Raw genomic sequence first — 57671 nt, 5'->3', positions numbered from 1 at the left:
GCTGCGCCATTCGGCCACGCGCTCGCGGAATCCGGGCGGCAGCTGTTCCAGCAGGGTGTCGAATTCGGGGGGCGGGGGCGCCGAGGCGCGGGGGCCGCCGCAGCCGCCCCCATTGCACTGCTTCTTGCCCGCGCCACCCAGCAAGGTGTCGAACTCCTGGGCCACGAGTTCGCGGTGCGCGTCCAGCTCGTGCAGGAAGGCGCAGCAGTCGGTGTAGCCCAGGGTGTAGGCGATCCAGGCGAGGTCGTCGTCGCGCGTGGGCAGCACGTGGGTCTGCTGGTCGTCCAGGTACTGGATGCGGTGCTCCACCCGGCGCAAGAAGACATAGGCGCGCGCCAGGGCATCGGCGGTTTCCTGCGGCATGAGGCCCGCCTGGGCCAGGCGCGTGAGCGCATCGAGCGTGGGCCGGCGGCGCAGCTCGGGAAACTGGCCGCCGCGCACCACCTGCAGCAGCTGCACCGTGAACTCGATCTCGCGGATGCCGCCGCGCGAGAGCTTAACGTCGTTGGCGCGCTCGGGGTGGCCCGCGCTGCGCTTGGCCGCATGGTCGCGGATCTGGCGGTGCAGGGAACGCAGCGCATCGAACACGCTGTAGTCCAGGTAGCGGCGGAACACAAAGGGCAGCACCACGCCCCGCAGCGCCTGCACTTCGGGGCTGCCAATGCAGTCGTGCGGCGCCACCACCCGGCTCTTGAGCCAGGCAAAACGCTCCCATTCGCGGCCATGCAGCTGCAGGTACTCCTCCAGCGCCGACAACGAGACCGACGGCGGGCCGGAGTTGCCATTGGGGCGCAGCGCCAGGTCCACGCGGAACACAAAGCCGTGCTCGGTGGTATCCCCCACCAGGCTGTAGATGGCCTTGACCGCCCGCGCGAAGTATTCGTGGTTGGAGATGCGCCCCCGGCCGTCGGCCGTGCCCGCGGTCTCGCCATCGTGTTCGTACACGTAGATCAGGTCGATGTCGCTGGAGACATTGAGCTCGCGCGCACCCAGCTTGCCCATGCCGATGATCCACAGCTGCACGGGCTGGCCGTCCGGTCCGCGTGGCGCGCCGTGGCGCTCGTCCAGCTCCTGCCGTGCCTGGTGGCTGGCACGGTCCAGCGCCAGCTCGGCCAGCTCGGTCACGGCGCGGGTGATGTCGGCGAGCGGCGCCTGCGCGTCGCAGTCCAGCTGGACGAGCCGCTCCATGACGAGCTGGCGCAGCACGCGCAGGGCCGTGCCCGTGTCGCAGCCGCGCGAGCGCAGCGCATCGTAGGCCGTCTCCATGGTGGCCAGGACCGGCGCCCCTGCGGGCAGCAGGGACAGATCGTCCGCATAGCGGCGGTGCAGGCGCTGGTAGAAGCGCGAATGCGCGGCCAGCGGGCCCTCGGGACGGGGCTGGTGGCAGCGGGGATCAGCGGGAGACGCGGGCATGGCAGACATGGCAAGGGGCCACATACATAAGGACACTGGTTTGTAGTGAACCCGCGCTAAGGCCGCGGGTCATAATTCCTGCCACATTCAATCCCACCATGATCGCTCCCACCACGCACCCCACCCGCCTGCTGAAATTCGTGGCAGGTCTCGCGCGGTGGTCGCTGGGTTTGCTGCTGGCCTTCTGGCTGCTGCTGGCCATCGCGTGGGGGGCACTTCATGGCTGGATTGTGCCGCGAATCGGCGATTTCCGCCCGCAGCTGGAGGCGCATGCCGCACGGGCCCTGGGGGTTCCGGTGCGGATCGGGGCCATCGCGGCGCACACGGAGGGCCTGATCCCATCGGTCGAACTCTCGGATGTCGCGCTGCTGGACGCCGCGGGCCGTTCCGCGCTGCGCCTGCCGCGCGTGGTCGTGGCACTGTCGCCCCGCTCCTTGCTCAATGGGGGTTTCGAGCAGCTCTACATTGAAGGGCCCGAGCTGGAGGCGCGGCGCACCGCCGACGGGCGCATCCAGGTGGCAGGCCTGGACTTTTCCCAGCAGCAGGGCGAGGACAACGCCGCGGCCGACTGGCTGTTCTCGCAGGGCGAAGTGTTCATCCGCAATGGCACGGTGCGCTGGACCGACGAGCAGCGCGGTGCCCCCGAGCTTGCCCTGGAGAAGGTGGACCTTCTGCTGCGCAATGGCAACTGGCACCACCACCTGCGGCTGGACGCCACCCCGCCGGAGGCCTGGGGCGACCGCTTCACGGTGGTGGGGCTGTTCCGCGCGCCGCTGCTGAGCGCACGCGACGGCAACTGGAAGCACTGGAACGGGCAGGTGTTTGCAGATTTCGCGCGGGTGGACGTCTCGCGGCTGCGCCACCACGCCGACGTGGGCGTGGAGGTAGCCCACGGCCGTGGCGCGCTGCGCGCCTGGGCCGACGTGCAGCGCGGGCAGATCGTGGGCGGCACGGCCGACCTGGCGCTGGCCGACGTCAACGCGAAGCTGGGCCCCGATTTGCAGGCGCTGGTGCTGCCCTCGATCCAGGGGCGTCTCGGCGGCCGCCGGCTGAACGGGGGTTTCGAGTTTTCAACCCAGGGCCTGCTGTTCCAGACCGATGACGGACTGACCTGGCCGGGCGGCAATTTGCGGCTGGTCCACACGGCCGCCGCGGGCAAGGTGCCCGCCCAGGGCGAGTTCCGCGCGGACCGCCTGGACCTGGCCGCGCTCGCGCAGATCGCGAGCCGCCTGCCGCTGGGGGCCACGGCGCACGATGCGGTCCGCACCTACGCGCCGCAAGGCCTGGTGGATGAGATCCAGGCCACCTGGAAAGGCCCCCTGGACAACCTGCAGCAGTACCAGCTGCGCGGGCGCATCCGCGGCCTCGCGCTGGCCGGCGATACCTCCGCCGGGGCCACCGCCCACCTGGGCCTGCGCGGGGCCACGGTGGACGTGGACATGACCCAGGGAGGGGGCAAGGCGGCCCTGACCATCGCCTCGGGCGCCCTGGTGCTGCCCGGCGTGTTCGAGGACCCCGTGCTGCCCCTGGACCGGCTCAGCGCCGACGTGCGCTGGCAGCTCGAGGGCAGCCGCATCGCGGTGCAGGCCAACGACGTGCAGTTCGCCAACGCCGACGCGCAGGGCGAGGCACGGGCGACCTGGCACACGAGCGATGCGGCCAAGGTGCCGCACCAGTCGCGGTTTCCCGGCGTGCTGGATCTCACCGGCACGCTGCACCGCGCCGACGGCACCCGCGTGCACCGCTACCTGCCGCTGTCCATTCCGGCGGATTCGCGCCACTATGTGCGCGACGCGGTCGTCGCGGGCAGCGCCAGCAACGTGCAGTTCCGCGTGAAGGGTGACCTGCACCACCTGCCGTTCAACGACCCCAGGCAGGGCGAATTCCGCATCGCCGCGCGCGTCAAGGACGTGACCTACGCCTACGTGCCCCCCAGCCTGCAGCCGGCGGGCACCCTGCCCTGGCCCGCGCTGACGGAACTGGGCGGCGAGCTGATCTTCGAGCGCTCGTCCATGCAGGTGCGCGGCGCCACCGGCAGCTTCGCGGGGCGCCAGGGCCTGCGCCTGTCCAAGGTGGATGCCCGCATCCCCGACCTGGCCCACACCGTGGTCAGCGTCAGCGCCGACGCCCGGGGGCCGCTGCCCGAACTGCTCGCGCTCATGGGCACGTCGCCCCTGGGCCGCATGACCGGCAACGCGCTCGACCAGGCCAGCGGCACGGGCAATGCGGACTTCCAGCTGCGCCTGTCCCTGCCCATCAGCGACATCAACAAGTCCAAGGTCCAGGGCAGCGTCACGCTGGCCGGCAACGAACTGCGCATCACGCCCGACACCCCTGCGCTGAGCCGCGTGCGGGGCGTGGTGCAGTTCACCGAGGGCGGCTTCTCGCTCAACGCCGTGCAGGCGCAGGCGCTGGGTGGCAGCGTCAAGCTGGAAGGTGGCATGCGCGCGCTGCCGGCCCACACGCCGGCGGCCGAGTCGGCCGTGCAGGTGCGCGCCCAGGGCACTGCGACGGCCGAAGGGCTGCAGCAGGCGCCGCAGCTGGGCATGCTCTCGCAGCTGGCGCGCCACGCCACGGGCAGCACGCCGTACGCCATGACGCTGGCGTTTCGCCGGGGCGTGCCGGAGGTGCAGGTGACGACCAGCCTGCAGGGACTGGCGCTGGCGCTCCCGCCGCCGCTGGGCAAGACCGCGGAGACCAGCCTGCCCCTGCGCTTTGAAACCCAGGTGGCGCGCGAATCCCTGGCCGGCGTGACCCAGGCCGGGCACGGGAGCGGTGCCGACGCCCCGCCCCTGCGCGACCAGGTCACGGTGGACCTGGGCGCGCTGGGTTCGGCCGTGTACGTGCGCGATATCAGCGGGCACCAGGCCCGGGTGCTGCGGGGCACCATCGGCGTCGGCCTGTCGGGTGGCGAATCGGCCCCCATGCCCGCCCAGGGCGTGGCCGCCAACATCAACCAGGGCAAGCTGGATGTGGATGCCTGGGAGGACGTGCTGACGCAGGCCACCTCCCGCGTGGAAACCGCCGCGCGCGCGCCGGCCGCCGCGGCCCCGGCCAGCGCGCACAGCCTGGCGCAGGACTACCTGCCCACCACGCTGGCCCTGCGTGCGCGCGAGCTCACCCTCCAGGGCCGGACGCTGCACAACATCGTGGCCGGGGCCCTGCGCGACGGCACCACCTGGCGCGCCAACCTCGATGCCACCGAACTCAACGGCTACCTGGAATACCGCCAGCCCGGCGCCGCCGACCAGCCCAACGGGCGCCTGTTCGCACGGCTGTCCCGCGTGAACATGCCGCAAAGCGATGTGAACCAGGTCGAAGCGCTGCTGGATGAACAGCCCGGAGCCCTGCCCGCGCTGGACATCGTGGTGGACGACTTCGAGTTGCGCGGCAAGCGGCTGGGGCGCGTGGAGATCGAAGCGCAGAACCGCGGCGGCGATGGCGCGCAGCGCGAATGGCGCCTCTCCAAATTCAACATCACCGCCCCCGAGGCGAATTTCACCGCCAACGGCAACTGGGCGGTGATGAATGCCGCGGGAGGCGGGCCGCGCACCCCCGACCGGCGCACGGTGCTCAATTTCAGGCTGGACATCCGCGACTCCGGCGACCTGCTGGGGCGCATGGGCATGCCGGGCGTGGTGCGGCGCGGCAAGGGACGCATGGAGGGCCAGGTGGCCTGGATGGGCGCGCCCTTCAGCCCGGACTACCGGTCCATGACGGGCCAGATCAACGTGAACATCGAAGCAGGCCAGTTCCTCAAGGCCGAGCCGGGCCTGGCCAAGCTGCTCAGCGTGCTCAGCCTGCAGTCGCTGCCGCGGCGCCTCACGCTCGATTTCCGCGACGTGTTCAGCGAAGGCTTCGCGTTCGACTTCGTGCGCGGCGACGTGCGCATCGAGCAGGGCGTGGCCACCACGAACAACCTGCAGATGAAGGGCGTGAATGCCGCCGTGCTGATGGAGGGCAGCGCCAACATCGACCACGAGACCCAGGATCTGCGCGTGGTGGTGGTGCCCGAGATCAATGCCATGACGGCATCGCTGGTGGCCACCGCCATCAACCCCGTGATCGGCCTGGGCAGCTTCCTGGCCCAGGTGTTCCTGCGCGGACCGCTCATCGAGGCCGCCACGCAGGAGTTCCGCATCGACGGCACCTGGACAGACCCGCGCGTCGTGCGCGTCCCCCGCCGCGGGCGCGAGCCCGGCCCCGCCAGCGACGCAGCGCCCCGCACCAGCCCCGCCAGAACCGGAGAAGCCTCATGATGAAAGTCGCCGCGATCCAGATGGTGTCGGGCACCCGCCTGGAAGACAACCTGCGCGCCGCGCGCACGCTGCTGGAGCAGGCGGCCGGCACCGGCGCCGAGCTGGCGGTGCTGCCCGAGTACTTCTGCGCGATGGGGCACAAGGACACCGACAAGCTCGCGCTGCGCGAGACCCTGGGCGAAGGCCGGATTCAGGATTTCCTGGCCAGCGCGGCGCGCGACCTGCGGATGTGGGTGGTGGGCGGCACCTTGCCGCTGCAGACCGCCGCGCCGGACCGGGTGCGCAACACCACCCTGGTGTTTGACCCCACGGGCGGCTGCGTGGCACGCTACGACAAGATCCACCTCTTTTACTTCGACAACGGCCGCGAGCAGTACCACGAAGGCCGGGTCATCGAGGCCGGTGGCACGCCCGTGCAGTTCGAGCTGCCATCGCGCGACGGCCACCGCTGGCGGGTGGGCCTTTCCGTGTGCTATGACCTGCGCTTCCCCGAGCTGTACCGCCTGCATGCCAGCGCCGGAGCGGACCTCCTGCTCGTGCCCAGCGCGTTCACCCACACCACCGGCCAGGCGCACTGGGAGGTGCTGCTGCGCGCCCGCGCCGTGGAGAACCTGGCGTACGTGCTGGCCCCCGCCCAGGGCGGCGTGCACGAGAACGGCCGGCACACCTGGGGCCACAGCATGCTGGTGGACCCCTGGGGCACCATCCTGGCCGAGCAGGACCAGCAGGCGGGCGTGGTGTCGGGCGTGGTCGACGCGCAGCGCCTGCGCGACGTGCGCCTGCAGCTTCCCTCCCTGTCGCACCGCGTCCTGTGAAGATCCCGCAGCAGCGCACACTTTTCAGGCGCTGGCGGGGCGCATGGCGGCGCTGGTCGCTGTGGACCCTGCTGGTGCTGCTCGTGATCTCCATGCTCGCCACCATGGTGTGGCTTGCGGGGCGGTACGAGGCCAGCCAGGTGCAGTCGCGCCTGGAGCGCGACACGGCCGACGCGGTGTCCGACATCCGCGTGGCGCTCACGCGCAACCTGCAGAGCCTGCAGGCACTGCACGCGGGCGACCCGGGCCAGCTCGCCTGGGAAGTGGATGCCTCGGAGCTGCTGCGCAACCGGCGCGAGCTGGTGCGCATCGAGTGGCGGGATACCAGCCTGCGGGTGCGCACGCATGCCCAGTCGCCCTACCGCCCCGTGGCCTGGGACGCGCGGCTGCGCGAAGGCAACCAGTCCGACGCCGCCATTGCCTGCGCCAACGCGCGCCGCCTGAGCAGCCCCGCCTATTCCAGCAGCTACTTCCAGCCGCACGGCGACGGGCTGGGCTCGGAAATGATGGAGCTGTGCCTGCCCCTGAGCTCGGGGGGGCGCAGCACGGGCTTCCTCGTGGCCACCTACGCCCTGCAGGACGTGCTGATCAACCTGGTGGCGCACAACCTCACGCGCAGCCAGGAGGCCTCCTTCACCGAGGCCGACGGCACCCGGCTGGCCGTGCTGGGCGCCGCGCGCCGGGGCTCGCGCATGTTCACGGCCACGCACCTGCTGGATCTGCCCGGCAGCACGCTGGTGCTGCGCATGGACACCTGGCACAGCGCGCCCAGCCTGTTCCCCAATGTATTGACCGCGCTGGTCACCGCCATGTCGATCGCGCTGGTCACCGTGATGGTGGTGCTGGTGCGCGACAACCGCCGGCGCCTGCGCGCCGAGCGCGACCTGGCCGACGCGCTGGCATTCCGCAAGGCGATGGAGGACTCGCTGGTCACGGGCCTGCGCGCCCGCGACCTGGAAGGCCGCATCACCTATGTGAACCCCGCGTTCTGCGCCATGGTGGGGTTCAGCGCCCCGGAACTGCTGGGCCAGAGCGTGACCGCACCCTACTGGCCGCCCGAGCGCGTGGAGGAGTACCGCCAGCGCCAGGCCATCCGCTTCGCGGGCACCATGCCGCCGCGCGAGGGGTTCGAGTCCGAATTCATGCGCAAGGACGGCACGCGCTTTCCGGTGCTCATCATCGAGGCCCCGCTCATCAACGCCCAGGGCCTGCACACGGGATGGATGAGCGCGTTCCTCGACATCAGCGAGCAGCGGCGGGTGGAGGAGCTTTCGCGTGCCTCGCAAGAGCGGCTGCAGGCCACCGCCCGGCTGGCCACCGTGGGCGAGATGGCCTCGCTGCTGAGCCACGAACTCAACCAGCCCCTGGCCGCCATCTCCAGCTACGCCACGGGCTCCATCAACCTGCTGGAGGCGCCGGCGCCCCAGGCGGGAAGCCCGGCGGGCGCCGCACCCAACGCGGAGCAGCTGCAGGACGTGCGCATGGCCATGCAGCACATCGCGCGGCAGGCCGAGCGCGCGGGCAAGGTGATCAAGAGCGTGCACGACTTCGTGCGCCGCCGCGACCAGGCGCGGGAGGCCGTGCAGGCGCGCCAGCTGCTCGACGCCATCCTCCCGCTGGTGAGCCTGCAGGCGCGCAAGCTGGCCGTGCGGGTGAACACCACGGTGGAGCCGAACCTGCCCCCCGTCCTGTGCGACCGCACCATGGTCGAGCAGGTGCTGCTCAACCTGGCGCGCAACGCCATGCAGGCCATGGACGACCCCGCCATTCCCACGCGCGTGCTCGACATCCGCGTGCGGCGCGCCGCCTCGAACCAGCACAGCGGATGGATCGAGTTCGCGGTGACGGACCTCGGAACCGGCATCGCGGCGGACGTGGCGAAAAAACTCTTCACGCCCTTCTTCACCACCCGCGCCGAAGGCATGGGCCTGGGCCTCTCGATGTGCCGCACGGTGATCGAGCAGCACGGTGGTTTTCTCGGATTTGCCCCCCACGAGCCGCGTGGTACGGTCTTTACCTTCACGCTGCCCGTTCCCCAACCTTCGCCTGACACCTGATGGAACCCGTATCCAACGCCACCGTGTACATCGTGGACGACGACGCCAGCGTGCGCGAGGCGCTGGCCTGGCTGCTGCGCTCGCGCCGGCTCCCGAGCGAATCGTTCGACAGCGCCGAGGCCTTTGATGCCATGCTGCAAAGCCGCCCGGCGCAGCGCCAGCCCTGCTGCCTGCTGCTGGACGTGCGCATGCCCGGCATGAGCGGCCTGGCGCTGTTCGACCTGCTCGCCGTGCGTGGCGACCTGGCCACCATGCCGGTGATCTTCCTCACGGGCCACGCCGACGTGCCCACGGCCGTGGACACGGTCAAGCGGGGCGCCTTCGATTTTTGCGAGAAGCCCTTTTCCGACAATGCCCTGGTGGACCGGATCGAGCAGGCGCTGGCGCAGTCGGCGGAGCGGCTGGCGCAGCTGCGCGAGCGCAGCGACCTGCAGGTGCGGCTCGCGGACCTGACGGAGCGCGAGCGCGATGTGATGGACCTGGTGGTGGCGGGCCTGCCCAACAAACTGATCGCCGACCAGCTGGACATCAGCGTGCGCACGGTGGAAGTGCACCGCTCGCGGGTGTTCGACAAGATGCAGGTCAAGTCGGCGGTGGAGCTGGCCAACCTGCTGCGCACGGGGCAGTAGGCCGGCCCCCGCGCCCGCGCGCCGGGGTGCGGCGGCTAGCCGCTAGCCGCGCGGGCGCTCACCCACGAAGATTTCCACCCGCCGGTTGCGGGCGCGGCCGTCGGCCGAGTCGTTGGTGGCGATCGGGTAGCGCTCGCCCATGCCATCGATGGCGATGCGGCGCCCGTCCACGCCCCGTGCCGTGAGGTAGCTGCGCGTGCTGGCGGCGCGGTCCACCGAGAGCGGGTTGTTGATGGCGTCGCTGCCGGTGTTGTCCGTGTGGCCCACGATGCGCACATCGGTGTTGGGGTTGTTGCGCAGGCCGGCAGCGAACTGGTCGAGCACCGGGGCAAAGTTGGGCTGGATGTCCGAGCGGCCCACGGCGAACGAGATGTCGCTCGGGATGTTGAGCATGAGCTGGTTGTCGGCTGTCTGTGTCACGGCGATGCCGGTGCCCTGGGTCGCACGCTCCATCTCGCGCTTTTGCCGCTCCATGTTCTGCGACCAGATGTAGGTGCCCAGCGCCCCCACGCCCGCGCCCACGACCGCCCCCGTGCCGGCGCTGCCGCCGGTGGCGGAGCCGATGACGGCGCCGGCCAGCGCGCCCACGCCGGCCCCTGTGGCGGTACGGCGCTGGGTGTCGTCCATGCTGGCGCAGCCTGTGGCCAGGACGATGACGGCGGTGGCGCCGAGAAGAATGTGTTTGCGCATGGTGGTGCTCCTTGAAAGATTCGTTGGAGCTGGGCGCTTCGGGAGTTCCGTTCGCGTGCCGTGTGGCCTGTCCTTGGCCCCGGCCTCGGGTGCGCCCAGCTCAACGCCATCGTGGCCGCGGGCGGACACGGGCGCCATCGGCACAGCGGCACCCTGGCTGTAGGACGGCACCGCCTGGCGCCCGCGCCCCGCGCGCATGCCAAGTCACTGCGCCGGGGGCGGTGGAGGGGCGGGGGGCGGCGGCGGGGAATCCTTCGGGGGCTGCTGCAGCTCACCACCCTTGCGGCCTGAGAACATGGTCCACCAGACGATGGCGACCAGCAGCACCAGCGCGAGCAGCGCTTCAAGCAAAATCAGCCCCATGAAATTGACACTCCCAAGAACGTATTTACGGTCACCCCGTGGCCGCACAGAGGCCTTTGCGGGATGGGATACAAGGCGCGGTGTGCGGCCCATGGCCCCGCTATTGGCAAGCGCCGCAACGCAGCAGACCGACCGCAAAGCCCTCGGCCCTTCGGGCTGGAGTGAAAACGGGCGATGGGACGCCCCGGCTGCTTGCACAAGCGCGAGCCCCTGCGGCGCATCCGAGCCATCCACTCATCCCGAAGGCACTCCAACACGGCCACGGCATGATCGCAAACACCTTCTAGGCCTTGTATTGACGGCACTGATTGTAGGAACGCTGGCCGCCTGCTCGAGCCCACCGCCCGCAAGCCCCTCCCGCCCCCCGGCCATCCCGGCGCCCCTGCCGCCCGGCGCGGTGGTTCTGCCGGGCGACACCGGCCCGCTGCCCCCGCCGATGTCCCAGCCCAAGAGCCGCTGGGTGCCCGTGCGCTGGGCCGAGCTGCCCGGCTTCACCGAAGACGCGCTGCACGAGGCCTGGAACGCCTGGATCAAGAGCTGCGAGCGGCCCGCGCCGCCCTTCACCGCGCTGTGCAGCGACGTGCGCCAGCTGAGCATCGCCACAGGTGAGGAGCAACGCGCCTGGCTCATCGCGCGGCTGCAGCCCTACCGCGTGGAGGCGACCGACGGCAACCCCGACGGCCTGCTAACGGCCTACTACGAGCCGATGATGGAGGGCTCCCGCCAGCCCGGCAACGGTTTCAACGTGCCGGTCTACCGCGTGCCCGCCGGGCTCGGGACGCGCAAGCCCTGGTACACGCGCCAGCAGATCGAGACACTGCCCGAGGCCCAGGCCGCGCTGGCCGGCCGGGCCATCGCCTGGCTGCGCGACCCGGTCGAATCGATGGTGCTGCACATCCAGGGCTCGGGCCGCCTGCGCATCGCCGAGGCGGACGGCACGGTGTCGCTGGTGCGCGTGGCCTACGCGGGCACCAACGACCAGCCCTACCAGAGCATCGGCCGCTGGCTGCTGGACCAGGGCTACACCCGCGACGCCACCTGGCCCGGCATCCGCGCCTGGCTGGCCGCCAACCCCCAGCGCACGAATGAGCTGATGTGGACCAACCCGCGCTACGTGTTCTTCCGCGAGGAGCCGCTGAGCCCGCTGGACGCGGGCTTTGGCCCGCGCGGCGCGCAGGGCGTGCCGCTCACCCCCGGCCGCTCCATCGCCGTGGACCGCCAGAGCATTCCCTACGGCACGCCCGTGTGGCTCGCGTCCAGCGGGCCGCAGGTGCAGCTCAACCGCATGGTGATGGCCCAGGACACCGGCAGCGCCATCCTGGGCGCGGTGCGCGCGGACTTCTTCACGGGCTGGGGACCGGAGGCGGGCGACATCGCCGGGCGCCTGAAGCAGAACCTGCGGCTGTGGGCGCTGTGGCCCCGGTGATTTTTTTAGGTCATTTTGGCTTCCATCCCTTATTGGACAAGCGCTGAAAGCTATTGAATCAGGAGCATTTTCTTCAAGTGTCCCTGTGCCCCAACGCCCCGCGACGGGCAGCCCCGTTCACGGGCACGGCACCCGCGCCGCATCGGTTTCCACCCGCTGGGCCGCAGCGGCCGCCGCGAACGCCATGGCCGGCGGCACGGTCACGGTGTGCAGTTGATCGCCTTCGATGCGGTACTCGTACTCGCGCGTCGAGCCCACCATCTCCGTCCTGAAGGTGCTGCCCGCCATGGTGGCCGCATACACCCGGGGGCGGACGACCTGATACCGGTACGTGGTGGTGGCCGTCCCGCTGGTGGTCTTGCAGGTGGATTCGAACTGGTCCGCCTTGAATTGCAGGGTGCAGCGGCCGGAGGTGTCTTCGGCCTTTTCGCCATCCGGGGCGGTCAGCACGATCCTGGCGGCGCGCCAGCAGCCGAGCAGGGAGGGGTCGGGGGCCGCCGCGCAGGCCCAGGAGGCCGCGAGCGCAAGGGAGAGGAAGCTGGAACGCGTGAAGCACTTCATAGGGAGGTCAACGTGCAAGGTCAGGGGCTGGGGCGGGCCTTTGCAGGGCATCCCGCGATGGTAGAGGCATCGTCCCTGGCGCCCCGCGCTGCAGGGCTGCCCGCCCCCCGGGGCCCTGGCGCCCTACGGCTCCACCGTCCACCGCGTCACCCGCGGCGGCGCATCGCCCACGTGGAAGGCCAGCTTGCGGTCGCGCAGGGCCACGTCCGAGGCCGTCACCCGGTCGAAGCGCCGCAGGTGCTCGGTCCACGACTCGTCCTCGATGCGCTCCACATACCGCGCGGGCTGGCTGATGTCGTGCAGCAGCTGCCAGCCCAGGGCACCCTGGCGCAGGCGGCTGCGGCGGCTTTCCTGCATGGCGGCGCGGAATTCGGCCGCGCGGGCCGGGTCGATGAAATACTCGATCGTGACCACGAGGTGCCCCGCCCCCGGCGGCACGTCGGCCACGGGCGCCTGGAAGGCGCGCGAGGGGCTCAGGTCCTCCTCCATGCTGCGGTCGGCCACCAGGCGCTGCACCAGCAGCATGGCCACCACGCCGGTGCCTGCGGCGATTCCCAGGCTCGCGTGCACGTCGCTCACCGTGGCCACCTGGCCCCACACGGCGGCACCCAGGGCCGTGGAGCCCATGATGGCCATCTGGTAGATCGACATGCCGCGCGCGCGCACCCAGTTGGGCAGCGCCAGCTGGGCCGACACGCTCAGTGAATTGGCCGTGGTGATCCACGCCATGCCGGCCACGAACATCGCGGGCACGGCCACATACACGTTGGGGGCCACGGCCATCACGCCGGTGGCCGCCGCCTGCAGCAGCGTGCCCCGGATCACCAGCACGTCGCGCGCCATGGCCTGGCGCAGGCGCGGCAGGAACATGGCGGCGGTGATGGCCCCCGCGCCCATGGACGCGAGCAGCAGGGTGAAGGTGCCCGCGCCGCCACCTTCCAGGCCCCGGGCCAGCAGCGGCAGCAGGGCCAGCAGCGCGGTGGCGTGCAGGAAGAAGATGGAAATGCGCCACAGCACGGCCCGCATGCTGGGCGACTGCCGCACGAACTGCAGGCCCACGCGCATGGCGCTGGGCAGCTTCTCGCGGCCGAGCGGGCTGGGCACGTGGGTGCGCTTCCAGCGCATGATGACCAGGCCCGAGATGACGGACAGCACGGCGTTGAGCACGAACACCCAGGCGCTGCCCGCGCTGGCGATGATGGCACCGGCCAGCAGCGGGCCGATGATGCGCGAGGCGTTCATGGCCACGCCGTTGAGCGCCAGCGCCGCGGGCAGCTGCGGGCGGCTGACCAGCTCGGGCACGATGGCCGCGAACACCGGCCAGCGCATGGCCAGGCCGATGCCGTTGGCGAACGTGAGCGCGAGCAGCAGCGGCGCCGTCATGCCGCCCGCCATGATGGCCACGCACAGCACCAGCGCCACGGCGGCCACCCAGAACTGCGTGGCGATGAAGTAGCGCCGCCGGTCCAGGATGTCGGCCAGCGCACCGCTGGGCAGGCCCAGCAGGAACACGGGCAGCGTCGAGGCCGACTGCACCAGGGCCACCAGGATGGGTGAGGTGGTGAGCGTGGTCATGAGCCAGGCGGCCGCCACGTCGTTCATCCACATGCAGGTGTTGGCCGCCACCCAGGTGAGCCAGAGCATGCGGAACACGGGCACCGACAGCGGCGCCAGGGGCGAGAGCGAGGCGGAGTGGTCGAGCCGCGCCGCCACGGATTCTTCCGTGCCCTGGGCGAGGGCCGCGCGGTCCGCGGCCGCTTCACGCGCCGCGAGGTCGGCGGGCGCTTCGGGGACCGGGCTCAGTTCAGGAGGGGGCGGGGGCGCAACGCTGCGCGTGCTTTCGTGGGACGGCAAAGGTGGCATGTCCGCGCATTGTGCGACGGGTTCTGCCGCCGCGCTGCGCCCGGCGGCGCGTCCGACGCCGGTGCAGGGGCATGGCCCGGGCCGGCGGCCCGATGCCTTTTGGGCACCTGGCGCTTTCCCAGCATGCGCCAAAAGCTATTGAAATGATAGCAATCAGGATTTGGCGCGCGCCAGGTGGGTGAGCGGCAGCGCGCTGCTGGCCTTGACCTCGCCCAGCGAAAAGCTGGTGTGCATGTCTTTCACGTTGGGCAGGTTGAGCAGCACGTCGCGCGCGAACTGCGAAAAGCTGTCCAGGTCGCGCGCCACCACCTGCAGCTCGAAGGTGCCCGTGCCGCTGATGTAGTGGCAGGCCACCACCTCGGGGATGCGCGCGATCGCCGCCTCCATCTCGCGCGTGAGGTCGCCGGTGCTGCGGTCGGCATCCAGCCGCACGAACGCCAGCACCCCCAGGCCGATCTTGTGCCGGTCGATCTCGGCGCGGTAGCCCTTGATGAAGCCCTGCTCCTCCAGCGCGCGCACGCGGCGCCAGCAGGGCGCGGCCGAGAGGCCCACGCGCTGGGCCAGTTCGGCGTTGGTCAGGCGGGCATCCGCCTGCAGCTCGTTGAGGATGGCGATGTCGAATTTGTCGAGAGTGTTCACAAATGGGCTGTCTGGAGAAAGATCCTTTCTCAGAATAGCCCAAACACGGCACAGAACGCAAAGACATATCAGCAATGCAGACATACACTTCTCTGCACACTGGAGTCGCTGCCCTAAACGGGCGGAAGGACTGCGCCCCGACCGGGCCCACAAGGCCCGGCCCCACAAAAAAGCCATTGGAGACATAGCCATGAACGCCCCACTGCCCGAGCACATCCGCAAGGCCCTCGAAACCGTCACCCTCGACGACAAATACTCTTTGGACCACGGCCGGGCGTTCATGAGCGGGGTGCAGGCCCTGGTCCGCCTGCCCATGCTGCAGCGCCAGCGCGACGCCGTGGCCGGCCTGAACACCGCCGGCTTCATCAGCGGCTACCGGGGCTCGCCCCTGGGCACGTACGACCAGGCGCTGTGGGCGGCCAAGAAGCATCTGGCGGCCAACAACATCGTCTTCCAGCCCGGCGTGAACGAGGAACTCGGCGCGACGGCCGTCTGGGGCACGCAGCAGCTCGACCTGTATCCCCAATCCAAGAAGTTCGACGGCGTCTTCGGCATCTGGTACGGCAAGGGCCCGGGCGTGGACCGCTGCTCGGACGTGTTCAAGCACGCCAACATGGCCGGCACCGCCAAGCACGGCGGCGTGATCGCGATTGCGGGCGACGACCACATCAGCAAGAGCAGCACGGCCGCGCACCAGAGCGACCACATCTTCAAGGCCTGCGGCACGCCGGTGTTCTTCCCGAGCAGCGTGCAGGAAATCCTGGACATGGGCCTGCACGCCTTCGCCATGAGCCGCTTCTCGGGCGTGTGGTCGGGCATGAAGACCATCCAGGAGGTGGTGGAGTCCTCGAGCAGCATCTCGGTGGACCCGGACCGCGTGAAGATCGTGATGCCCGAGGACTTCGTGATGCCGCCCGGCGGCCTGCACATCCGCTGGCCCGACGCGCCGCTGGAGCAGGAAGCGCGCCTCATGGACTACAAGTGGTACGCGGCCCTGGCCTATGTGCGTGCCAACAAGCTCAACTACAACGTGATCGAAGGCCAAAACGACCGCTTCGGCATCATCGCCAGCGGCAAGGCCTACAACGACACGCGCCAGGCCCTGGTGGACCTGGGCCTGGACGATGACACCTGCCGTCAGCTGGGCATCCGCGTGCACAAGGTCAACGTGGTGTGGCCGCTCGAAGCCACCATCACGCGCGACTTCGCCCAGGGCCTGCAGGAGATCCTGGTGGTCGAGGAAAAGCGCCAGGTCATCGAATACCAGCTCAAGGAAGAGCTCTACAACTGGCGCGCCGACGTGCGCCCCAACGTGCTGGGCAAGTTCGACGAGCCCGAGGGTGATGCCACGGGCGGCGAATGGTCCATGCCCAACCCCAGCCAGAACTGGCTGCTGCGCGCCAAGGCCGACCTGACGCCGGCCATCATCGCCAAGGCGATCGCCAAGCGCCTGAAGAAGCTGGGCGTCTCCAGCGACATCATCGCGCGCATGGATTCGCGCATCGCCATCATCGAGGCGAGCGAGCGCGGCATGGCCGAGCTCAAGGTGGACACGGGCGAGCGCGCCCCCTGGTTCTGCAGCGGCTGCCCGCACAACACCAGCACCCGCGTGCCCGAAGGCTCGCGCGCCGTGGCCGGCATCGGCTGCCACTACATGGCCAACTGGATGCCCGACCGCAACACGTCCACCTTCACGCAGATGGGCGGCGAGGGCGTGACCTGGGTGGGCCAGGCGCCGTTCACCACCGACCAGCACGTGTTCGCCAACCTGGGCGACGGCACCTACTTCCACAGCGGGCTGCTGGCCATCCGCCAGAGCATCGCGGCGGGCACCAGCATCACCTACAAGGTGCTCTACAACGACGCCGTGGCCATGACCGGCGGCCAGCAGGTGGGCGAACGGCCCGAGGGCCATTCGGTGCTGCAGATCATGAACAGCCTGAAGTCCGAGGGCGTGGTCAAGCTCATCATCGTGACCGACGAGCCGCAGAAGTACGACGGCGTGGCGCTGGCCGAGGGCGTGACGGTGCACCACCGCGACGAGCTCGACACGCTGCAGCGCCAGTTCCGCGAGATCAAGGGCTGCACGGTCATCATCTACGACCAGACCTGCGCGACCGAAAAGCGCCGCCGCAGAAAGCGCGGCACCCTGGCCACGCCCGACAAGACCGTCGTCATCAACGAGCTGGTGTGCGAGGGCTGCGGCGACTGCTCCACCAAGTCCAACTGCCTGAGCGTGGAGCCGGTGGAGACGGAATTCGGCCGCAAGCGCCGCATCAACCAGAGTACCTGCAACAAGGACTACTCGTGCGTGAACGGCTTCTGCCCGAGCTTCGTCACAGTGGAAGGCGGCAAGCTCAAGAAGCCCAAGAAGGAAAAGAAGGGCGACCTGGCCAGCCTGCCGGCCATCCCTGAGCCGGTGCTGCCCGTGGCCGAAGCGGCCTGGGGCATCGTGGTCGGCGGCGTGGGCGGCACGGGCGTGATCACCATCGGCTCGCTGCTGGGCATGGCCGCGCACCTGGACGGCAAGGGCGTCATCACCCAGGACGCCGGCGGCCTGGCCCAGAAGGGCGGCGCCACCTGGAGCCACATCCAGATCGCCAACCGGCCCGAGGCCATCTACACCACCAAGGTCGACACCGCCAAGGCCGACCTGGTGATCGGCTGCGACTCCATCGTGGCGGCGCACAAGTACACGCTGGCCGTGATGCAGCCGGGCCGCACCTTCGTGGCGCTGAACACGCATGGCACGCCCACAGCGGCCTTCGTGACCAACCCGGACTGGCAGTTCCCCGGTGCCAACTGCGACAGCGCGATTGCTGCCGCTGTGGGCGCGGGCGGTGTGGGAAGCTTCGACGCCGAGCAGGTGGCCACCCAACTGCTGGGCGACAGCATCTATACCAACCCGCTGATGCTGGGCTACGCGTGGCAAAAGGGCCGCGTGCCTTTGAGCCTCGCATCGCTGATGCGCGCCATGGAGTTGAACGGCGTGCAGGTGGACAACAACAAGGCCGCGTTCGAATGGGGCCGCCGCTGCGCCCATGACCTGGCCTCGGTGCAGGCGCTGTTTGCCGCCGCGCAGGTGATCCAGTTCGTCAAGAAGCCTTCGCTGGCCGAAATGATCGCCAAGCGCGTGGAGTTCCTCACGGGCTACCAGAATGCCGCCTACGCGTCCGAGTACACGGCCTTCGTCGAGAAGGTGCGCGCCGCCGAAAGCAAGCTGGGCACCACCACCCGCCTGTCGGAGGCCGTGGCCCGCTACCTATTCAAGCTGATGGCCTACAAGGACGAGTACGAGGTGGCACGCCTGCACACCGACAAGGCCTTCACGGACAAGATCGCGAACATGTTCGAAGGCGACTACAAGCTGGTGCACCACCTGGCCCCTCCGATGACGGCCAAGAAGAACGACAAGGGCGAACTCGTCAAGCAGCCGTTCGGCCCCTGGATGCGCAGCGCCTTTGGTCTGCTGGCCAAGATGAAGGGGTTGCGTGGCACGGCACTGGATGTGTTCGGCAAGACCGAGGAGCGCCGCATGGAGCGCGCGCTGATCGTGGAATACCGCGCCTGCATCGAGGAGCTGCTGGCCCGCCTGAACGCGGACAACCTGGCCCTGGCCGTGGAGATCGCCCGCATCCCCGAGGAAATCCGGGGCTATGGCCACGTGAAGGAGCGCCACCTGTCGGCCGCACGCCCCAAGTGGGACGGCCTGATGGCGCAGTGGCGCGCCGGCGGCACCACCGCCCAGCCGCAGCGCCAGGCGGCGTGAAGCCGGCTGCCGTGGCAGCCCTGCCGTGAAGAGCCCGCGCACCGCGCGGGCTTTTTACTATCAAGTCAGGAGCATCAAATGATTGACAGGCCGGCGTCAATGGCCATTTTGATCTGATTTTTTCCCGCCATCGCGGCGCACCGCCCGCCCGCGGCAAACACCCGCCAGCGGCTTGGGTCTTCCCCCTTGGGCCGCGCACAGGGGGCCGCATACAATGCCCTGTTCCGCCCTGGAAGGCGCCCTCGCGCCGGCCCCTGGCGGGTTTTGTGAATTTTGACCATCCGTTGTGGAGTCCAGTCCGTGTTTATTTCTTCCGCTTTTGCCCAAACCGCACCCGCCGCCGCCGCTGGTGGTACCGACATCATGTCCTCGCTGACCGGCATGCTGCCCCTGGTGCTCATGTTTGTGGTGCTCTACTTCGTCATGATCCGCCCCCAGATGAAGCGCCAGAAGGAACACCGCGCCATGATCGACGCCATCGCCAAGGGTGATGAAGTGGCCACCTCCGGCGGCATCGTCGGCAAAGTCACGCGCCTGTCCGAAGGTTTCCTGCACATCGAGATCGCCAACGGCGTCGAAGTGCAGCTGCAGCGCAGCGCCGTGGTTCAGGTCCTGCCCAAGGGTTCGGTCAAGTAATCAATGAACATTCCCCTGAGGCGCTGCGCGCCTTCCCCTTGCCCCCGCGCCGCGCGGGAGGGGGACGACGCCCCCGGACTGGCAGAGCCAGATCCACGGCGTCCCTGGCAGGGGTCGGCGCATGGCGCCATGCACAACTGAGATAAGAGCGCGATCATGAACCGTTATCCGGTCTGGAAGTACGCGATCCTGGTGATCGTGCTGCTGGTGGGGGTCCTGTACACCCTGCCCAATTTCTTTGGCGAAGCGCCTGCGGTGCAGGTTTCGTCGGCCAAGGCCACCGTCAAGGTGGACACCGCCGTGCAGCAGCGGGTGGAAGAAGCGCTCAAGGCCGCGGGCGTCACGCCCGACTTCGTGGCGCTGGAGGGCAACTCGGTGCGCGCGCGCTTTGACACGCCCGACACCCAGCTCAAAGCCAAGGACGCGATCCAGAAGGCCCTGGTGCCCGATGCCAGCGATCCGTCGTACATCGTGGCGCTGAACCTCGTGTCCCGCTCGCCCGTCTGGCTCAAATCCCTGCATGCCAACCCCATGTACCTGGGCCTGGACTTGCGCGGTGGCGTGCACTTCATGCTGCAGGTGGACATGCAGGCGGCCCTGACCAAGAAGGCCGAGTCCTATGCGGGCGACATCCGCACCGCGCTGCGCGACAAGAGCATCCGCCACGGCGGCATCAGCCGCGAAGGCCAGAACATCGACATCAAGGTGCGCGACGAGGCCATGCTGACGGCGGCCCGCAACCTGATCGCGGACCAGTTCACCGACCTGCAGGTCGCCAGCACGCCCGAAGGCAGCGAATTCAAGCTGCGCGCCTCCATCAAGCCCGAAGCCACGCGCCGCGTGCAGGAGCAGGCCCTCAAGCAGAACATCGTCACGCTGCACAACCGGATCAATGAGCTGGGCGTGGCCGAGCCCGTGATCCAGCAGCAGGGCCTGGACCGCATCGTGGTGCAGCTGCCCGGCGTGCAGGACACCGCCAAGGCCAAGGACATCCTGGGCCGCACGGCCACGCTGGAAGTGCGCATGGTGGACGAGGGCACCGAGGCCCGCACCGCCGAGACCGGCCGCGGCCCCGTGCCGTTCGGCTCCGAACGCTACCTGGAGCGCAGCGGCCAGCCCGTGATCGTCAAGAAGCAGGTCATCCTGACCGGCGAGAACCTGACCGACGCACAGCCCGGCTTCGACGGCCAGACGCAGGAGCCGACCGTCAACCTCACGCTGGACGCCAAGGGCTCGCGCATCTTCCGCGACATCACGCGCGAGAACGTGGGCAAGCGCATGGCCATCGTGCTGTTTGAAAAGGGCAAGGGCGAGGTGGTGACGGCCCCCGTGATCCGCAGCGAAATCGGCGGCGGCCGGGTGCAGATCTCCGGCCGCATGACCACGGCGGAAGCCAACGACACCGCGCTGCTGCTGCGCGCGGGCTCGCTGGCCGCACCGATGGAAATCATCGAGGAATTCACCATCGGCCCGACGCTGGGCGCAGACAACATCGAACGCGGCATCCACAGCGTGGTCTGGGGCCTGGCGGCCATCGCGGTCTTCATGTGCTTCTACTACACGCTGTTCGGCGTGTTCTCCAGCATCGCGCTGGCCGTGAACGTGCTGCTGCTGGTGGCCATCCTGTCGATGCTCCAGGCCACCCTGACCTTGCCGGGCATTGCCGCCATGGCGCTGGCCATCGGCGTGGCCATCGACTCGAACGTGCTGATCAACGAACGCATCCGCGAGGAACTGCGCTCCGGCATGTCGCCGCAGGCGGCCATCCATGCGGGCTACGAGCGCGCCTGGGCCACCATCCTGGACTCGAACGTGACGACGCTGATCGCGGGCCTGGCGCTGCTGGCCTTCGGCTCCGGCCCGGTGCGCGGCTTTGCCGTGGTGCACTGCATCGGCATCCTGACCAGCATGTTCTCGGCCGTGTTCTTCTCGCGCGGCCTGGTGAACCTGTGGTATGGCCGCCAGAAGAAGCTCAAGAGCGTGTCGATCGGCCAGGTCTGGAAGCCGGACGCCGATGCCGCCGTGGCCAAGACGAACTAAGAAACTCCAAGCAAGGAACAAAGATCATGGAGTTTTTCCGCATTCGAAAAGACATCCCGTTCATGAAGCACGCGTTGATCTTCAACGCGATCTCCTTCATCACGTTCGCGCTGGCCGTGTTCTTCCTGCTCACGCGCGGGCTGCACCTGTCGGTGGAGTTCACGGGCGGCACGGTCATGGAAGTGGCCTACAGCCAGCCGGCCGAGCTGGCCAAGGTCCGCGAGACGGTCTCCGGCCTGGGCTATCCCGACGTGCAGGTGCAGAACTTCGGCACGGCCCGCGACGTGATGATCCGGCTGCCCGTGCAAAAGGGCGTGACGTCGGCGCAGCAAAGCGAACAGGTACTGGGCGCGCTCAAGGCCGCCAACCCCGAGGTCACGCTGCGGCGCACCGAGTTCGTGGGCCCGCAGGTGGGCGAGGAACTGGTGCACGGCGGCTTGATGGCGCTGGCCATGGTCGTGGTGGGCATCGTGATCTACCTGGCCTTCCGCTTCGAGTGGAAGTTCGGCGTGGCGGCCATCATCGCCAACCTGCACGACGTGGTGATCATCCTGGGCTTCTTCGCGTTCTTCCAGTGGGAGTTCTCGCTGTCGGTGCTGGCGGCGGTGCTGGCCGTGCTGGGGTATTCGGTCAACGAATCGGTCGTGATCTTCGACCGGATCCGCGAGGCCTTCCGCAAGTACCGCAAGATGACGACGCACGAGGTGATCGACCACGCCATCACGAGCACGATGAGCCGCACGATCATCACCCACGCATCCACCGAGGCCATGGTGCTGTCGATGTTCTTCTTTGGCGGCCCGAGCCTGCACTACTTTGCCCTGGCGCTCACCATCGGCATCCTGTTCGGCATCTACTCCTCCGTGTTCGTGGCCGCGGCCATCGCCATGTGGCTCGGTGTGAAGCGCGAAGACCTTGTCAAGCCCGTGAAGAAGGATGGGGATCCGAACGATCCCCATGCCGGGGCCACCGTCTGAACCGCTAATATCGGTCCATGCAAGCCACGCCCCCTTCCGTTCCACAGCGCCGCCTGGCCCGCCAGGCGCGCCAGCGGTTCGTAGAGGGGCTGTGCGGCGGACTCCCGGACCTGGACAAGACGGTCCTGGATTTCCTGACAACGCTGATGTCCCAAACGGGCACAGCGCGCGAAATGCAGGCGCACCGCGATGCCTGGATGCAATATCAGCAGCACCATGCTGCCTGGACCGAACGCACCGGCAAGGCCTGGCGCGATGCGCTGGCGCCGCACAGCAGCACCACCCGCGGCGCCCTCGCCACCGGCGGCGCGAGCCCCCAATTCGAGCTGCTGAGCGACGACGTGGTGGAAAATAAGATCCTGGCTTCCCGCATGGCCCTCACGGTCAGCGAACAGGTCAGCCACCAGTTCGACACCTTGCGCCAGCGCACCCAGTCGCTGGAAGGGCAGGAGCTAGACAGCAGCGACATCCTCCGGCCCGACGCCGTGTGCCTGCTGCTGGTCGAGCAGTGGGTCGAGGCCGGCCTGCCCCGCACCGACCTGCAGACCGTGGTGGACCCGTTGCAGCGGGAACTGGCCAACCTGCTCCAGAAGCAGTACCAGGCCGTCAATGTGTTCTATGTGGAGCAGGGCGTCACGCCCCAGGCCGACCTCAAGTCGCGCGTGCGGCGCACTTCGGGCGGCACGGTTGCCGGTGGCGCCAGCAACTCTGGTGCCGGGGGCCTGGCGTCCCAGGCGCTGGCCCAGACGCGGGAAGCCATGGCTGCGGCGCGCGGCGGCGGCATCCCCCAGCCGGGCGGCGGTCACCCCATGCCCCAGCATCACCTGCCCGGCGGCAGGCCGCCGGCGGGCTATCCGCGGCATGGCCTGCCCACGGGGTTTGCCACGGGCATGACCCCGCTGGCGCGGGCCCGCCAGCGGGCGCAGGGCGTGATGGGGCAACTGCGCAGGCTGCTGACGCAACCGGCGACCGGGTTCGACATGGTCAATGCCCCGCCGGCTTCGGCCGCGCTCGCCCATGCCCTCACCGCCCACCGCGTGCACGCCGACACCTACTACAGTGGCGTGGCCACCCTGATGGAAGACTACAGTCCCGCGGCCGTGGTGCAGTTGGCGGGCGCGGTGCGCGAACGCTCGACCGAGCTCAAGAAGAAGGCCTCCACCGCCGGGGAAAAAGCCATCATCGAAGTGGTGGCCCTGATGTTCCAGAGCATCCTGGCCGAGGACCGCATCCCGCCGGCCGTGCGTGTCTGGTTTGCCCGGCTTCAGGTGCCCGTGCTGCGCGTGGCGCTGGCCGAGCCAGAGTTCTTCAGCAACCTCAACCACCCCGCGCGCCAGTTGATCGACCGCATGGGGGCCTGCGTGATGGGCTTTGATGCCACCAGCATCAATGGCAGCGCGCTGGAGGCAGAAATCCGCCGCGTGGTCCAGGTGATCGAGCAGTACCCCGAGACCGGCCGGCGTGTGTTCCAGCTGGTCTACGACGAGTTCGAGAAATTCCTGTCCAAGTTCCTCACCGAAAAGCAGGCCACCTCGCGCCTGGTCACGGTGGCCCAGCAGGTCGAGCAGAAAGAAACCCTCGCGATCCAGTACACCATCGAGCTGCGCACGATGCTGCGCGACATGCCGGTGCGCGACGAGATCCGCGAGTTTCTCTTCAAGACCTGGGCCGAGGTGCTGGCCCTGTCGGCCGTGCGCGACGGCCCGCAGCACGCAGACACCGTATCGCTCAAGCGCACGGCCGCGGACCTGGTCTGGGCGGCCAGCGCCAAGCCCAACCGCAGCGACCGCGCGCAGGTCATCCAGAATCTTCCGGGCCTGCTGCAGCGCCTGCGCCAGGGATTGGCCCTGATGGGGGTGAACGGCCCGGCGCAGGATGCGCAGATCAAGGTCCTCACCGACACGCTGGCCGACGCCTTCCTGTCCAAGACGGCATCCATTCCGCAGGCACACATCGACGCCATGGCCAAGCGCCTGGCCAACCTTGAGGATTTCATCAACGACGCGACGCTGGGCGACATGCCGCTCAACGCCGACAACATCGAGATGATGCTGGGCATCGATGCCTCCTCCATCCATGTGGTCGCCGACAACGGCGCGCCCGTTCAGGACGACATGGTCGCCTGGGCCCAGGAACTGCAGCCTGGCACCTGGTACACGCTGGACCACAACGGGGCATCGGCCCAGGTGCAATATGCTTGGCAAAGCCAGCGCAAGCAGCTGCATTTGTTCGCCGCTGTCGACGGCAGCAGCTACCTGATCCAGTTGCGAAGGCTCGCAGCCTATCTGCAGGCCGGCTTGCTCGTGGCCCAGGAAGAAGAGGGCCTGACCTTGCGCGCCACGCGCGATGCGCTGGCCAAGCTGGACGCCAACCCCGAGCGGCTTCTGGACTGACCAGGCCCGGGCGCACCGAACGAAGCGGCGCGCGCCCGAACCACCACCGTCCAGAGGGGGCGCCTCAGGCGGTCCCCAGCCGCTGGAACAGGCCGCCCGGCAAACGGGCAACGCGGCCCTCGAGCTCCAGCTCCAGCAACGCCACCTGCAGCGACGCCGCATCCATGCCGGTGCGGGCCACCAGGGCATCCACGCCCATGGGGTCAAAACCCAGGGCCTTCAGCACAGGGCTGTCTGCCCCTCCGTGGATGCCCGGGTCGGTGTTGCTGCATGCTGACCCGAAGTCAACGAGCTGCCTGTCCACCGCCGGGGCGGAAGGCAGGCGCAACTCTTCCAGCACGTCCTGCGCGGACTCCACCAGCTTGGCCCCCTGGCGTATCAGCGCATGGCAGCCCCGTGATTGCGGTGCGTGGATGGAGCCGGGAATCGCAAACACTTCGCGGCCCTGTTCGGCCGCCATTCGGGCAGTGATCAGCGACCCCGAGGCCAGTGCCGCCTCCACCACCAGAGCCCCCTGGGAGAGGCCGGAAATGATGCGGTTGCGCTTGGGAAAATTGGCGGCCAGCGGTGGCGTACCCAGGGGGTACTCGCTGACCAGAAGCCCGTGCGTGGCGATGCGGTGCGCGAGGTCCAGGTTCTTGCGCGGATAGACACGGTCGAGCCCCGTGCCCACCACCGCAATGGTGGCAGGTGCAACCTGCGCCGCGGCTTCAGTGACAACGTCCAGCGCCCCTTCATGGGCCGCAGCATCCACCCCCAGCGCAAGCCCCGAGACAATGGTGAGGCCCGCCCCGCGCAGTGTCCGGGAAAAAAGCCGCGCGTTGTCCGCGCCTTGGGCGGTGGGATTGCGGCTTCCGACCACCGCGAGGCACCGGCCAACGGGAAACGGGGCCTGCGTGACCAGCCGGGCAGGGCCCATCAGGTACATCAGCAGCGGCGGGTCTTCGGTATCCAGCAGAGACTGTGGATACCGGTGGTCACCCAGCGTGACCACCGCGCGCGCAGGCCCCTGGGGATCGGCGCCCTCCAGCCATTGCCAGGTGGTATCGAGCAGCGCTTCCCATTCGCTGGGCACGGCGCACAGCGCCTTGGCCTGGGCCAAGGTCACACATTGCTGCAGCGCAGACTCCGATTGCTGGAAGACCGCCTGGGGCAGGCCAAAGCGCGCCAGCAGGCGCCGTGCGGCGCCATTGCCCACCCCCGCGGAGAGGGTGAGGCGCAACCATGCTCCCAGCTCGTCGCGGTCCATGATGGCGGTTGTAGAAGGCAAACAGCAGCAAAACAGGCCAGGGCCCGTGCCGCCCCTGGGCGGCTTCGCGGCCCCGGCAGGTCCGCGCAGTTACTCCTGGGGATTCACCAGGCGGTCGCCAACCCGCACGCCACTGCGAATCTCCAGGATCAGGGCATACGAAACCCGGTCGAAGGTCCGGAACACCATGGCGGTTCCGTTGTTCTCACTGGGCAGCTTGACCATGGTCTTCGCATCGCCGGTCACATCCTTGATGCGATCGCCCTTGGTCAGCAACGACAGCACATGGCCCGGCTCGATGCCGTCCTGCGAGCCCAGGTTGATCGCAACCACCTGGTTCTGGGCGGCGTAGGCCGCCGAGAAGCTACCGTAGATGGAGACGACCCGCGCGTCGACGTCGATATGGGGCGCACGGGGTGTGTAGCTGGTAAAGACCCGGGCGGGCGCAGGCAGGATGCGGTCCCCCGCGCGGATCTCCTCCTTGGTGCCCGACAGATCCACCGTGGCAGGCACATACTCGGAAATATAGCCGCCCTTGCCGTTGGGGATGTCCTCGAAAGACTCTCCCCGCACCAGCTCGGCCTTGCCCAGATACTGCGCTTCGTACCCCAGGATTTCACCCGTCACGGGATCCTTCATGGCCACGGCATCGCGAAAGACACGGAAGAAACGGGGCTCGCCCGCCTCGGCTCGAACGGGTGCGGAAGCATCCCCGCGCACATAGGCCCGGTCGCCACTGGCCATCAGCACCCGGTCTTCGGTGGTAGCGATGATGCGGGGAGCGCGCTGCAGCACCTGGGCATCCACCACCAGGGGCTCCACGAGGAAAGGCTCGATCAGGTGGGGCTTGAGGGTGGGCAGCGCGGTGCTGGCCAGGCTGTCGCTGCGGGTGCGCGGAGACACGCGCACCGTCTGCGTCTCGGGTTCCGCCACGCCCGGGGGCGTGGTCCGCAGGCGTGCATAGCCTCCATCCTTGTCCAGATACAGCGTCTGGCCCGGGTAGATCAGGTGGGGGTTCGGAATGGACTGGAGGTTCATGCCCCACAGCTCCGGCCAGCGCCAGGGACGCTTGAGGTACATGCCCGAAATGCCCCACAGCGTGTCGCCGCGCTTGACGGTATAGGTATCCGGTGCATTGGGCGCCAGCTCCGAAAGGGGAACGCCACGCTCCGATACCTGCTGTGCGGTCGCGCGCTGGCCGCTGGAGATGGGGTGGTTCTGCGCCTGGGCCGGGGCGATCAGCAAAGCGCCAGCGATCATGGTGAGCGCGCCCAGGGCGGTCCGCCGAACGCTGGTGAATGCCGTCATGTTGTTCCTCTTCTCATGCATTGTGAAACGCCCCCTCACTGGCGCCTCGGTGCCAGCAGCATGCGGGCGACCGGGCATATACGTTACAAACCCTCTTAGATTCTCTGCTCAAGCCCTTGATTCGGCAACGATTATTGGCCTGCAACGCTGCGGCGAACCTCAAAAGTGGCGAAAATAGCGACATCTCTCGGCAGCATCCATGGCAATCCTTCCCATTCTCTGTTACCCGGACCCCCGGCTCCACAAGGTCGCCCGCCCCATCGAGGCGGTGGATGACCGCGTCCAAAAGCTGGCGGCCGACATGCTCGCCACCATGTACGACGCCCACGGCATCGGCTTGGCCGCCACCCAGGTGGACGTGCATGAGCGGCTGGTCGTCATCGACGTGTCCGAGGAGCGCGACGCGCCCTTGGTGCTGATCAATCCGGAACTTGTCTGGACCAGTGCGGAAAAACACCTCAACGACGAGGGCTGCCTCTCGGTGCCCGGTATCTATGACGGCGTGGAGCGCTTCGATGCCGTGCATGTGCGGGCACTGGATGCACAGGGACAGTCGCGCGTCATCGAGGCCGATGGCCTGCTGGCCGTCTGCATCCAGCACGAGATGGACCACCTGATGGGCAAGGTGTTCGTGGAATACCTCTCGCCGCTCAAGCGCAACCGCATCAAGACCAAGATGATCAAGCAGCAGCGGGGGGCGCGCGAGTGACCCGCCCGGCGCTCTGCACCCTCAGGGGTGGCGGAGTGCTGGCGCTGTCGGCGCTGGTGGTCCAGCTCGCGGGCTGCGCGCTGCCCGCCCGTGAAGCGCCCGGCGCGCTGCGCGCCGATGTCATCGCCAGGCTGGGACCACCCACCGCCACCTTCTCCCTGCCGGGCGGCGAGCGGCTGCTGTACTCCGAGCTTCCCGCGGGGTTTGCGGCCTATAACCTGGATTTCGACGCCAGCGGCAAGCTGGTGCGCAACGAACAGGTGCTGACGCAGACACGCTTTGAGAACATCCCCGTCGGAGCCTGGACCCTCGCCGATGTGCAGCGCACCTTCGGCGCCCCCTTGCGCGTGGAACGGGTGGCGCGTTTTGATGGCGACATCTGGACCTACCGCTTCCGCCAGAATTCCGACCCGCGCCTGGCCCATGTCCACCTGGACCGCCAGGGCGTGGTGCGGCTCGTGATGTTCACGGACGAACAGCCCAACTTCGACAACACGCGCGACTGACCTGCCGCGCACCACCCCATTGGTTTCCATGAGAGTCATTTTTGCCGGCACGCCCGAATTCGCCCGCGCGGCGCTGGAACAGCTTCTGGCCGCAGGCTTCACCGTCCCGCTGGTCCTCACCCAGCCCGATCGCCCCGCCGGCCGCGGCATGAAGCTCCAGGCGTCTCCCGTCAAGCAGTGCGCGCTGGACCACCGCATTCCCGTCGCCCAGCCGCGCAGCCTGCGCCTGGAAGGCAAATACCCGGACGATGCCGCCGCAGCGCGCGACGCCCTGCTGGCCGCCCAGGCCGATGTGATGGTGGTGGCCGCCTATGGGCTCATCCTGCCGCAGTGGGTGCTGGACCTCCCGCCACGGGGATGCCTGAACATCCATGCCAGCCTTCTGCCGCGCTGGCGCGGCGCGGCGCCCATCCACCGCGCCATCGAGGCCGGGGACGCGGAAACCGGCATCACGATCATGCAGATGGACGCTGGCCTCGATACCGGGCCCATGCTGCTCACGGAGCGGCTGGCCATCGCGCCGACGGACACGACCGCCTCCCTGCACGACCGGCTGGCCTCCCTGGGCGGCCGCATGATCGTGGAAGCGCTCGAACTGGCCGCCTGCGGGGGCCTGCGGGCAGAGCCCCAGCCAGCCGAAGGCATCACCTATGCCCACAAGATCGAAAAAACCGAAAGCACCATCGACTGGTCTTTGCCTGCCACGCTGATCGGGCAGCGCATCCGGGCCTTCGATCCCTTTCCTGGCGCCAGCACCGAATGCGCAGGAGAAACGATCAAGGTATGGAGCTATGAAATAGATAGCAATATACCCGCTAACGGCAAGCGCCACGGCCAGATACTCTCGGTGGACGGCCAGGGCGTGGCGGTGGCCTGCGGCGAAGGCGCGCTGCGCCTGACCACCTTGCAGCGCGCCGGCGGCAAGCGGCTGGCGGCAGCGGATTTCCTGCGGGGGTTCGACCTGCAGCCCGGCATGGTGCTGGGCGCCGCGCCCGCCGTGGCGGTGGCGCCGGCATGAGCCACAGGGACCTCGTCGGCCGCACGCTGCGCCACCCCTCCTTTCGCATGGCCGCCACCGACATGGTGGGCACGGCCGTGGGCATTGGCGCGTGGGGCCTGGTCACCGGGGTGGTCATGGTCAAGAGCGGCCTGCCCATCGGCATGGCCGTCTTCATGTCCCTGGTGGTGTATGCCGGCAGCGCGCAGCTGGCGGTCATCCCGCTGATGGCGGCGGGCGCGCCGCTGTGGGTGGTCTGGCTCACGGCCAGTTGCGTGAACCTGCGCTTCGTGATCTTCAGCAGCATGTGGCGCAGCTACTTCGCGCACCTGCCCGTGCGGCAGCGGCTGGCCGTGGGCTATTTCAGCGGCGACGTGATCTATGTGGCCTTCATGAAACGCTTTCCCGAACCGCGCCCGCAGCCCGAGCAGTTGCCGTACTTCTGGGGCGCAGCGGCCACCAACTGGCTGGCCTGGCAGGTGCCGTCCATCGCGGGCATCTTCCTGGCCAATGCCGTGCCGCTGTCCTGGGGCCTGGGGTTCGCGGGCGTGCTGGCGCTGCTGGGCGTGCTGCTGTCGCTGCTGTTCGACCGGGCCACCTGGCTCGCCACGGGCGTCGCCGCGACGGCCGCGATCGCGGCCTTCGCGCTGCCGCTCAAGCTCAACATCCTGGTGGCCCTGGCCGCCGCCGTGGCCGCGGGGTTGCTCATGGAGGCCGTGGACCGCCGCCGCCACAAGCCGGAACTGCTGCTGGTGCCCGCCGACAGCGTGATGCCGCCCGAGGAACGCGAACACGTCGAGGCGGGTGACATCGTGCCGCTGCGCGAGGAGCGCCACCCATGAATGCGCCCTGGTCGTCCTGGTGGGATCTGCTGGAACCCTTCATCGCCGTGGCGGGGCTGGCCGTCATCACGGTGGTCTCGCGCTCCTTCTTCATGATTCCCGAGCGCGAGCTGCCCCTGCCCGACTGGCTCAAGCGCGGCCTCAAGTACGCGCCACTGGCCGCCCTGACGGCCGTGATCGCGCCCGAGATCCTCATCACCCGGGGCGAGCTCATCGATACGCTCATGGACGCCCGGCTCCCCGCCGTCCTGTGCGCGAGCGCGTACTACTTCTGGCGGCGGGGCATCCTGGGGACCATCGTGGTCGGCATGGCCGTGTACCTGCCGCTGCACATCGGATGGGGCTGGTAGGGATCGGTGGCGGGGCAGGGCCGCGGGTGGGGCCGCCTAAAATGGCGGCCCTGATCCACGTGCCCCCACCAGGAAGCCCCCCTCCCATGAACATCCTCCGCTTTTCCGATCTCTGTGCCCAGGGCAAGGCCCAAGGCCAGCGCGTCTTCATCCGCGCCGACCTGAACGTTCCACAGGACGACGCCGGCCGCATCACCGAAGACACCCGCATCCGCGCATCCATTCCCTGCATCCGCATGGCGCTGGACGCCGGCGCCGCGGTGATGGTGACCAGCCACCTGGGCCGTCCGACCGAAGGCGAATTCAAACCCGAGGATTCCCTGGCCCCCGTGGCCGCGCGCCTGGCCGAGCTGCTGGGCCGCGAGGTGCCCCTGGTCTCGAACTGGGTGGACGGCGTCGCCGTCGCCCCCGGCCAGGTCGTGCTGCTGGAGAACTGCCGCCTGAATGTGGGCGAGAAGAAGAACAAGGAAGACCTGGCCCGCAAGCTGGCCGCTCTGTGCGACATCTTCGTGAACGATGCCTTTGGCACCGCCCACCGCGCCGAAGGCACGACCTACGGCATCGCCCAGTTCGCACCGATCGCCTGCGCCGGCCCGCTGCTGTCGGCCGAGATCGATGCCCTGACCAAGGCCCTGGCCCATCCCCAGCGCCCGCTGGCGGCCATCGTGGCGGGCTCCAAGGTATCGACCAAGCTCACCATCCTCAAGAGCCTGGCCGACAAGGTGGACCAGCTCATCGTGGGGGGCGGCATTGCCAACACCTTCATGCTGGCGGCGGGCCTGCCCATCGGCAAGAGCCTGGCCGAGCCCGACCTGCTGGAAGAAGCGCGCGCCGTGATCGCCGCCATGAAGGCGCGGGGCGCGGAAGTGCCGATCCCGACCGACGTGGTCACCGCCAAGAGCTTTGCCGCCGACGCCCCCGCCACCGTCAAGGCCGCGGCCGATGTGGCCGAGGACGACCTGATCCTGGACATCGGCCCCGACACCGCCGCCCGCCTGGCCGCCCAGCTCAAGTCGGCAGGCACCATCGTCTGGAACGGCCCCGTGGGCGTCTTCGAATTCGCCGCCTTTGAGAACGGCACGCGCGAGATCGCCAAGGCCATCGCCGACTCGCCCGCGTTCAGCATCGCCGGTGGTGGCGACACCCTGGCGGCCATCGCCAAATACGGCATCGACAAGCAGGTGGGCTACATCTCCACGGGAGGTGGGGCCTTCCTGGAAGTGCTGGAAGGCAAGACGCTGCCCGCGTTTGAAATCCTCGAAAAACGCGCCGTTACCAGTGTTTGAAATTTGTTACACGCGGACGCACAAGCAAATGCAGCCGCGCGTAAGCAAGCACGCCAATCTGTGACCAAAAACAACGAATTGCGTGTGTCTGGGCGCAGTTACCTCAATTTTTTCTTGTTTTTGTTGAGTATCGCGCCCAGAATTATTTTTCAATCGCGTGGGATGTATCTGTTCATGTCCCCGCCTCTCAAAGTCCGTAGGAGGGAATCATGAAATTTTCAAAGGCAGTCAGCTTGGCGGTGCTCGCCGGCGCTGTGGCTACTTTGGCGGGATGTGCTTATCGTTCGCCCATTCCCCTGGCGGAAAACTTTGAGCTCACGGTACAACCCAAGGTCCGCTCCGCCGGTCACTGGGAACTGGTTTCCAACGACGTGGTGGCGCAAACGCTCAGCACGCTCGACAAGTCTGGCATGGCGCCGGGCACGCCGCTGCATGTGGCCTTGCCGCCCAACCCCAGCCCGTTCGACCTGGCGTTCCGCGACTTCCTGATCACCAAGCTGGTCCAGAGCGGCGCCCCCGTGCTGCAAGACCCCGGCCAGACGCTCAACGTGACCTACAACACGCAGGTCGTTCGCCACAACAGCCCGCGCCCCCATTTCATTCCCGGCCAGTTCACCATGATCGCCGCGGGCCTGATGGCCGCCTATGGCCTGCGCCACGAACACCTGGACGCTCAGATGCTGGCCACGCTGGGCCTGACCTCGCTGGCCGACTACGGCGCCAGCATCAACTCGGGCGGCCCCACCAACACCGAAATGATCCTGACCACCACCGTGACGCGGGGCGGCCAGTACGTGGCACGCAAGACCGATGTGTACTACCTGGAAAACGCGGACACGCCGTTGTTCCTGCGCCCCTCGTACTACAAGAACGTCAACATGAAGGTGGTCTCGCAATGAAATCCACAGCACTTCTGACCGCGCTGGCCGCCGCAGCCCTGCTGGCAGGTTGCGCCAACAACGGCACGCCCGTGCGCACGGAGCCCACGTACCAGGAAGCCGCCAACAACCAGTTCCTGGCCAACAGCCGCGATGCCGTCGCCAAGCTCACCGCGGGCTTTGACCTGAGCGCTGCAGGCAGCGGCCCGGTCCTGGTGGCCACCGTCGTGAACGTGAACGACCTGAGCCGCTCGGCCCCCCTGGGCCGCACGCTGTCCGAGCAGTACGCCTCGCACATGGCGTCCAGCGGCTTCAACGTCAAGGAAATCAAGCTGCGTGGCGACGTGTTCGTGCGCGAAGGCGCCGGCGAGCTGCTGCTGTCGCGCGAGATCAAGGACATCGCGCGCAGCCACAATGCGTCGCTGGTGCTCGTCGGTACGTACTCGGCCGCGGCCAACTACACCTACGTGAGCCTGAAACTCGTGCGCACCGAAGACAGCCGCATCATCCGCGGCTACGACTACGCACTGCCCAACGATCGCGACGTGCAGCGCCTGCTGGCCGTACAGCGCTGAGCGGCCGCCCGCAAGCCGGTCCCGCACAAGAGCAACAAAAAAGGCCGTCGAGACGGCCTTTTTTGTTGCCCGCCGGCGGCCACCAGGCCATGCCGGTGCCACGGCAGCCGTCCCGGCCGCCAGAAAACCCCGCCGCGGCGGATGCCCCCACCTAAAATCACGCCCCATGACTTTCACCGACATGCTGCGCGACGCCACGGCGCAGAACAACTCCCTGCTGTGCGTGGGCCTGGACCCGGAACCCACTCGGTTTCCTGCGGGAATGCAGGGCGAAACGCACAGGATCTACGACTTCTGCGCGGCCATCGTGGACGCCACGGCCGACCTGGTCTGTGCGTTCAAGCCCCAGATCGCCTACTTCGCCGCGCATGGCGCCGAAGACCAGCTTGAGCGCCTGATGCAGCACATGCGCGCCAACGCGCCGCACGTGCCGGTGATCCTGGACGCCAAGCGGGGCGACATCGGCTCCACGGCCGAGCAGTACGCCAAGGAAGCCTTCGAGCGCTATGGCGCCGATGCGGTCACGCTGTCGCCCTTCATGGGGTTCGACTCCATCGAGCCCTACCTGGCCTACCACGGCAAGGGGGCCTTCCTGCTGTGCCGCACCTCCAACCCGGGCGGCGACGACCTGCAGACCCAGCGCCTGGCCAGCGTCGAAGGCCAGCCGCTGATGTACGAGCATGTGGCGCGTCTGGCGCAGGGCCCCTGGAACAAGAACGGCCAGCTGGGGCTGGTGGTTGGCGCCACCTACCCGCAGGAGATCGAACGCGTGCGTGGCATCGCGCCCACGCTGCCGCTGCTGATTCCCGGCGTGGGAGCCCAGGGGGGCGATGCCGTGGCCACGGTGCGGGCGGGGCTGCGCGACGGGGGGCCGATCATCGTGAACTCGTCGCGCTCGATCCTGTACGCATCCAAGGGCAGCGACTTTGCGGCCGCCGCCCGTACCGAGGCCCAGCGCACCCGCGCGGTGCTCGAAGCGGCGCGCGCGCGCTGATCCGCACCCGCACGGCCCCCAGCCCCGCGCCGCCGCCGCACCCCGGATCGGCCCATGCAGCTCAAGTGGCTTGAAGACTTCATCGTTCTCGCGCAGGAGCGCAGTTTCACGCGCGCGGCCGAACTGCGGCATGTGACGCACCCCGCATTTGGCCGGCGCATCCGCGCGCTGGAGGCCTGGGCGGGAACGCCGCTGGTGGAGCGGGGCGGCGGCCCCGTCTCGCTCACGCCCGCGGGGCAGAGCTTTCTGGAGACCGCAGGCCACATGGCGCGCAGCCTGGCGCAATCGCACGAGGAACTGCAGAGCCTGGCCGGCCGGCAGGCCCGCACCGTGACGCTCGCCACGGGCCGCACGCTGGCACGCACCGTCGTGGCCGACTGGCTCGTGCGGCTGCAGCCCCTCCTGCAGAACGGCGAGCTGTGCATCCGCACCCGCGCCCTGGCCGACACCGTGGCGATGCTCGAGCGCAACGAGGCCGACTTCTCGCTGGTCTACCACCATCCGGCACTGGCGATCCGGCTGGACGCGCGCCAGTTCACGCACGTCACCGTGGCCTCCGACCGGCTGGTGCCCGTGTCGCGCGCCACCGCGCAGGGCCAGGCGCTGCACCGGTTCGGGCAGGGCCCGGCACTGGTGCCCTACCTGGCCTACGCGCCCCAGCTGGCCCTGGGCCGGCTGGTGGAAGACCACCTGACGCAGAACCCCCACGCGCCGCGCCTGCAGCGCGTGGTGGAGTGCGACTCCGCCGACGCCCACTACGAATACGTGCAAAAGGGCCTGGGCGTGGCCTGGCTGCCCTGGTCCATGGTGCATGCCGACTGCAAGGCCCGGCGCCTGGCGCCCGCGGGCGACGCGCGCATGGAAGTGCGCTTCGACGTGCGCCTGTACCGGCCCAAGCGCCGCCTGGGGCCCATGGCCGAGGCGCTGTGGAAAGCCCTCTCCCAGCGCTGAAGCCCAGGGGTTTCCACCAGGGCCTGCAACCCATTTGGCAACAGACCGTGCCGTTTCGGCACCACGCTGGGGGGCGCGCCTTTTCACAATCGTGCCACCCACCGCGCGTGCCGCCGGGGCCGGCCTGCATGCATGCATGCACCGCCGGCCCGGGGCGCGCGGTGCCCAGCCCCCACGACGACCCAGGAGCCCGAACCATGCCCCACACCTTTTCCCGCCGCCGTGCCACGGCCGCCGCCACCGCCCTGCTGTGCGGCCTGTGCTTGCCCGCCGCGTCCGCGCTGGCGCAGGACGCCTACCCCTCCAAGCCCATCACCATCGTCGTGGGCTACCCGCCGGGGGGCAGCACCGACCTGACGGCGCGCACCGTGGCCACGGAGCTGGGCAACAAGCTCGGCGTGCCCGTGGTGATCGAGAACGTCGGCGGCGCGGGCGGCGCCATTGGCGCGCAGAAGGTGGCCAGCGCGGCCCCGGACGGCTACACCCTGCTGGTGGGCGCGAGCAACGAGATCGCCATCAACAAGCTCGTGACCAAGAAGGTGAAGTACGACGTGAAGGACTTCACCGCCATCGGCCTGATCGCCTCGCAGCCCCTGGTGCTCGTGGCGTCCACCGGCTCGGGCGTGAAGAACCTGGCCGAATTCACGCAGAAGGTCTCGAAGAACCCCGGCAAGTTCAGCTACGGCAGCTCGGGCGTGGGCACCTCGCTGCACCTGGCGGGCGAGATGGTCAAGGAGCAGGGCAAGCTGTTCATGACGCACATCCCCTACCGCGGCGTGGCGCCGCTGACCAACGACCTCATGGGCAACAACCTGGAGTACGGCGTGTTCGTGCTCTCCAGCGGCCTGCCGCACATCCGAAGCGGCAAGGTGATCGCCCTGGGCACCACCGAGGCCAAGCGTTCGGCCACCACGCCCGAGATCCCGGCGCTGGCCGAAACACCGCAGTACAAGAACGTGGACATCGGCGTGTGGTTTGCCCTCATGGCACCCGCGAACCTGCCCAAGCCGGTGTTCGACAAGGTGAAGAAGGCCCTGAACGACAGCCTGCAGTCGCCCGAATTCCGCAAGAAGATGGAAGCCACCGGCTCCACCGTGGCCGCCACCAACGTGAACATCGACCAGTTCCTGTCCGCCGAAGTGGCCAAGTACAAGAAGATTGTTGAATTCGCCAAGATCGAAGAATGAACGCCCAACACGACCACAGCAACGCGGCCCAGCCGCTGCGTTTTGAACTGCCCGCACCCGACCTCGGCGCCTGGCGCGCGGGCAACACCGGCACCGAGGGCGTGTGGCATTTCGACTCGGGGCAGCCCGGGCGCCACGTGATGGTCAGTGCCCTGGTGCATGGCAACGAGCTGTGCGGCGCGTGGGCCCTCAAGGGGCTGCTCGAAGCGGGCGTGCGCCCCGAACGCGGCACCCTCACGCTCGCGTTCTGCAATCTCGATGCATTCGACCGGTTCGACGCCCGCCAGCACGACGCCTCGCGCTTCACCGATGAAGACCTCAACCGCCAGTGGCTGGACGAGCGCATCGACGCGGCCGACACGGCCGAGCGCCGCCGCGCCGCCGCGTTGCGGCCCTTCGTGGCGCGCGCGGACTGGCTGCTCGACATCCACTCCATGCACGAGCCCTCGGCGCCGCTGCTGCTCACCGGCATCCAGCCGCGCAACCTGGAGCTGGCACGCGCCATGCGCTCGCCCGAGCACATCGTGGTGGACGCGGGCCACAAGGACGGCGTGCGCATGCGCGACTACGGCCGCTTTGGCGAGCTGGAGGACAACGGCACCCGTTCGCTGCTCATCGAATGCGGCTTCCACGGCGACCCCGCCAGCCGCGCCGTGGCGCAGGACCAGTGCGTGCGTTTCCTCGCGCAGTCCGGCGCGCTCGGCGACGAGGCACTCGCACGGCAACTGCCCGGCTGGCGCCTGCCCGACGCCCCGCGCCAGTGGGCGCTGGAGGTGACCGGCCCGGTGGTCGCCACCAGCAGCGCCTTCCGCTTCGTGGCGCCTTACACCGGGCTGGAGGTGTTCGAGAAAGCCGGCACCCTGATTGGGGACAACGACGGCGTGCCCGTGACCACGCCCTACGACGACTGCGTGCTGGTGATGCCCTCGGTGCGGCAGGCGCGGGCGGGCGTGACGGTGGTGCGCTACGCGCGGCGGCACCTGCTGTAGGCGGTGGCCAGATCATCAAGATGCTTCTAATTTGATAGCATTCTGCGCTTGATGAGCAAGCGCCAGCAGGTCATTGACGGCTATTTCATCAGATAGGCCTGCAGCTCCTTGCGGCTCTGGACCCCCAGCCGCGTGTAGATCTGCCGCCGGTGGTACGTGGCCGTGTTGGCGCTGATGCCCATGCGCGTGGCGATCTGCTCCCCGGGCACTCCGCGCGCCAGCCAGTACGCCAGCTCGTGCTGGCGCTGCGGCAGGCCCAGCGCGCGCAGCGTGGGCAGCAGCCGCGCCACGCGCGCCACCCGCTGCGTGATGTGGATGCCCACCGCCCGGCCGCCGTCGAAGTCACCTTCACCGGCCCCCGCCGCGGCCGCCATCTGCGTGGCGCGCAGCGAAAACCAGCCGCTGGCGTTGTGCAGGTCCAGTTGCGGCAGCGCTGGCGCCCGGCCCCGGCCGGTGCCGTCCTGCTCCACCCAGCGCAGGCGCTCCAGCAGCACGCACAGCGCGGGTGGCAGCTCGTTGCGGCGGTACCAGCGCATGCCAAAGGCCAGCGCCATCAGCTGGTCTGCCTGGGGCGATGTCCACAGCAGCCTGCCCTGCGGCGTGGCGACCAGCATGGCGCTGTCATGCACCACACTGTCCTGCGCATCCAGCTCGCCCGGCTGCAGGGCACGCGCCAGCCAGGGCGAAGTCCGTTCAAGCAGGGCGATGTCTTCAGGCGCAAAGCGCGGCGCGCCAGGCCGGCGGCACAACTTGAGCGAGCCCACGCCCCGGCCTTGCGGCGTGCGCAGCACCAGGCTCAGAAAATCCTGCCACTCCGACGGCCGCGCCAGCTCGTTGTAGAAATCGCTGCGGATGAATTCGTGGTGAGTGACCTGGAGGATCTGCTCCATCAACAGCACCCCATGCTCATGGCGCACCGCCGCGTCGAAGTCGTGCAGGCTGTAGCGCACCAGCTTCAGCTCCTGCGCCTTCATCCGCGGGTCGAAGTACAGGTGCATCCACTCGCGCGCGGGTGAGGGCTCGATGTAGGCGTCCAGCGCCCCCTGGGCATCCGGATAGAAAAAAACCCCGCTATCGAAGCCGATGAGGCGGTGCAGTTCGTGCAGCACAGGCTCGATGAGCTGCAGCCCGCTGAAATCCAGGCAGGCCATCTGCCGCAGGCGCGCCAGGGCCTGCTGCTGCGTGCGGGAAAGGGACATAGACATAGGGCGCGTGGCAGGTGCGCCGCATCCATGCGGCACCTGGCGGGAGCGTAACGCATCGCACCGCCCCTGCGCCCCGCCCCCAGGGGTGGGGCACCGGGGGCGATGGGAACTCCTGTCGTGTCAGTGGCAGGGGCTGGCCCGGACACGCCACGAAAAAACTCCCCGCGTTCCTGGCCCCGGCCACCGGCGTCCACATGGGCGCGAGCGACGGCCCGCCTGGAAGACCAGCGAGGAGCACGCCACCCTGTTCGCCTGCGGCCCGCCGGGATGACATGCCTGCCAACGTTGCCGCAGGAGGAAAGCAGGCCCTCGGCCCCCGGGGGCGCGTTACCGCCCCATGCGGCGCCGGACCAGGGCCAGCATGGCCAGGGACAGTCCCATCAGTGCCAGCGGACTGTTCGCGGGCACTGACACAGGGCCGCCGCCACCGCCGGGCGGGATGGATCCCGCGATGTTCGTCAAGGCAAACGTCTGCGTGATGGGTTGCTCCAGCACGGTGTCGTACACAATGGCGCTGACTTGGTGCAGGCCCACCGTGGCATCAGCGGTGGCCGTGACTTCCGCGAACCCACCGGCATCGGCCAGCGCGCTTTCCGCAGACAGCACCACCCCGCCGGAGGTGATGAAATAGACACGCACCTGCGGCGTGTTGCTGCCGTCCCAGCCAGTGACTTTCACGCGCAGTTTCTGGGCAAAGGTGGTATTGATCGGCGTGCTTTGGGGCGTGCCGCTCACCGTGGTCATGAACTTGGGCAGATCGGCCACGTTTCTCAGCAGACGGGTTTGGGGGCTGACCAGCGCACTGCCCTGCACGCTGGCCTTCACCGAGTAGGTGCCGACAAACCCGTTGGCCGTCCCGCTCACCTGCGCGTTGCCTGCGGCATCGGTCACCGCCGTCAGTGCCGAGAAACTCGCCGTGGCACCCGAGACCGGATCGGTCGTGATGGCAAAAACAACCGTTGCGCCTTGCACCGGGTTGCCAAAAAAGTCCTGCACGTGCGCCGTGACGGGTGCCGAGAACGGCTTGGTGACATACGTCCATTGCGGCGTGGACACGTCAAAGGCAATGGCGGCGGCGGCGCCGGCCGGTGCGGAGTTCGACAGCTTGATAGAGGCACCGGTGGTGCCAGGCGCCGTGGCACTGACACTGTAGGCGCCAGACTTGCCCGTGGCGGTGGCCGTGACCGCCGCGAACCCGTTCGCATCCGTCACGGCCGTGGACGACGACAGCACCACGCGCGACGGTACGCTGGGGCCGCCGAACGTCACCGTGACGCCGGCCTTCGGATTGTTCGAGGCGTCGGTCACCCGCACCTGCAATGGCGTGCCAAAGGCAGTGTTGACCAGCGTGGTCTGGTTGTTGCCCGCCGTGACCGCCAGACTGTCAGTGTTGGTATTGCACAAATTGAAGAGCGGCACATTGCCCAGGCCGGTGATGAATCCCTTCATCTGATAACAACCCATCACGCCATTGGCCACCGGGGTATAGCTGAAGACACCTTGCGCATTGGTGGTGCCCGAGCCCGTGGACGCGATGGGCAGGCTGGGCCCCGGGTTCACCGGGGTCATGCTCACCGCCAAGCCCGGCACGCCCACTCCATTGCTGTCGAGCACCTTGATCGACAGGGGTTGCGCAAAAGGGGTACTGAAAACGGTGCTCTGCGGCGTGCCGGTCGTCACGATGGACGAAGCAGCAAGGGCAATGGTCTTGAAAACCGCAATTGTTCCGGCCCCCGGGCCTGACGCCACGAGATCGGCGCGGCCATCGCGATTCAGATCAATGGCGGCGAGCATGCGCGTGACCGAATAGCCGATATGCTCATTCAATACAAAGCTGTGGTTGGCCTGCTGCAATCCCACATAGCCATCGGAGATTACGTCCAGCCGGCCATCGCCATTCACATCGGCGACGATGACTCGCCCCATGTCACGGCCGCCTCCGCTGGAAACCCCCGTGGCGAAAAGCTTGGTGCTCGGTAAAAAGATACCGTTGCCCACGCCCTTGGCCAGCCAGACACCTTCGCCGTACTGGTTCTGCAAGAGCAAATCCAGCTTGCCATCTCCATCGACGTCAGCGATTTCAATATCTTCAATATTACCGACGCCGGCGCCTACACCAAGAAGTTGCGCTTGCGGTGCAAATGCTCCGTTGCCCGTACCTTTCAACCATGAAACCGTTGGGCTATTAACATCGTCGACAAAAACCAGGTCTGCTTCCCCATCGCCGTCAATGTCGGCCAGCTGTGTTTCACGTATAGTGCTATAGGAGGCCAGACCGCTGTAGGACACCTCATATTGACCCGTCAATATGAAAAATCCCAAGCCGACGTTCTGCAAAACCTCAAAATAGTGATTTCCACCCAAATCGCCTGGTTCATAGACGCCGACAACAATGTCCAATTTCCCGTCATGGTTCAGATCGGCAAGCATGGGGTTTTGAGCACCATAATCACTCGCATCCGCCAGCCCGGGCCGGGCCAGGGCACTGAAATCCCCATTGTTGTTGCCCGACCCTTTCAATATGGATACACCCAGACGGTCGGTAATGACCAGGTCCATCTTGCCGTCCCCATCCATGTCGCCCGCAGAAATGCCGTTGGGTGTTTGCAGGCCGAACACCAGGTTATTGAAATCATGCTTGAGCGCCAGGCCGCCAATGGGAGTGCCGAGATAGATGAGAAGCTGGTCGGTCTGAGCATTGAGAACCGCCAGATCGGGATAGCCATCGTTATTGAAGTCAGCACTCACGGCCGCTGTCGAAACATTGGGGGCGTTGCTGGCGCTATTGGCCTGCAAATCTGGCGGGCCATAGATATTGGCCGCTTGCGCTGGCAGCGCTGCCACGCAGAACGCGGCGGCGGCTGCAATGCCCATGGCAACGCCTTTCGCCCCTTTTATCCATCTGGTTGCTGTTTTGGGAGTTTTCATGGCTCTTGAATCCGACTGTTTCACTGGAAATCAGTTTAGGAAGCCAAGTCCCCCGGCGCCCCACCCCTGGGGATAGGCGCATCCACAAACAATCCGGCATCCCGGATCAACCGGGTGCAAGCCAGTGGATGACTGTGGTGGCGCGCAAAGCGAGCCCTTCGCCATCCCGCCCCTGGGGGTGGGGCGCAGCGGCGGGGGAATCCATAGACTGGGCGGCAGGTGCGAAATTGCTCCTGAAAACATAGCTTTTTGCGCTTGATGGGCAAGCGCTGGGGCAGTTTTTCTGCCATTTTTCGCCCATCACATCCACACACCGCCCATGCGAAAACACCTTGCCCTGCTGGCCCTCGCCGCCTTCGCCCACGCGGGCGCCTGGGCCGCCACCTACAGCTACACCAACAACGGCTACGCCGCCGCCAGCCTGCACAACTACACGGCGCCCTGCGGCGCGGGCAACTGCGCCAACTTCACCGCCGCCATGGCCCCGACGGCCACCTTCACCACGGCCGTGCCGCTGGCGCCCAACCTGGTCAACGCCGATGTCCTTTTTCCGGGCGGCAACATCCTGGCATTCACGGTGTTCGACGGGGTTACCACCTATACCCTGGGGGACCCGCAGGTGGCGGGGTTGTACCAAGTGAATGTCTCCACCGATGCCGCGGGCCAGCTGACGGCACTGTCGATGATCGTCCTGCGCTGGCAGAACCCCGGCCCGCACAGCGGCGCCAACATGCGGCTGGACTCGGTCAACACCGAGGGCGGCGCCTACCACAACGTGATATGCCAGGCCATCGATGTCGAAGACCGATGCACCGTCTGGGAAGCGCCCGGCAGCATCGACGGCAATACCAGTTGGGCCAATGTGGGCACGGCGCCCGCAGCCGCCGTGCAGAGCGTGCCCGTAGACAACCCCTTTGCCTTGGCCATCACTGCCGCCGGCCTGCTCGGCCTCTCCGGGCAGACGCTGCGAAGACGTCGCAAATTGCTCCCCAAAAAATAGCGCGCAGCGATTGATCCACCACCACTGAAGGCGCTTTTCATTTCGGAAACGCCACACCCCATGAAAAAACACATTGCGCTGCTCGCGCTGGCTGCATTCACCCACGCCGGGGCGCAGGCCGCCACTTTTGTGGTCGATGCCACGGCAGACCTGATCGACCCCACCCCCGGTGACAACATCTGCGGCACGGGTGCTGCGGGCACCTGCTCGCTACGCGCCGCCATCATGGAAGCCAACGCGCTGGCGGGCGCCGACACCATCACGCTGCCCGCGGGCACCTTCACACTGACGCGCGTGCCCGCCCCCAGCAACCTCCTGCAGATCACCAGCGACCTCACCATCAACGGCGCGGGCGCGGGCGACTCCTTCATCGTGGCCAGCAGCGGCAGCGGCGGCGACCGCATCGTCCTCCAGATCCTGGGCAGCCCCACCGTCAACCTCAACAACCTGGCCATCACCGGCGGCACCGGCGCGGGCGCGTCGTATGGGGGTGGGCTGTTCATCGGGGGCGGCACGGCCACGCTCGACCATGTGGCGGTGCACGGCAACAGCGCGGCCGGGTCCTCCACCCAGCAGGGCGGCGGCATCTACGTGTATGAGACGGCCACGCTCCACCTGATCGACAGCGAAGTCTCGGGCAACACCGCCCCCAGTGGCGGGGGCGGCATCGCGGTGCGCCAGACCGGCATTGCCAACATCACGCGCAGCACCATCACGGGCAATACCATGCCCCATCCTGGGGGCAGTGGCGGCGGCATCGCCAACAACGGCACGCTGAACCTCACCAACTCCACCGTCTCGGGCAACACGGCGGTGGGGGCCGGGGGCGGCATCTCGGGGGGCAGCGGCGGCACCACCACCATCCGCTTCAGCACCATCGCCCACAACACCACCGGCGCAGGCAATGGGCAACTGAGCGTCTTTGGCGCCACGGCCCACATCAGCGGCAGCATCGTCGCCAACCCGGCGGCGGGCCTCAATTGCCGGTTCCAGGCGGGCGCCCTGGTGTCCGGTGGCAACAACCTCGACAGCGGCACCACCTGCGGCTTTGGCGCGGTGGGCGATATCGCCAGCGCCAACCCCCTGCTGGCGCCGCTGGCCTACGCCAACAGCCTGCCCAACCAGACCCACGCACTGCTGCCGGGCAGCCCCGCCATCAACGCCGGCCCCACCACCGACCTGCCCGCCACCGACGAGCGTGGCACCCCACGGGTGCAGATGGGGCGCGCCGACATCGGCGCCTATGAATCCGCCCTGGCCCCAGGCGCCGGGCCGGGGAATGGGGGCGGCGTGCAGGCAGTGCCCGTGGACAGCCCCATCGCCCTGGCGCTGTCTGCCTTGGGTCTGCTGGGCCTCGCGCTGCGCGGCGGGCACAGGCTGCTTCTAAAGAAATAGCTGCATCGCTTTAGTTCTGAACGCTTGAGGCATTTCTTTACTCCCCCAAAAGCCCCATGAAGAAGCACCTTGCGCTGCTCGCGCTGGCCGCAGGTACCCACGCGGGCGCCTGGGCCGCCACCTACACGTATACCTATACCGGCAACCCCTACACCGCGCCCACCCTGTACAACTTCACCCACTGCACAGTGGGCAACTGCGGCAGCTTCACCACGGCGATGTTCCAGTCGGGCTGGTTCACCACGGCGGCGCCCTTGCCGCCTGGCCTGGGCAATGCCGACATCTCCGCCCTGGTGACAGGCTTTGTGTTTTCAGACGGGCTGACCAGCTATTCCAGCGCGGCGGGTGACACGCTGTATTCCGCCTCCGCGGACACCGATGCCAACGGCGCATTCACCGACGCCAGCCTCACCTTCTTCCACTGGGAGACACCGGCTCCCCATGCCGTGGGCGACCGCGTGAACCTCATGGGCCTGCATGAATTCGTCAATCACAACTACGAATGCCAGCAAGTTCCCGCTCCCTACAGCGGCGTGTGCACGACGGCGGTGGCAGGCACTTCGGGCAGCTACATCGACAGCCATCCCCACACCACAGGCTCCTGGCTCGTGACCGTCCTGCCTGCAGCGCCGGGCGCAGGCGTCAGCGCGGTGCCCACGCTGGGCGAAGGGGGCCTTCTGCTGCTGGCCGCCTTCATGGCGGGCACCGGCATGGTGATGCGACGCAAGGCGCCCCGCGACTTTTGAAAGAGGCCGGCCACGCCGCAGGGGCCTCGCAGACTTTACCTATCGACATCTTTCCGTTTCAAGGAGTTTCCCCATGTCCCCCGAACAGATCCACCTCGTGCGCCAGAGCTTTGCGCAGGTTGCGCCCGTCGCTGCGCAGGCAGGCGCGCTTTTCTACTCGAAGCTGTTCGCGCGCGACCCGGCCATCCAGGGGCTGTTCGGGTCGTCCGACATGCACGTGCAGGCACGCAAGCTGCTGGACATGATCGGCGATGCCGTGCGCCTGCTTGACCACCCCGAGCGGCTGGACGCCGCGCTGCGCGCCCTGGGCCAGCGCCACACGGGCTACGGCGTGCAGGCCGCGCACTACGACACGGTGGGCGCCGCCCTGCTGGAGACGCTGTCCGACGCGCTGGGCGGTGCCTTCACCCCCGCCACGCGCGAGGCCTGGGGCGCCATGTATGCCCACGTGGCGCGTACGATGCAGGCGCAGGCACAACTGCAGCACTAGCCAGAAAGCCCCATGACCCCCACCACGCCCCGCCTTCGCGCCCGCGCCGCCGCCTGCCTGGCGGCCGCACTGGCCATCTCTTGCGTCACTGCCATGGCCCAGACCGCAACGCCCCTGCTGTTCAAGATCGTCACGGTGCGCGACGAGATCCTTGTCGCCGTGCCGCCGGACGAGGCCGGGGCTCCGCGCCCCGAGGCGGCCGCCATCGGCCAGGCCCTGGCCGCCAAGGGCGCGCTCAGCCTCTGGCAATACGCCCCGCGCAAGGGCACCGACGGCGCGCTGGAGCTGGCCCCCCGCGCCAGGATCAGCGTGCTGGCGCACGACAGCCTGCGCGTGGAGCCGTACCCGCCCGCGCTGCGGGTCGTGCCGGTGCCATAGGCCCGCCGCGCACCGCGCCGTGAGTGCCTGTCCACGTTCCCCATGCGGGTCCGCACGCCTGCGCTGACAGGGTCGGCTGCCACCGGGCTCACCCGCGCCTGCGCGCTGGCGCTCGGGGCGCTGGCCGCGCTGTGCGGCTGCGACGGCAGTGCCACGGGCTACCAGCGCGGCTGGGCGGGCGCCTGGACCTACGGCGGCGCGGCCTTTGCCCCGGCCGACCCGGCCACGTTCCAGCCGCTCTCGCCGCACTTCGGGCGCGACGCGCGGCAAGGCTACTGCCGGGGCAGTGCCGTGGAGGGCAGCGAGGGCGCCACGTTCGAGGCGCTGTCGGAGCACGAGGCGCGCGACGGCCGCGCGGTCTACTACTGCAGCACCTACCGCAAGGCGCAGGAGTACTGGGCCTACCAGCACCTGCGCATCGCCACCATTCCCGGCGCCGACGCGGCCAGCTACCGCGTGCTGGCCCACCGCCATGCCCGCGACCGGCACCGCGCCTACGACCGGGGCCAGCCCTTCGCGGTGCGCGATGCGGCCAGCTTCGAGCCGCTCAGCCCCCGCTTCGCGCGCGATGCGCAGCGCGGTTATTTCGAGCATGCCGACATCCCCGGCAGCCACGGCGCAAGCTTTGCGCTGATGGACGAAGACGATCCCGGCTACGCCCGCGACCGCGCGCACGCCTGGCACGGCCACATCGAGGTCAACCAGCCGAACCGGGGCCCGCACCCGGTGCTGCGCCCCTTGCAGGGCGCCGACATGGCCACGCTGCGCGCCCTGGGGCGGGGCTACGCGGCCGATGCGCGGCGGGTGTGGTACCAGGGCGAGCCGCTGGCGCGGGCGGATGCGGCCAGCTTCACGGTGCTGACCGAGGCGACCGCGGAGGTGGACGCACGCGACCGCGCGCAGGCATGGCAGCGCGGGCGGGCCGTTGCGGGCAACGATCCAGGCCCCAGCCCCGGCGTGAGGTGAGGCACGCCGTGTCTCCACCCGCCGCCCTCCAGGGGCAGGGGCCTGCCGCGCGTTGCCAGGGCCCGAAGGCCACCGGCGGGCGGAACAACGCCGCCCGCCCCCGTCACTGCGCCGCGCGCGCGGCCTCCACATGCGCCTTCACCCGCTGCGCCAGGGCCATGTCGCCCGGGGTTTCGGGGCTCCACCTGTCGATGGCGCGGGGCTGTTCATCGGCGTCCACGGCGGTGTACACCGCCACGCAATGCAGCACCTCGTGCTGCGGCTCGCCATGGATGCCGCCGCTGCGCACCTCCACGGCCAGGTGCATGCCGGTCTCGGTGGTGAAGGCCAGGCGCGCATGCACTTCCACCAGGTCTCCGGGCCGGATGGGGCGCACGAAGTGCGCGCCGCCCACGAACTCGGTGATGCAGGGGCCCTTGGCCCAGGCGCTCGCACAGGCAAAACCCGCCTCGTCCACCCAGCGCAGCACGGTGCCGCCGGGCACCCGCCCCGCCTGCGGCAAGGTGCTTTGAGACGCCAGGAAACGCAGGGTGAGGGATTGCATGCCGGGGTGCTCCAAAGGACGGGAGGAGTTCATTATTCTCCAGCGCACCATTTGCTGCGGCCCTGCTCCAGCCGACCGAGGGGCGGTGCGGGACGCCCAGCGGGCACACACGCCGTGCCGCAAAAAATTGACCTGAGTCAAAACCCTACTGAAGACAGACCCCTACATTGCGTTACATTCCGCGCGGTCTGATGGAGGGCCGCATCCCAGTCGGCGGGTGCCGACACCCCGCCCCTGAGGTCTATCTTTTTGCGCACACATTGACGTGCGCCTACTGCCATGTCACTTCTGCACCGGTTAAACCTGCTCGAAAAATTCCTCATCCTGGGAACACTCGGGCTCATGATGAGCGCGCTGCCCACCTACCTGACGGTGCGCGATTCGCTGCACGCCATTGGCCACGCGCGCCACGAGGCGCAGGGCGTGGTCCCCGCACAGGCGCTGACCCGGCTGGTGCAGCAGATGCAGGTGCACCGGGGCCTGTCCGTGGGCATGCTCGGTGGCGACGAAGCCCTGGCAGCGCGCCGCCCCGCCGCGCGCGATGCCGTCAACACGGCCCTGGACGATGTCACCGCCCGCTTTGCGGCTGCCAAGGTGCCCGCCCCCCAGATGGCCACCTGGACCCAGGCCCAGCAGACCTGGCGCACGCTAGAGCAGGCCGTTGCCGCACGCAGCATCGAGCAGGCCCAGAGCACGGCGCAGCACACGCAGCTCATCGCATCGCTGCTGCAGCTCAACGAATCCTTGCTGCATGCCTATGGCCTGCAGATCGACCCTGACGCCGACACCCATGCGCTGATCCAGGCCTCGCTGGTGCAGGCGCCCATGCTGGGCGAAAAGCTGGGCATGCTGCGCGCCCAAGGCGCCAGCGCACTGGGCAAGCACGAGCTGACGCCCCAGGGCAAGGGCCAGCTGCTGGTGCTGCAGCAGCGTGTGGCCGAGCTGCAGGCTGACACTTTCCGGGGACTGGACCGCGCCCTGCAGGGCAACCCCGATCTGCAACGCGCCCTGGGCAGCAACGCGCAGGCGGTGCAGGGCCAGATCCAGCAGTCGCTGCAGATGGCCGAGCGCGACGTGATCAACGCCAGCGAACTCCAGCTGCCCTCCAAGGACTATTTCGACGCGTTCACCCGCACCATCGAAGCGCTGAACGCACTCAACAACCTGTCCATGGCCAGCCTGGACCAGGCCCTGCAGGCCCGGGTGTCCGACCTGCAGCGCCGGCTGCTGTGGATGGCGCTCGCCCTCGCCGTCACGCTCTCGGCCACCAGCGCCATGGCCCTGGTGTTCGTGCGCTCCATGACGGGGCCGCTTTCGCAGGCCGTGGCGCTGTCGCGCGCCGTGGCCCAGGGCGACCTGAGCGGCAGCGCGCTGGCCCACGGCACCAACGAGGTCGGCCAGCTGCTGGAGGCCCTGATGCAGATGCGCGCCCAGCTCACGCAGGTGGTGCGCCAGGTGCGCAACGGATCGGAGAGCGTGGCCACGGCCAGCGTGCAGATCGCGCAGGGCAACAGCGACCTGTCGGCCCGCACCGAAAGCCAGGCCAGCGCGCTGGAGGAAACCGCCGCGTCGATGGAGCAGCTCAGCTCCACCGTGCGCCAGAACGCCGACAGCGCGCGCCAGGCCAGCACGCTGGCCCACAGCGCGAGCACCGTGGCCGTGCAGGGCGGCGAGGTGGTGGCCCAGGTGGTGGACACCATGCAGGGCATCAACGCCTCGTCGCAGAAGATCTCGGACATCATCGGCGTGATCGACTCCATCGCGTTCCAGACCAATATCCTCGCGCTCAACGCCGCCGTCGAGGCGGCCCGCGCGGGCGAACAGGGCCGGGGCTTCGCGGTGGTCGCGTCGGAGGTGCGCTCGCTGGCCGGGCGCAGCGCCGAGGCGGCGCGCGAGATCAAGGCCCTCATCAGCGCCAGCGTGGAGCGCGTGGAGCAGGGCACGGCCCTGGTGGACCGCGCGGGCACCACGATGAACGAGGTGGTGACCGCCATCCGCCGCGTGACGGACATCGTGGGCGAAATCAGCACTGCCAGCCATGAACAGTCGCTGGGCGTGGCCCAGGTGGGCGAGGCCGTGACGCAGATGGACCAGGTCACGCAGCAGAACGCCGCGCTGGTGGAAGAAATGGCCGCCGCCGCCGGCAGCCTCAAGGTGCAGGCCGAAGACCTGGTGCACGTGGTGTCGGTGTTCCGGCTGGGCGACGAAGGCCAGGGCCAGCACAGGGCGCTGCGCCCGGCAAAATCGCTACAAATTCAGTAGCTATTGGCGCTTATCCATCTATCGCTGGCGGCCAATTTCATTCAGATTCTGCGCCCCTATTCCCCTGGGGGCTGAGCCGCAGCGGCCGGCCCCGCCAGCGGCAGCACCAGCCGCGCGCGCAGGCCCTGGCCGGGAGCGCTGTGCAGCTCCAGCGCTCCCCCATGGGCGCGCGCCACGCGCTCGGCAATCGCCAGGCCCAGCCCGGCCCCGGGAACACCCGCGCGCGCCGCGCCGCCGCCACGCGCGAAAGGCTGGCGCATGTGGTCCAGCTCTTTGGCGTCCATGCCGGTGCCGTGGTCGGCCACCTCGATCCACGCCTGCTGCGCGCTGCCGCCCGTGCGCAGCACCACCGGGGCGGCGCCGTGGCGCCAGGCGTTTTCCACGAGGTTGTCCAGCGCACGGCGCAGCGCCTGCGGGCGCACGGGCAGGTTGGGCAGGCCGCCCAGTTCCAGCGCCAGCACACGGCCGTGGTCGGCCTGCGCTTCGGCCACGGCCTGGGCCAGGTCGTTGAGCGATGCGGTGGCGGGCGCCTCGGCCTCGCCCGCGTCAGCGCCCACCCGCGCAAAGTCCAGGAACTGGCCCACGATCGCATCCATCTCGTCGATGCTGCGCGCCATGCTGGCCGCCAGCGGCGCATCCACCTGTGCCCCGGCGATCTCCACGCCCAGGCGCAGCTTGGTCAGCGGCGTGCGCAGGTCGTGCGACACACCGGCCAGCATCAGCGCGCGCTCGTGGTCGGCGGCGGCCAGGCTCTGCGCCATCTGGTTGAAACTGCGGCCCACGGTGGCGATTTCTTCGGGCCCGGCCTCGGGCAGCACCGCGGGTGTCTGGCCCCGCGCGAGCTGCCGCGCCGCCGCCACCACCTGGGCCAGCGGCTGGTGGATGTGGCGCTGCAGCCACCACGCGCCCAGCAGCGCCAGCAGCATGCTGGCCAGCGTGGCCACCAGCCAGGCCCCGGTGAACTCGCGCGTGGGGAACACGCTGGGCAGGTTGAGCCAGTAGTCAGCGCCCTCGTGCACCATGCGCAGGGCCAGCACGCCGGTGCTGTCGCGGCGCCACAGGGGCTGCGGGCTCTGCGCAGGCGCATCACCCACACCCAGGCGGCGGGCCACCGCCTGCACAAACTGCCGCTCCAACGGCGACAGCAGCGCGCGCCGCGCTGCGCTTTCCGGCGCAACGGGCGGCGTGGCCAATGCGGCCTGCCGGTTGAACGCCTCCACAAACGCCACACGCTGCGCCGGGGGCAGCGCCTGCAGCCCCGCCCGCAGCGCGGCCACATTGCGCGCCACGCCATCGGCCACCTGCGCCACGCGGGGCTGGAAGATCATCTGCCGCACCAGCACCGCCGCCACCAGCTGGCCCAGCACGATGAGCACGGCCATCAGCAGCAGGTTGCGCCCGAGCAGGCTGCGCGGCCAGAGCCCCCCGTGGCGGCGGGCGGGGGTTGCGGGTGCCGTCATGGCTGCCGCCCTCCGGCGGGCGCGGCGCCATCGGGCACGAACACATAGCCCACGCCCCACACGGTGCGGATGTGGCGCGGCTGGGCCGGGTCGGCCTCGATGAGTTTGCGCAGCCGCATGATCTGCACGTCAATGCTGCGGTCGGTGGCCGTGTGGTCGGGGCCATAGGCCAGGGCCATGAGCCGGTCGCGGCCCAGCGGGCGCTGAGGGTTCTGGGCCAGGGCCAGCAGCAGGGCGAATTCACCGGTGGTGAGGGGCACGTCCTCGCCGGCCCTCGCGCCCGCCCGCTCCAGCCGCCGTTCAGTCGGCAGCAACACGAAGTCGCCGAACGTCAGGCGTCCGTGCATTCCCTGCGGCCCGGTGTGCGCGCCCAGCATGCGCTGGCGTCGCACCATGGCCTGGATGCGGGCCAGGAGCTCGCGCGGGTTGAAGGGCTTGGGCAGGTAGTCGTCCGCCCCCATTTCCAGGCCCACGATGCGGTCCACCGGGTCGCCACGCGCGGTGAGCATCAGGATGGGAATGGTCTCGCCCTGCGCACGCAGGCGGCGGCAGATGGCCAGGCCGTCTTCGCCCGGCATCATCACGTCCAGCACCAGCACATCAAACCTCTCGCGCTGCAGCAGCACGTCGAGCGGGCCCGCGCCCTCCACCGTGCGCACGGCGTAGCCCTGGTCGCTCAGGTAGCGCTGCAGCAGGGCGCGCAGGTCGGGCTCGTCATCGGCGACCAGGATCTTGGCCAGGGTGTCGGTCATGGGCAGGGAGCAACGTGGCAGGTGAAGGCGGCGTGGTGGCAATGGTAGGCGCTGGCGCGGGCCATGCACCCCCAGCCATGACAAGGGATGACGGGGCCGCAGGCGTTTGTCATGGTTTGTCATACATCGGCGGATTCCTGCCATCAATGGCTCACACCTGGGACCCACAGTACAGCCATGCCACACCCCCAGGCAAACCCCAAGGAGTTGACCACCATGCCTTTGCCGACACGCCCCGCTGACAACGACCTGCTGCAACGCCCCGCACTGGCAGCGGGTGTGTTGGTGTTCTCCACCCTCGCCACCCTGGGGCTGAGCGCCGTGCTGGCGCTGGCCGCCCCCACCGAAGCGCAGGCCCGCACCCGCCGCAGCGTGGAACACAACGCCGATGGCAGCACCACCGCCCGCACCGGTGTGGCCCGCAGCGGCCCGAATGGCGCGGTGCTGCGCGGGCGCACAGCCACCACCGATGGGCAGGGCAACGCGAGCGTGACGGGCCGGGGCGCCGCCGTGGGTGCGCAGGGCGGAGTGGCCGAGCGCCAGGGCAGCACCACCCGACGTGCAGACGGCAGCGCCAGCCACAGCGGCACCGTGTCCGCCCAGAATGCCCAGGGCAGCCTGCAGAGCAGCGGCGGGGCGAGCCGCAACGCCGACGGCACCGTGACGCAGGCCCGCAGCACCACCGCCACCAACGCGACGACCGGCAACAGCGTGCAGGCGCAAAGCAGCTACAGCAAGGACAACAGCTGGAGCCGCAGCGCCACCTGCTACGACGCGAGCGGCACGGCCTTGGCTTGTCCAACGCGGCCTTGACGCCCTCTGGACCCAGCTACCGCTTGCCACCCTCTGACCTCAGGAGCCTCGCCATGTCCCCGCGCCATCTTCTGACCATGACCGCCCTGGCTGCCCTCACGCTGGCCACCGCCAGCGTGCAGGCCCAGACCACCGCGCAGAACGGCGGCCGCCTGCGCGCCCTCATCGCGCAGAAGCAGGCCGCCGCCGCACCGGCCACGCTGGCCGCCGGCGTGCAGCGCATCGCCGATGTGCCCTACGGCGCCGACCCGGCGCAGCGCATGGACGTGTATGTACCCACCAGCCCCACCACAGGAACCAACAGCCTGGTGGCCAGCGCGGTGCGCGCGCCGGTCATCTTCATGGTGCACGGCGGCGGCTGGCGGCATGGCGACAAGGCCATGGGCCGCGTGGTGCAGGAGAAGGTGAACCGCTGGGTGCCCAAGGGCTTCCTCCTCATCTCCATCAACTACCGCATGCTGCCCGATGCCCCCGTGGCCGTGCAGGAGCGCGATGTGCAGGCCGCCCTCACGGCCGCGCAGCAGCGCGCGGGCACCTGGGGCGGAGACCCGAGCCGCTTCATCCTCATGGGCCACTCGGCCGGGGCCCACCTGGTGGCCCTGCTCAATGCCCGCGCCCCGCAGGCACTGCGCGAAGGCGCCTGGCCGTGGCTGGGCACGGTGTCACTCGACAGCGCCATGATGAACGTGCCCGCCCGCATGCGCGCCCCGCACCTGCCGCTGTATGACGACGCATTCGGCGCTGACCCTGCGTATTGGGTGGCCATGTCGCCCTTGCACCAATGGACGGCGGGCGCCCCGCCGATGCAGATGGTGTGCTCGACCCAGCGGGCTGACGACCCCTGCCGGCAATCCGATGCCATGGCCCGCCATGTGCGCCACCAGGGCGGCCGCGCCGAGGTGCTGCCGCAGGACCTGGACCATGGCGAAATCAACGCCCAACTGGGCCTGGACAGCGACTACACCCGGGCCGTGGAGACCTTCATGGGATCGCTGGACGCCGAGGTGGCCCGCCGCCTGCTGTGATGTAGCGGCAATTTGCTACCAAATCAATAGCTTATAGCGCTTGATAGATAAGCGCTAGCAGTCATTTTCACTCAGATTTCGCCCGCAGGTAGGGCGCCAGATACCGCCCCGTATGGCTTGCCGGGTTGGCCGCCAGGTCCTCGGGCGTGCCCACCCCCACCACGGTGCCGCCGCCGGCGCCACCTTCAGGCCCCATGTCGATGAGCCAGTCGGCGGTCTTGATGACGTCGAGGTTGTGCTCGATGATGACGATGGTGTTGCCCGCGTCGCGCAGCTGGTGCAGCACCTTGAGCAGCAGGTCGATGTCCGCGAAGTGCAGGCCGGTGGTCGGTTCGTCCAGGATGTAGAGCGTGCGGCCGGTGTCGCGCTTGGAGAGTTCCTGCGCCAGCTTCACGCGCTGCGCCTCGCCGCCCGAGAGCGTGGTCGCCGCCTGGCCCAGGCGGATGTAGGAGAGCCCCACGTCCAGCAGCGTCTGCAGCTTGCGCGCGATGGCCGGCACGTCCTTGAAGAACGCGTGCGCGTCCTCCACGGTGAGCTCCAGGATCTGCGCGATGTTCTTGCCCTTCCACAGAACTTCCAGCGTCTCGCGGTTGTAGCGCTGGCCGTGGCACACGTCGCAGGGCACGTACACGTCGGGCAGGAAGTGCATCTCCACCTTCACCACGCCGTCGCCCTGGCAGGCCTCGCAGCGGCCGCCGGCCACGTTGAAGCTGAAACGCCCGGGGCCATAGCCCCGCTCCTTGGCGGTGTTCACCTCGGCCATCAGCTCGCGGATCGGCGTGAACAGGCCGGTGTAGGTGGCCGGGTTGCTGCGCGGCGTGCGGCCGATGGGGCTCTGGTCGACGTTGATGACCTTGTCGAAATACTCGATGCCCACGATCTCTTCGTGCGCGGCGGGCTCTTCGTGGGCGCGGTAGATCTGGCGCGCCACGGCGGCGTACAGTGTGTCGTTGACCAGGGTGCTCTTGCCCGAGCCCGAGACGCCCGTCACGCAGGTGAGCAGGCCCACGGGGAAGTCCACGGTCACGTTCTGGAGGTTGTTGCCCGTGGCGCCCGCCACGCGCAGCGCCTGCACCGCGCCCTGGCGCGCGTGGTGTTCGGCCATGCGCTCGGCGCGGCGCTTGCTGGCCTCGGTCTGCGGAAAGCGCGACTTGCCCTTGGCCTCCACCACCGGCGCCGCCTGCTCCACCACCGGCAGCCAGGGCGTGCGCCGCTTCGGCACGGCGATGGACAACGTGCCCGACAGGTACTTGCCGGTCAGCGATTCAGGGTGGCTGCGCACCGCGTCGTACGTGCCCTGCGCCATCACGCGGCCGCCGTGCACGCCGGCGCCCGGGCCCATGTCGATCACGTGGTCGGCCGCGCGCATCATGTCCTCGTCGTGCTCGACCACGATCACGCTGTTGCCGATGTCGCGCAGGTGCTGCAAGGTGGCGATGAGCCGGTCGTTGTCGCGCTGGTGCAGGCCGATGCTGGGCTCGTCGAGCACGTACATCACGCCGGTGAGGCCCGAGCCGATCTGCGACGCGAGGCGGATGCGCTGCGCCTCGCCGCCCGACAGCGTCTCGGCGCTGCGGTCCAGGCTCAGGTAGTTCAAGCCCACGTCGTTGAGGAACTGCAGCCGCGTGGTGATCTCGCGCACCACCTTGTCGGCGATCTCGGCCTTGGCGCCCGTGAGCGTGAGCGCCTGGAACCAGCCGTGCGCGGCGCTGAGCGTGGCGTGGCTCACCTCGAAGATCGCGCGGGCCTGCGCGCCCTCGCCCACCTTCACGTGGCGCGCCTCGCGGCGCAGGCGGGTGCCGTGGCATTCGGGGCAGGGCTGGCTGCTGCGGTAGCGCGCGAGGTCTTCGCGCACCACGACCGAATCGGTCTCGCGGTAGCGCCGCGCCATGTTGGGCAGGATGCCTTCGAACGGGTGCTTCTTGGTGTAGACCTTGCCCTTGTTGGCGCCACTGTCCAGGATGTAGCTGAACGCGATCTCGTCCTCGCCCGAGCCGTGCAGCACGGCATGCTGCACGGCGGCGGGCAGCGACTCGAACGGCGCCTCCACGTCGAAACCGTAGTGCCGCCCCAGGCTCTCCAGCATCGCGAAGTAGTAGCCGTTGCGCCGGTCCCAGCCCTTGATGGCGCCGCTGGCCAGGCTCAAGCCGGGGAAGGCCACCACGCGCGCCGCATCGAACACCTCGCGCTGGCCGATGCCGTCGCACGCCGGGCAGGCGCCCATGGGCGAGTTGAACGAGAACAGGCGCGGCTCCAGCTCGGCCAGCGAGTAGCTGCACACCGGGCAGGCGAACTTGCTGCTGAACAGGTGCTCCCGGCCCGTGTCCATCTCCAGCGCGAGCACGCGGCCGTTGCCGTCGTTGCCGCCCACGCGCAGCACGGCCTCGATGCTCTCGGCCAGGCGCTGCTGCATCTCGGGGCGCACCTTCAGGCGGTCGATCACCACGTCGATGCTGTGCTTCTCGGTCTTCTTGAGCGCGGGCAGGCTCTCGTATTCGTAGATGGTGCCGTCCACGCGAAAGCGGATGTAGCCCAGCGCCTGCATCTGCGTGAAGAGCTCGGTGAACTCGCCCTTCTTCTCGCGTGCCACGGGGGCCAGCAGCATGAGGCGCGTGTCCTCGGGCAGCGCCAGCACGGCGTCCACCATCTGGCTCACGGTCTGCGCGGCCAGCGGCAGGCCGTGGTCGGGGCAGTAGGGCGTGCCCGCGCGGGCGTACAGAAGGCGCAGGTAGTCGTGGATCTCGGTCACCGTGCCCACGGTGGAGCGCGGGTTGTGGCTGGTGGCCTTCTGCTCGATGCTGATGGCGGGCGACAGGCCCTCGATCAGGTCCACGTCGGGCTTGTCCAGCCGCCCGAGGAACTGCCGCGCATAGGCCGACAGGCTCTCCACATACCGCCGCTGGCCCTCTGCATACAGCGTGTCGAACGCCAGGCTCGACTTGCCCGAGCCCGACAGCCCCGTGATCACCACGAGCTGGTTGCGCGGGATGTCCAGGTCGATGTTCTTGAGGTTGTGCGTGCGCGCGCCGCGGATGCTGATGCGCTGCTCGCGCAGGGCATGGGCGAGGTAACGGCCAGCGTCGGACGGGGCAGCGGGCTCGGGGAGCGGGGCGGAAGGGGGGTTCACGGTGGGCGCGGCTCTGTGCAGGGAAACCCACCATGATAGGCCAGGCACGCCGCGCCGGTGGGTGGCGGCCGTCATGCCATTAACATGGCGCCAAGTTCATCCGCACATTCCACCCCAGTGTCCGATCCCACCCCCCATATCCATGCCCAGGCGCTCACCGTCACCCGCAAGGAGCGCGAACAGCTCGGCGGCCACCCCGGACGGGTCATCTGGCTCACCGGCCTGTCCGGGGCCGGCAAGTCGACCATCGCCAACGCGCTGGAAGGCGAACTCCATCGCCAGGGCAAACGCACCTACATCCTGGATGGCGACAACATCCGGCAGGGCCTGAACCGGGACCTGGGCTTCTCCGACGCGGACCGGGCGGAGAACATCCGCCGCATCGCGCAGGTGGCCCGGCTGTTCGTGGATGCGGGGGTGATCGTCGTGGTGGCCTTCATCTCGCCCTTTCGCGCCGAACGCCAGGCGGCCCGGGACCTGTTCGCGGCGGGGGATTTCGTGGAGATCTTCGTCGACGTTCCACTCGCGCTCGCGGAGCAGCGGGACCCCAAAGGCCTGTACCGGAAGGCCCGCACGGGCGAGCTGCGCCAGTTCACCGGCATTGATTCCCCGTACGAGGCGCCGCTGGCCCCGGAGCTGGTGCTGCCCACCGCCGAGCTCACGCCCCGCGAGTGCGTGCAGCGGATCTGCGGCCTGCTGTGAGCCTGCCGCCGCCGTCCGGCAGGGCACCGCCATGGTCCGCTGAACCGGCACCGCGCCGCCCGCGCACCGGCAGGGGCCTGCCGCCAGGCGCCGCCCCCGCAGAGGCCTTCGGCCCCCTTCGCTCGCCCCTGCGGACAGGCGCTTGCGCGCAATGGGCGAAAATCCCCGCTTTACCCGCCCCATAGGGCACCACCGTGCCGGAATCCTCTTCCCCTTCTTTTTTGGGCGCCGCCCCGCAGCCGCAGCCCCCGTCCCCGCCGCCTTCCGACAACGCAATGACACCGCTGGAGCGCCGCTCCAGCGTGAGTCTGGCGCTGATCTTCGCGCTGCGCATGCTGGGCCTGTTCCTGGTCCTGCCGGTTTTCGCGCTGGAGGCACGCAAGTACCCCGGCGGGGACGATCCGGCGCTGGTGGGACTGGCCATGGGCATCTACGGTCTCACGCAGGCGCTGCTGCAGCTGCCGCTGGGCATGGCCTCCGACAGGTTCGGGCGCAAGCGCGTGATCGTGCTGGGGCTTTTGGTGTTC

Annotated in this window: 47 protein-coding genes (2 of these 47 only partly in view); 33 read left to right on the top strand and 14 right to left on the bottom strand. The window is 68.8% G+C overall.

Features of this window, described 5'->3' with window-relative positions; genetic code table 11:
- Positions 1–1413, bottom strand: the 5' portion of a protein-coding gene (glnE, locus tag KW843_RS21245) for a bifunctional [glutamate--ammonia ligase]-adenylyl-L-tyrosine phosphorylase/[glutamate--ammonia-ligase] adenylyltransferase (RefSeq protein ID WP_218297222.1). Its footprint begins 1335 nt before the window's first position; only the first 1413 of its 2748 coding nucleotides appear in the window; the start codon lies at positions 1411–1413; its stop codon lies beyond the left edge, outside the window.
- 98 nt (positions 1414–1511) lie between these two features.
- On the opposite strand from glnE, the gene KW843_RS21240 reads away from it, so the two are divergent.
- From KW843_RS21240 to KW843_RS21225, 4 genes are read left to right on the top strand one after another with little or no spacing between them, the layout of a single operon-like run.
- A complete protein-coding gene (locus KW843_RS21240; RefSeq protein ID WP_218297134.1) occupies positions 1512–5672 on the top strand; it encodes a YhdP family protein in 4161 nt (1386 codons plus the stop codon).
- Entirely contained in the window at positions 5672–6487 is an 816-nt protein-coding gene (locus tag KW843_RS21235) for a carbon-nitrogen hydrolase family protein (protein WP_218297221.1), read from the top strand. The genes KW843_RS21240 and KW843_RS21235 overlap by 1 nt, the downstream gene beginning before the upstream one ends.
- Complete coding sequence (locus tag KW843_RS21230; RefSeq protein ID WP_370627760.1) at positions 6484–8544, top strand: nitrogen regulation protein NR(II); 2061 nt, start codon at positions 6484–6486, stop codon at positions 8542–8544. The genes KW843_RS21235 and KW843_RS21230 overlap by 4 nt, the downstream gene beginning before the upstream one ends.
- Positions 8544–9173, top strand: a complete 630-nt coding sequence (locus tag KW843_RS21225; protein WP_218297133.1) for a response regulator transcription factor — start codon at positions 8544–8546, stop codon at positions 9171–9173. The genes KW843_RS21230 and KW843_RS21225 overlap by 1 nt, the downstream gene beginning before the upstream one ends.
- A 42-nt stretch (positions 9174–9215) precedes the next feature.
- Here the strand turns inward: KW843_RS21225 and KW843_RS21220 are convergent, their stop codons facing one another.
- Together KW843_RS21220 and KW843_RS21215 are read right to left on the bottom strand one after the other, a co-directional pair.
- Positions 9216–9863 carry an OmpA family protein gene (locus KW843_RS21220; RefSeq protein ID WP_218297132.1) on the bottom strand — a complete coding sequence of 216 codons (648 nt, stop codon included), beginning with the start codon at positions 9861–9863 and terminating at the stop codon, positions 9216–9218.
- Between the two features lie 204 nt (positions 9864–10067).
- The gene (locus KW843_RS21215; protein WP_218297131.1) at positions 10068–10226 is read right to left on the bottom strand and encodes a hypothetical protein; all 159 of its coding nucleotides are present in this window, start codon (positions 10224–10226) and stop codon (positions 10068–10070) included.
- A gap of 295 nt (positions 10227–10521) precedes the next feature.
- On the opposite strand from KW843_RS21215, the gene KW843_RS21210 reads away from it, so the two are divergent.
- Positions 10522–11652, top strand: a complete 1131-nt coding sequence (locus KW843_RS21210; RefSeq protein ID WP_218297130.1) for a murein transglycosylase A — start codon at positions 10522–10524, stop codon at positions 11650–11652.
- Between the two features lie 117 nt (positions 11653–11769).
- Here KW843_RS21210 and KW843_RS21205 read toward each other — a convergent pair whose 3' ends face one another.
- The 3 genes from KW843_RS21205 to KW843_RS21195 all read right to left on the bottom strand — a co-directional run bounded on the left by KW843_RS21205 (position 11770) and on the right by KW843_RS21195 (position 14715).
- Positions 11770–12213, bottom strand: a complete 444-nt coding sequence (locus KW843_RS21205) for a hypothetical protein (protein ID WP_255594852.1) — start codon at positions 12211–12213, stop codon at positions 11770–11772.
- Between the two features lie 123 nt (positions 12214–12336).
- Complete coding sequence (locus KW843_RS21200; RefSeq protein ID WP_218297129.1) at positions 12337–14076, bottom strand: MFS transporter; 1740 nt, start codon at positions 14074–14076, stop codon at positions 12337–12339.
- A gap of 153 nt (positions 14077–14229) precedes the next feature.
- Positions 14230–14715 carry an Lrp/AsnC family transcriptional regulator gene (locus KW843_RS21195; protein WP_218297128.1) on the bottom strand — a complete coding sequence of 162 codons (486 nt, stop codon included), beginning with the start codon at positions 14713–14715 and terminating at the stop codon, positions 14230–14232.
- 190 nt (positions 14716–14905) lie between these two features.
- Here KW843_RS21195 and KW843_RS21190 point away from each other — a divergent pair, with 190 nt between their 5' ends.
- The 5 genes from KW843_RS21190 (at position 14906) to KW843_RS21170 (ending at position 24530) form a co-directional block, all read left to right on the top strand.
- Entirely contained in the window at positions 14906–18484 is a 3579-nt protein-coding gene (locus KW843_RS21190; RefSeq protein WP_218297127.1) for an indolepyruvate ferredoxin oxidoreductase family protein, read from the top strand.
- Between the two features lie 300 nt (positions 18485–18784).
- Positions 18785–19120: a preprotein translocase subunit YajC gene (yajC, locus tag KW843_RS21185; RefSeq protein WP_218297126.1), complete on the top strand. Its 336-nt coding sequence runs from the start codon at positions 18785–18787 to the stop codon at positions 19118–19120.
- A 156-nt stretch (positions 19121–19276) separates the two neighbouring features.
- Positions 19277–21160 (top strand): protein translocase subunit SecD, encoded by a 1884-nt coding sequence (gene secD / locus KW843_RS21180; RefSeq protein ID WP_218297125.1) that lies wholly within the window; start codon positions 19277–19279, stop codon positions 21158–21160.
- 26 nt (positions 21161–21186) lie between these two features.
- On the top strand, positions 21187–22137 hold the full coding sequence (secF, locus tag KW843_RS21175) for a protein translocase subunit SecF (RefSeq protein WP_218297124.1): 951 nt from the start codon (positions 21187–21189) through the stop codon (positions 22135–22137).
- Between the two features lie 17 nt (positions 22138–22154).
- Positions 22155–24530 (top strand): DUF1631 domain-containing protein, encoded by a 2376-nt coding sequence (locus tag KW843_RS21170; RefSeq protein ID WP_218297123.1) that lies wholly within the window; start codon positions 22155–22157, stop codon positions 24528–24530.
- Positions 24531–24594: 64 nt separating this feature from the next.
- Here KW843_RS21170 and dprA read toward each other — a convergent pair whose 3' ends face one another.
- Both dprA and KW843_RS21160 read right to left on the bottom strand, forming a co-directional pair.
- A complete protein-coding gene (gene dprA / locus KW843_RS21165) occupies positions 24595–25779 on the bottom strand; it encodes a DNA-processing protein DprA (RefSeq protein WP_218297122.1) in 1185 nt (394 codons plus the stop codon).
- Between the two features lie 90 nt (positions 25780–25869).
- The gene (locus KW843_RS21160) at positions 25870–27087 is read right to left on the bottom strand and encodes a LysM peptidoglycan-binding domain-containing protein (protein ID WP_218297121.1); all 1218 of its coding nucleotides are present in this window, start codon (positions 27085–27087) and stop codon (positions 25870–25872) included.
- 199 nt (positions 27088–27286) lie between these two features.
- On the opposite strand from KW843_RS21160, the gene def reads away from it, so the two are divergent.
- The 12 genes from def to KW843_RS21100 all read left to right on the top strand — a co-directional run bounded on the left by def (position 27287) and on the right by KW843_RS21100 (position 37351).
- On the top strand, positions 27287–27796 hold the full coding sequence (def, locus tag KW843_RS21155) for a peptide deformylase (RefSeq protein ID WP_218297120.1): 510 nt from the start codon (positions 27287–27289) through the stop codon (positions 27794–27796).
- 35 nt (positions 27797–27831) lie between these two features.
- Positions 27832–28302 (top strand): hypothetical protein, encoded by a 471-nt coding sequence (locus KW843_RS21150; protein ID WP_369643738.1) that lies wholly within the window; start codon positions 27832–27834, stop codon positions 28300–28302.
- A gap of 28 nt (positions 28303–28330) precedes the next feature.
- Complete coding sequence (fmt, locus tag KW843_RS21145) at positions 28331–29320, top strand: methionyl-tRNA formyltransferase (protein ID WP_218297118.1); 990 nt, start codon at positions 28331–28333, stop codon at positions 29318–29320.
- Positions 29317–30141: an AzlC family ABC transporter permease gene (locus KW843_RS21140; protein ID WP_218297117.1), complete on the top strand. Its 825-nt coding sequence runs from the start codon at positions 29317–29319 to the stop codon at positions 30139–30141. Before fmt ends, KW843_RS21140 begins: the two co-directional genes overlap by 4 nt.
- Positions 30138–30491: an AzlD domain-containing protein gene (locus KW843_RS21135; protein ID WP_218297116.1), complete on the top strand. Its 354-nt coding sequence runs from the start codon at positions 30138–30140 to the stop codon at positions 30489–30491. Before KW843_RS21140 ends, KW843_RS21135 begins: the two co-directional genes overlap by 4 nt.
- An 86-nt stretch (positions 30492–30577) precedes the next feature.
- The gene (locus KW843_RS21130; protein ID WP_218297115.1) at positions 30578–31777 is read left to right on the top strand and encodes a phosphoglycerate kinase; all 1200 of its coding nucleotides are present in this window, start codon (positions 30578–30580) and stop codon (positions 31775–31777) included.
- A 209-nt stretch (positions 31778–31986) separates the two neighbouring features.
- Positions 31987–32676, top strand: a complete 690-nt coding sequence (locus KW843_RS21125; protein ID WP_218297114.1) for a hypothetical protein — start codon at positions 31987–31989, stop codon at positions 32674–32676.
- Complete coding sequence (locus KW843_RS21120) at positions 32673–33230, top strand: FlgO family outer membrane protein (protein WP_218297113.1); 558 nt, start codon at positions 32673–32675, stop codon at positions 33228–33230. The genes KW843_RS21125 and KW843_RS21120 overlap by 4 nt, the downstream gene beginning before the upstream one ends.
- Positions 33231–33396: 166 nt before the next feature.
- Positions 33397–34224 carry an orotidine-5'-phosphate decarboxylase gene (pyrF, locus tag KW843_RS21115; RefSeq protein WP_218297112.1) on the top strand — a complete coding sequence of 276 codons (828 nt, stop codon included), beginning with the start codon at positions 33397–33399 and terminating at the stop codon, positions 34222–34224.
- A 54-nt stretch (positions 34225–34278) separates the two neighbouring features.
- The gene (locus KW843_RS21110) at positions 34279–35175 is read left to right on the top strand and encodes a LysR family transcriptional regulator (RefSeq protein ID WP_218297111.1); all 897 of its coding nucleotides are present in this window, start codon (positions 34279–34281) and stop codon (positions 35173–35175) included.
- A gap of 197 nt (positions 35176–35372) precedes the next feature.
- On the top strand, positions 35373–36362 hold the full coding sequence (locus KW843_RS21105) for a tripartite tricarboxylate transporter substrate binding protein (RefSeq protein WP_218297110.1): 990 nt from the start codon (positions 35373–35375) through the stop codon (positions 36360–36362).
- A complete protein-coding gene (locus tag KW843_RS21100; RefSeq protein ID WP_218297109.1) occupies positions 36359–37351 on the top strand; it encodes a succinylglutamate desuccinylase/aspartoacylase family protein in 993 nt (330 codons plus the stop codon). The genes KW843_RS21105 and KW843_RS21100 overlap by 4 nt, the downstream gene beginning before the upstream one ends.
- An 80-nt stretch (positions 37352–37431) precedes the next feature.
- Here the strand turns inward: KW843_RS21100 and KW843_RS21095 are convergent, their stop codons facing one another.
- Complete coding sequence (locus tag KW843_RS21095; RefSeq protein WP_255594851.1) at positions 37432–38550, bottom strand: helix-turn-helix transcriptional regulator; 1119 nt, start codon at positions 38548–38550, stop codon at positions 37432–37434.
- Positions 38551–38883: 333 nt separating this feature from the next.
- Positions 38884–41484: an FG-GAP-like repeat-containing protein gene (locus KW843_RS21090; protein WP_218297108.1), complete on the bottom strand. Its 2601-nt coding sequence runs from the start codon at positions 41482–41484 to the stop codon at positions 38884–38886.
- A 319-nt stretch (positions 41485–41803) separates the two neighbouring features.
- Here KW843_RS21090 and KW843_RS21085 point away from each other — a divergent pair, with 319 nt between their 5' ends.
- The 6 genes from KW843_RS21085 (at position 41804) to KW843_RS21060 (ending at position 46459) form a co-directional block, all read left to right on the top strand.
- Positions 41804–42484: a hypothetical protein gene (locus tag KW843_RS21085; protein WP_218297107.1), complete on the top strand. Its 681-nt coding sequence runs from the start codon at positions 41804–41806 to the stop codon at positions 42482–42484.
- A 60-nt stretch (positions 42485–42544) separates the two neighbouring features.
- On the top strand, positions 42545–43879 hold the full coding sequence (locus KW843_RS21080) for a right-handed parallel beta-helix repeat-containing protein (RefSeq protein ID WP_218297106.1): 1335 nt from the start codon (positions 42545–42547) through the stop codon (positions 43877–43879).
- Between the two features lie 56 nt (positions 43880–43935).
- The gene (locus tag KW843_RS21075; RefSeq protein ID WP_218297105.1) at positions 43936–44625 is read left to right on the top strand and encodes an IPTL-CTERM sorting domain-containing protein; all 690 of its coding nucleotides are present in this window, start codon (positions 43936–43938) and stop codon (positions 44623–44625) included.
- A 73-nt stretch (positions 44626–44698) separates the two neighbouring features.
- On the top strand, positions 44699–45115 hold the full coding sequence (locus KW843_RS21070) for a globin domain-containing protein (RefSeq protein ID WP_218297104.1): 417 nt from the start codon (positions 44699–44701) through the stop codon (positions 45113–45115).
- A gap of 12 nt (positions 45116–45127) precedes the next feature.
- Positions 45128–45493: a hypothetical protein gene (locus tag KW843_RS21065; protein WP_218297103.1), complete on the top strand. Its 366-nt coding sequence runs from the start codon at positions 45128–45130 to the stop codon at positions 45491–45493.
- A 42-nt stretch (positions 45494–45535) separates the two neighbouring features.
- Positions 45536–46459 carry a DKNYY domain-containing protein gene (locus KW843_RS21060; RefSeq protein ID WP_218297102.1) on the top strand — a complete coding sequence of 308 codons (924 nt, stop codon included), beginning with the start codon at positions 45536–45538 and terminating at the stop codon, positions 46457–46459.
- A 103-nt stretch (positions 46460–46562) separates the two neighbouring features.
- Here the strand turns inward: KW843_RS21060 and KW843_RS21055 are convergent, their stop codons facing one another.
- Positions 46563–47003, bottom strand: a complete 441-nt coding sequence (locus tag KW843_RS21055; protein ID WP_218297101.1) for an acyl-CoA thioesterase — start codon at positions 47001–47003, stop codon at positions 46563–46565.
- Positions 47004–47282: 279 nt separating this feature from the next.
- Between KW843_RS21055 and KW843_RS21050 the strand changes: the two genes are divergently transcribed.
- Positions 47283–49265, top strand: a complete 1983-nt coding sequence (locus KW843_RS21050; protein WP_218297100.1) for a methyl-accepting chemotaxis protein — start codon at positions 47283–47285, stop codon at positions 49263–49265.
- Positions 49266–49321: 56 nt separating this feature from the next.
- Here the strand turns inward: KW843_RS21050 and KW843_RS21045 are convergent, their stop codons facing one another.
- Together KW843_RS21045 and ompR are read right to left on the bottom strand one after the other, a co-directional pair.
- Positions 49322–50725 (bottom strand): ATP-binding protein, encoded by a 1404-nt coding sequence (locus KW843_RS21045; RefSeq protein WP_218297099.1) that lies wholly within the window; start codon positions 50723–50725, stop codon positions 49322–49324.
- Positions 50722–51477 (bottom strand): two-component system response regulator OmpR, encoded by a 756-nt coding sequence (ompR, locus tag KW843_RS21040; RefSeq protein ID WP_218297098.1) that lies wholly within the window; start codon positions 51475–51477, stop codon positions 50722–50724. The genes KW843_RS21045 and ompR overlap by 4 nt, the downstream gene beginning before the upstream one ends.
- Positions 51478–51693: 216 nt before the next feature.
- Between ompR and KW843_RS21035 the strand changes: the two genes are divergently transcribed.
- Both KW843_RS21035 and KW843_RS21030 read left to right on the top strand, forming a co-directional pair.
- Complete coding sequence (locus KW843_RS21035) at positions 51694–52290, top strand: hypothetical protein (RefSeq protein ID WP_218297097.1); 597 nt, start codon at positions 51694–51696, stop codon at positions 52288–52290.
- Positions 52291–52343: 53 nt separating this feature from the next.
- Positions 52344–53315 carry an alpha/beta hydrolase gene (locus KW843_RS21030; RefSeq protein ID WP_218297096.1) on the top strand — a complete coding sequence of 324 codons (972 nt, stop codon included), beginning with the start codon at positions 52344–52346 and terminating at the stop codon, positions 53313–53315.
- 67 nt (positions 53316–53382) lie between these two features.
- Here the strand turns inward: KW843_RS21030 and uvrA are convergent, their stop codons facing one another.
- Positions 53383–56442 carry an excinuclease ABC subunit UvrA gene (gene uvrA, locus KW843_RS21025; protein ID WP_218297095.1) on the bottom strand — a complete coding sequence of 1020 codons (3060 nt, stop codon included), beginning with the start codon at positions 56440–56442 and terminating at the stop codon, positions 53383–53385.
- Positions 56443–56559: 117 nt separating this feature from the next.
- Here uvrA and cysC point away from each other — a divergent pair, with 117 nt between their 5' ends.
- Both cysC and KW843_RS21015 read left to right on the top strand, forming a co-directional pair.
- A complete protein-coding gene (cysC, locus tag KW843_RS21020) occupies positions 56560–57144 on the top strand; it encodes an adenylyl-sulfate kinase (RefSeq protein ID WP_369643755.1) in 585 nt (194 codons plus the stop codon).
- Between the two features lie 275 nt (positions 57145–57419).
- Positions 57420–57671, top strand: partial view of an MFS transporter gene (locus tag KW843_RS21015; RefSeq protein WP_218297094.1) — the beginning only. It continues 927 nt past the right edge of the window; the window shows 252 of its 1179 coding nt (coding positions 1–252); its start codon is at positions 57420–57422; its stop codon lies off the right edge, out of view.

The organism is Acidovorax sp. sif1233 (assembly GCF_019218755.1).
In the GTDB taxonomy this organism is placed as follows: domain Bacteria; phylum Pseudomonadota; class Gammaproteobacteria; order Burkholderiales; family Burkholderiaceae_C; genus Acidovorax.
Note: the sequence above shows the minus strand (reverse complement) of the source record. Positions and strands in the feature narration are given on the sequence as shown.

Bases quoted from the DNA above. Each gene is read 5' to 3' on its own strand.
- KW843_RS21240 (WP_218297134.1), top strand. From the start codon at position 1,512: ATGATCGCTCCCACCACGCACCCCACCCGCCTGCTGAAATTCGTGGCA.
- KW843_RS21235 (WP_218297221.1), top strand. From the start codon at position 5,672: ATGAAAGTCGCCGCGATCCAGATGGTGTCGGGCACCCGCCTGGAAGAC.
- KW843_RS21225 (WP_218297133.1), top strand. From the start codon at position 8,544: ATGGAACCCGTATCCAACGCCACCGTGTACATCGTGGACGACGACGCC.
- KW843_RS21220 (WP_218297132.1), bottom strand. From the start codon at position 9,863: ATGCGCAAACACATTCTTCTCGGCGCCACCGCCGTCATCGTCCTGGCC.
- KW843_RS21215 (WP_218297131.1), bottom strand. From the start codon at position 10,226: ATGGGGCTGATTTTGCTTGAAGCGCTGCTCGCGCTGGTGCTGCTGGTC.
- KW843_RS21205 (WP_255594852.1), bottom strand. From the start codon at position 12,213: ATGAAGTGCTTCACGCGTTCCAGCTTCCTCTCCCTTGCGCTCGCGGCC.
- KW843_RS21200 (WP_218297129.1), bottom strand. From the start codon at position 14,076: ATGCCACCTTTGCCGTCCCACGAAAGCACGCGCAGCGTTGCGCCCCCG.
- KW843_RS21190 (WP_218297127.1), top strand. From the start codon at position 14,906: ATGAACGCCCCACTGCCCGAGCACATCCGCAAGGCCCTCGAAACCGTC.
- secD (WP_218297125.1), top strand. From the start codon at position 19,277: ATGAACCGTTATCCGGTCTGGAAGTACGCGATCCTGGTGATCGTGCTG.
- secF (WP_218297124.1), top strand. From the start codon at position 21,187: ATGGAGTTTTTCCGCATTCGAAAAGACATCCCGTTCATGAAGCACGCG.
- KW843_RS21170 (WP_218297123.1), top strand. From the start codon at position 22,155: ATGCAAGCCACGCCCCCTTCCGTTCCACAGCGCCGCCTGGCCCGCCAG.
- dprA (WP_218297122.1), bottom strand. From the start codon at position 25,779: ATGGACCGCGACGAGCTGGGAGCATGGTTGCGCCTCACCCTCTCCGCG.
- KW843_RS21160 (WP_218297121.1), bottom strand. From the start codon at position 27,087: ATGACGGCATTCACCAGCGTTCGGCGGACCGCCCTGGGCGCGCTCACC.
- def (WP_218297120.1), top strand. From the start codon at position 27,287: ATGGCAATCCTTCCCATTCTCTGTTACCCGGACCCCCGGCTCCACAAG.
- fmt (WP_218297118.1), top strand. From the start codon at position 28,331: ATGAGAGTCATTTTTGCCGGCACGCCCGAATTCGCCCGCGCGGCGCTG.
- KW843_RS21140 (WP_218297117.1), top strand. From the start codon at position 29,317: ATGAGCCACAGGGACCTCGTCGGCCGCACGCTGCGCCACCCCTCCTTT.
- KW843_RS21135 (WP_218297116.1), top strand. From the start codon at position 30,138: ATGAATGCGCCCTGGTCGTCCTGGTGGGATCTGCTGGAACCCTTCATC.
- KW843_RS21130 (WP_218297115.1), top strand. From the start codon at position 30,578: ATGAACATCCTCCGCTTTTCCGATCTCTGTGCCCAGGGCAAGGCCCAA.
- KW843_RS21125 (WP_218297114.1), top strand. From the start codon at position 31,987: ATGAAATTTTCAAAGGCAGTCAGCTTGGCGGTGCTCGCCGGCGCTGTG.
- KW843_RS21120 (WP_218297113.1), top strand. From the start codon at position 32,673: ATGAAATCCACAGCACTTCTGACCGCGCTGGCCGCCGCAGCCCTGCTG.
- pyrF (WP_218297112.1), top strand. From the start codon at position 33,397: ATGACTTTCACCGACATGCTGCGCGACGCCACGGCGCAGAACAACTCC.
- KW843_RS21110 (WP_218297111.1), top strand. From the start codon at position 34,279: ATGCAGCTCAAGTGGCTTGAAGACTTCATCGTTCTCGCGCAGGAGCGC.
- KW843_RS21105 (WP_218297110.1), top strand. From the start codon at position 35,373: ATGCCCCACACCTTTTCCCGCCGCCGTGCCACGGCCGCCGCCACCGCC.
- KW843_RS21100 (WP_218297109.1), top strand. From the start codon at position 36,359: ATGAACGCCCAACACGACCACAGCAACGCGGCCCAGCCGCTGCGTTTT.
- KW843_RS21095 (WP_255594851.1), bottom strand. From the start codon at position 38,550: ATGTCCCTTTCCCGCACGCAGCAGCAGGCCCTGGCGCGCCTGCGGCAG.
- KW843_RS21090 (WP_218297108.1), bottom strand. From the start codon at position 41,484: ATGAAAACTCCCAAAACAGCAACCAGATGGATAAAAGGGGCGAAAGGC.
- KW843_RS21085 (WP_218297107.1), top strand. From the start codon at position 41,804: ATGCGAAAACACCTTGCCCTGCTGGCCCTCGCCGCCTTCGCCCACGCG.
- KW843_RS21080 (WP_218297106.1), top strand. From the start codon at position 42,545: ATGAAAAAACACATTGCGCTGCTCGCGCTGGCTGCATTCACCCACGCC.
- KW843_RS21075 (WP_218297105.1), top strand. From the start codon at position 43,936: ATGAAGAAGCACCTTGCGCTGCTCGCGCTGGCCGCAGGTACCCACGCG.
- KW843_RS21070 (WP_218297104.1), top strand. From the start codon at position 44,699: ATGTCCCCCGAACAGATCCACCTCGTGCGCCAGAGCTTTGCGCAGGTT.
- KW843_RS21065 (WP_218297103.1), top strand. From the start codon at position 45,128: ATGACCCCCACCACGCCCCGCCTTCGCGCCCGCGCCGCCGCCTGCCTG.
- KW843_RS21060 (WP_218297102.1), top strand. From the start codon at position 45,536: ATGCGGGTCCGCACGCCTGCGCTGACAGGGTCGGCTGCCACCGGGCTC.
- KW843_RS21055 (WP_218297101.1), bottom strand. From the start codon at position 47,003: ATGCAATCCCTCACCCTGCGTTTCCTGGCGTCTCAAAGCACCTTGCCG.
- KW843_RS21050 (WP_218297100.1), top strand. From the start codon at position 47,283: ATGTCACTTCTGCACCGGTTAAACCTGCTCGAAAAATTCCTCATCCTG.
- KW843_RS21045 (WP_218297099.1), bottom strand. From the start codon at position 50,725: ATGACGGCACCCGCAACCCCCGCCCGCCGCCACGGGGGGCTCTGGCCG.
- ompR (WP_218297098.1), bottom strand. From the start codon at position 51,477: ATGACCGACACCCTGGCCAAGATCCTGGTCGCCGATGACGAGCCCGAC.
- KW843_RS21035 (WP_218297097.1), top strand. From the start codon at position 51,694: ATGCCTTTGCCGACACGCCCCGCTGACAACGACCTGCTGCAACGCCCC.
- KW843_RS21030 (WP_218297096.1), top strand. From the start codon at position 52,344: ATGTCCCCGCGCCATCTTCTGACCATGACCGCCCTGGCTGCCCTCACG.